The sequence below is a fragment of the Pseudomonas sp. GV105 genome (genome assembly GCF_003058185.1).
Lineage (GTDB): Bacteria > Pseudomonadota > Gammaproteobacteria > Pseudomonadales > Pseudomonadaceae > Aquipseudomonas > Aquipseudomonas veronii.
In genome coordinates this window covers 52684-106855 of sequence record NZ_QBUF01000002.1, presented here as the reverse complement: position 1 = coordinate 106855, position 54172 = coordinate 52684, and the positions used below count along the sequence as shown (strand labels likewise).

General features: G+C 59.6%; 62 protein-coding genes and 2 pseudogenes (2 of these 64 running past the window's edge). 16 read left to right on the top strand and 48 right to left on the bottom strand.

Annotated elements, in window-relative coordinates; genetic code table 11:
• On the bottom strand, window positions 1–388 hold the 5' end (the start) of the coding sequence (locus tag C8K66_RS04175; protein ID WP_108524350.1) for a LysR substrate-binding domain-containing protein. The gene continues 485 nt to the left of window position 1, outside the view; only the first 388 of its 873 coding nucleotides appear in the window; it begins with the start codon at window positions 386–388; the stop codon falls past the left edge of the window.
• Between the two features lie 111 nt (window positions 389–499).
• Here C8K66_RS04175 and C8K66_RS04170 point away from each other — a divergent pair, with 111 nt between their 5' ends.
• The 4 genes from C8K66_RS04170 to C8K66_RS04155 all read left to right on the top strand — a co-directional run bounded on the left by C8K66_RS04170 (window position 500) and on the right by C8K66_RS04155 (window position 5966).
• Window positions 500–2125, top strand: a complete 1626-nt coding sequence (locus C8K66_RS04170; RefSeq protein WP_108524349.1) for a 5-guanidino-2-oxopentanoate decarboxylase — start codon at window positions 500–502, stop codon at window positions 2123–2125.
• Window positions 2122–3564 (top strand): aldehyde dehydrogenase family protein, encoded by a 1443-nt coding sequence (locus C8K66_RS04165; protein WP_108524348.1) that lies wholly within the window; start codon window positions 2122–2124, stop codon window positions 3562–3564. Before C8K66_RS04170 ends, C8K66_RS04165 begins: the two co-directional genes overlap by 4 nt.
• A gap of 141 nt (window positions 3565–3705) precedes the next feature.
• Window positions 3706–4893: a cyanate transporter gene (locus tag C8K66_RS04160; RefSeq protein WP_108524347.1), complete on the top strand. Its 1188-nt coding sequence runs from the start codon at window positions 3706–3708 to the stop codon at window positions 4891–4893.
• A 137-nt stretch (window positions 4894–5030) separates the two neighbouring features.
• On the top strand, window positions 5031–5966 hold the full coding sequence (locus C8K66_RS04155) for a LysR family transcriptional regulator (RefSeq protein WP_032804835.1): 936 nt from the start codon (window positions 5031–5033) through the stop codon (window positions 5964–5966).
• A 35-nt stretch (window positions 5967–6001) separates the two neighbouring features.
• On the opposite strand, the gene C8K66_RS04150 is transcribed toward C8K66_RS04155, so the two are convergent.
• The gene (locus C8K66_RS04150) at window positions 6002–6364 is read right to left on the bottom strand and encodes a 5-carboxymethyl-2-hydroxymuconate Delta-isomerase (RefSeq protein ID WP_017848726.1); all 363 of its coding nucleotides are present in this window, start codon (window positions 6362–6364) and stop codon (window positions 6002–6004) included.
• Window positions 6365–6419: 55 nt separating this feature from the next.
• Window positions 6420–7343 (bottom strand): LysR substrate-binding domain-containing protein, encoded by a 924-nt coding sequence (locus C8K66_RS04145; RefSeq protein WP_046384347.1) that lies wholly within the window; start codon window positions 7341–7343, stop codon window positions 6420–6422.
• Between the two features lie 129 nt (window positions 7344–7472).
• Between C8K66_RS04145 and C8K66_RS04140 the strand changes: the two genes are divergently transcribed.
• A complete protein-coding gene (locus C8K66_RS04140) occupies window positions 7473–7652 on the top strand; it encodes a hypothetical protein (protein WP_017848724.1) in 180 nt (59 codons plus the stop codon).
• Here the strand turns inward: C8K66_RS04140 and C8K66_RS04135 are convergent.
• The 7 genes from C8K66_RS04135 to C8K66_RS30950 form a co-directional block, all read right to left on the bottom strand.
• Window positions 7630–8949 (bottom strand): MFS transporter, encoded by a 1320-nt coding sequence (locus C8K66_RS04135; RefSeq protein WP_057004985.1) that lies wholly within the window; start codon window positions 8947–8949, stop codon window positions 7630–7632. The two genes, C8K66_RS04140 and C8K66_RS04135, sit on opposite strands and share 23 nt — an antisense overlap.
• 56 nt (window positions 8950–9005) lie before the next feature.
• Entirely contained in the window at window positions 9006–10328 is a 1323-nt protein-coding gene (locus C8K66_RS04130; protein ID WP_046384349.1) for an MFS transporter, read from the bottom strand.
• 73 nt (window positions 10329–10401) lie between these two features.
• Window positions 10402–11280 carry an SMP-30/gluconolactonase/LRE family protein gene (locus tag C8K66_RS04125; RefSeq protein WP_108524346.1) on the bottom strand — a complete coding sequence of 293 codons (879 nt, stop codon included), beginning with the start codon at window positions 11278–11280 and terminating at the stop codon, window positions 10402–10404.
• Between the two features lie 65 nt (window positions 11281–11345).
• Entirely contained in the window at window positions 11346–12278 is a 933-nt protein-coding gene (locus tag C8K66_RS04120; protein WP_017848720.1) for a 3-keto-5-aminohexanoate cleavage protein, read from the bottom strand.
• Between the two features lie 80 nt (window positions 12279–12358).
• On the bottom strand, window positions 12359–13147 hold the full coding sequence (locus tag C8K66_RS04115) for an SDR family oxidoreductase (protein WP_026140238.1): 789 nt from the start codon (window positions 13145–13147) through the stop codon (window positions 12359–12361).
• Window positions 13144–13866 carry a GntR family transcriptional regulator gene (locus tag C8K66_RS04110; RefSeq protein WP_046384352.1) on the bottom strand — a complete coding sequence of 241 codons (723 nt, stop codon included), beginning with the start codon at window positions 13864–13866 and terminating at the stop codon, window positions 13144–13146. Before C8K66_RS04110 ends, C8K66_RS04115 begins: the two co-directional genes overlap by 4 nt.
• Before the next feature lie 135 nt (window positions 13867–14001).
• On the bottom strand, window positions 14002–14148 hold the full coding sequence (locus C8K66_RS30950; RefSeq protein WP_165933314.1) for a hypothetical protein: 147 nt from the start codon (window positions 14146–14148) through the stop codon (window positions 14002–14004).
• Window positions 14149–14346: 198 nt separating this feature from the next.
• Between C8K66_RS30950 and C8K66_RS04105 the strand changes: the two genes are divergently transcribed.
• Window positions 14347–15654: an MFS transporter gene (locus tag C8K66_RS04105; RefSeq protein ID WP_057004984.1), complete on the top strand. Its 1308-nt coding sequence runs from the start codon at window positions 14347–14349 to the stop codon at window positions 15652–15654.
• Entirely contained in the window at window positions 15651–16409 is a 759-nt protein-coding gene (locus tag C8K66_RS04100; protein WP_108524345.1) for a substrate-binding domain-containing protein, read from the top strand. The genes C8K66_RS04105 and C8K66_RS04100 overlap by 4 nt, the downstream gene beginning before the upstream one ends.
• Here C8K66_RS04100 and C8K66_RS04095 read toward each other — a convergent pair.
• On the bottom strand, window positions 16401–17303 hold the full coding sequence (locus C8K66_RS04095; protein WP_017848714.1) for a LysR family transcriptional regulator: 903 nt from the start codon (window positions 17301–17303) through the stop codon (window positions 16401–16403). The two genes, C8K66_RS04100 and C8K66_RS04095, sit on opposite strands and share 9 nt — an antisense overlap.
• A 269-nt stretch (window positions 17304–17572) precedes the next feature.
• On the opposite strand from C8K66_RS04095, the gene C8K66_RS04090 reads away from it, so the two are divergent.
• Window positions 17573–17785 (top strand): cold-shock protein, encoded by a 213-nt coding sequence (locus tag C8K66_RS04090; RefSeq protein WP_046384354.1) that lies wholly within the window; start codon window positions 17573–17575, stop codon window positions 17783–17785.
• A gap of 70 nt (window positions 17786–17855) precedes the next feature.
• A complete protein-coding gene (locus C8K66_RS04085) occupies window positions 17856–18065 on the top strand; it encodes a cold-shock protein (RefSeq protein ID WP_046384355.1) in 210 nt (69 codons plus the stop codon).
• A 36-nt stretch (window positions 18066–18101) separates the two neighbouring features.
• Here C8K66_RS04085 and C8K66_RS31530 read toward each other — a convergent pair whose 3' ends face one another.
• From C8K66_RS31530 to C8K66_RS04065, 5 genes and pseudogenes are all read right to left on the bottom strand, one after another.
• A complete protein-coding gene (locus C8K66_RS31530) occupies window positions 18102–18965 on the bottom strand; it encodes a methyl-accepting chemotaxis protein (RefSeq protein WP_370737569.1) in 864 nt (287 codons plus the stop codon).
• A pseudogene (locus C8K66_RS31525) lies at window positions 18960–19727 on the bottom strand (MCP four helix bundle domain-containing protein); the annotation flags it as partial. The gene C8K66_RS31530 and the pseudogene C8K66_RS31525, both read right to left, overlap by 6 nt.
• Window positions 19728–20241: 514 nt before the next feature.
• Window positions 20242–21267 carry a histone deacetylase family protein gene (locus C8K66_RS04075; RefSeq protein ID WP_108524344.1) on the bottom strand — a complete coding sequence of 342 codons (1026 nt, stop codon included), beginning with the start codon at window positions 21265–21267 and terminating at the stop codon, window positions 20242–20244.
• Between the two features lie 87 nt (window positions 21268–21354).
• The gene (locus C8K66_RS04070) at window positions 21355–22584 is read right to left on the bottom strand and encodes a Zn-dependent hydrolase (RefSeq protein WP_057004980.1); all 1230 of its coding nucleotides are present in this window, start codon (window positions 22582–22584) and stop codon (window positions 21355–21357) included.
• A 13-nt stretch (window positions 22585–22597) separates the two neighbouring features.
• Complete coding sequence (locus C8K66_RS04065; RefSeq protein WP_046384359.1) at window positions 22598–23917, bottom strand: MFS transporter; 1320 nt, start codon at window positions 23915–23917, stop codon at window positions 22598–22600.
• A gap of 158 nt (window positions 23918–24075) precedes the next feature.
• On the opposite strand from C8K66_RS04065, the gene C8K66_RS04060 reads away from it, so the two are divergent.
• Complete coding sequence (locus C8K66_RS04060) at window positions 24076–25014, top strand: LysR family transcriptional regulator (protein ID WP_108524343.1); 939 nt, start codon at window positions 24076–24078, stop codon at window positions 25012–25014.
• 370 nt (window positions 25015–25384) lie between these two features.
• On the opposite strand, the gene C8K66_RS31520 is transcribed toward C8K66_RS04060, so the two are convergent.
• Entirely contained in the window at window positions 25385–25726 is a 342-nt protein-coding gene (locus C8K66_RS31520; protein ID WP_057004978.1) for a helix-turn-helix domain-containing protein, read from the bottom strand.
• 298 nt (window positions 25727–26024) lie between these two features.
• Between C8K66_RS31520 and C8K66_RS04050 the strand changes: the two are divergent.
• A pseudogene (locus C8K66_RS04050) lies at window positions 26025–26819 on the top strand (EAL domain-containing protein); the annotation flags it as partial.
• A 15-nt stretch (window positions 26820–26834) separates the two neighbouring features.
• On the opposite strand, the gene C8K66_RS04045 reads toward C8K66_RS04050, so the two are convergent.
• Window positions 26835–27128 (bottom strand): hypothetical protein, encoded by a 294-nt coding sequence (locus tag C8K66_RS04045; protein ID WP_108524342.1) that lies wholly within the window; start codon window positions 27126–27128, stop codon window positions 26835–26837.
• Between the two features lie 136 nt (window positions 27129–27264).
• On the opposite strand from C8K66_RS04045, the gene C8K66_RS04040 reads away from it, so the two are divergent.
• Window positions 27265–28125, top strand: a complete 861-nt coding sequence (locus C8K66_RS04040; RefSeq protein ID WP_108524341.1) for a DUF6216 family protein — start codon at window positions 27265–27267, stop codon at window positions 28123–28125.
• Window positions 28126–28219: 94 nt separating this feature from the next.
• Here the strand turns inward: C8K66_RS04040 and C8K66_RS04035 are convergent, their stop codons facing one another.
• The 3 genes from C8K66_RS04035 to C8K66_RS04025 all read right to left on the bottom strand — a co-directional run bounded on the left by C8K66_RS04035 (window position 28220) and on the right by C8K66_RS04025 (window position 29273).
• Window positions 28220–28456, bottom strand: coding sequence for a hypothetical protein (locus tag C8K66_RS04035; protein ID WP_057004976.1), 237 nt, complete (start codon window positions 28454–28456; stop codon window positions 28220–28222).
• A 139-nt stretch (window positions 28457–28595) separates the two neighbouring features.
• Complete coding sequence (locus C8K66_RS04030) at window positions 28596–28967, bottom strand: type II toxin-antitoxin system HigA family antitoxin (RefSeq protein WP_108524339.1); 372 nt, start codon at window positions 28965–28967, stop codon at window positions 28596–28598.
• 3 nt (window positions 28968–28970) lie between these two features.
• A complete protein-coding gene (locus tag C8K66_RS04025; protein WP_046384363.1) occupies window positions 28971–29273 on the bottom strand; it encodes a type II toxin-antitoxin system HigB family toxin in 303 nt (100 codons plus the stop codon).
• A 454-nt stretch (window positions 29274–29727) separates the two neighbouring features.
• Between C8K66_RS04025 and C8K66_RS04020 the strand changes: the two genes are divergently transcribed.
• The gene (locus C8K66_RS04020) at window positions 29728–30546 is read left to right on the top strand and encodes a DUF6236 family protein (RefSeq protein ID WP_108524338.1); all 819 of its coding nucleotides are present in this window, start codon (window positions 29728–29730) and stop codon (window positions 30544–30546) included.
• Window positions 30547–31678: 1132 nt separating this feature from the next.
• Window positions 31679–32200 (top strand): GNAT family N-acetyltransferase, encoded by a 522-nt coding sequence (locus tag C8K66_RS04015; RefSeq protein ID WP_108524337.1) that lies wholly within the window; start codon window positions 31679–31681, stop codon window positions 32198–32200.
• A gap of 275 nt (window positions 32201–32475) precedes the next feature.
• Here the strand turns inward: C8K66_RS04015 and C8K66_RS04010 are convergent, their stop codons facing one another.
• The 13 genes from C8K66_RS04010 to C8K66_RS03950 are packed head-to-tail and all read right to left on the bottom strand — an operon-like array spanning window position 32476 to window position 44152.
• The gene (locus tag C8K66_RS04010) at window positions 32476–33024 is read right to left on the bottom strand and encodes a DUF2514 family protein (protein WP_108524336.1); all 549 of its coding nucleotides are present in this window, start codon (window positions 33022–33024) and stop codon (window positions 32476–32478) included.
• Window positions 33021–33500 (bottom strand): lysozyme, encoded by a 480-nt coding sequence (locus C8K66_RS04005; protein ID WP_108524335.1) that lies wholly within the window; start codon window positions 33498–33500, stop codon window positions 33021–33023. The genes C8K66_RS04010 and C8K66_RS04005 overlap by 4 nt, the downstream gene beginning before the upstream one ends.
• 1 nt (window position 33501) lies before the next feature.
• Entirely contained in the window at window positions 33502–34083 is a 582-nt protein-coding gene (locus C8K66_RS04000) for a hypothetical protein (protein ID WP_108524334.1), read from the bottom strand.
• A 53-nt stretch (window positions 34084–34136) separates the two neighbouring features.
• Window positions 34137–34463: a hypothetical protein gene (locus C8K66_RS03995; RefSeq protein WP_108524333.1), complete on the bottom strand. Its 327-nt coding sequence runs from the start codon at window positions 34461–34463 to the stop codon at window positions 34137–34139.
• 11 nt (window positions 34464–34474) lie between these two features.
• On the bottom strand, window positions 34475–34855 hold the full coding sequence (locus tag C8K66_RS03990; protein ID WP_108524332.1) for a tail fiber assembly protein: 381 nt from the start codon (window positions 34853–34855) through the stop codon (window positions 34475–34477).
• Window positions 34852–37248, bottom strand: coding sequence for a hypothetical protein (locus C8K66_RS03985; RefSeq protein WP_108524331.1), 2397 nt, complete (start codon window positions 37246–37248; stop codon window positions 34852–34854). Before C8K66_RS03985 ends, C8K66_RS03990 begins: the two co-directional genes overlap by 4 nt.
• A 56-nt stretch (window positions 37249–37304) precedes the next feature.
• Window positions 37305–37961, bottom strand: coding sequence for a hypothetical protein (locus C8K66_RS03980; RefSeq protein WP_108524330.1), 657 nt, complete (start codon window positions 37959–37961; stop codon window positions 37305–37307).
• Window positions 37962–39089 carry a baseplate J/gp47 family protein gene (locus C8K66_RS03975; protein ID WP_108524329.1) on the bottom strand — a complete coding sequence of 376 codons (1128 nt, stop codon included), beginning with the start codon at window positions 39087–39089 and terminating at the stop codon, window positions 37962–37964.
• Window position 39090: 1 nt separating this feature from the next.
• Window positions 39091–39456, bottom strand: coding sequence for a phage tail protein (locus C8K66_RS03970; protein ID WP_108524328.1), 366 nt, complete (start codon window positions 39454–39456; stop codon window positions 39091–39093).
• Window positions 39453–40034 (bottom strand): phage baseplate assembly protein V, encoded by a 582-nt coding sequence (locus C8K66_RS03965; RefSeq protein WP_108524327.1) that lies wholly within the window; start codon window positions 40032–40034, stop codon window positions 39453–39455. Before C8K66_RS03965 ends, C8K66_RS03970 begins: the two co-directional genes overlap by 4 nt.
• Window positions 40031–41137, bottom strand: coding sequence for a rhs element Vgr protein (locus tag C8K66_RS03960; protein ID WP_108524326.1), 1107 nt, complete (start codon window positions 41135–41137; stop codon window positions 40031–40033). Before C8K66_RS03960 ends, C8K66_RS03965 begins: the two co-directional genes overlap by 4 nt.
• Window positions 41138–42124 (bottom strand): hypothetical protein, encoded by a 987-nt coding sequence (locus C8K66_RS03955; RefSeq protein WP_108524325.1) that lies wholly within the window; start codon window positions 42122–42124, stop codon window positions 41138–41140.
• Window positions 42125–42127: 3 nt separating this feature from the next.
• Window positions 42128–44152 carry a hypothetical protein gene (locus tag C8K66_RS03950; RefSeq protein WP_108524324.1) on the bottom strand — a complete coding sequence of 675 codons (2025 nt, stop codon included), beginning with the start codon at window positions 44150–44152 and terminating at the stop codon, window positions 42128–42130.
• Between the two features lie 31 nt (window positions 44153–44183).
• Here C8K66_RS03950 and C8K66_RS03945 point away from each other — a divergent pair, with 31 nt between their 5' ends.
• Both C8K66_RS03945 and C8K66_RS03940 read left to right on the top strand, forming a co-directional pair.
• Window positions 44184–44381, top strand: coding sequence for a hypothetical protein (locus C8K66_RS03945; protein WP_132849938.1), 198 nt, complete (start codon window positions 44184–44186; stop codon window positions 44379–44381).
• 4 nt (window positions 44382–44385) lie between these two features.
• Window positions 44386–44694 carry a hypothetical protein gene (locus C8K66_RS03940; protein ID WP_132849937.1) on the top strand — a complete coding sequence of 103 codons (309 nt, stop codon included), beginning with the start codon at window positions 44386–44388 and terminating at the stop codon, window positions 44692–44694.
• Here the strand turns inward: C8K66_RS03940 and C8K66_RS03935 are convergent.
• The 14 genes from C8K66_RS03935 to C8K66_RS03875 all read right to left on the bottom strand — a co-directional run.
• Window positions 44684–45169 carry a hypothetical protein gene (locus C8K66_RS03935; RefSeq protein ID WP_108524321.1) on the bottom strand — a complete coding sequence of 162 codons (486 nt, stop codon included), beginning with the start codon at window positions 45167–45169 and terminating at the stop codon, window positions 44684–44686. The two genes, C8K66_RS03940 and C8K66_RS03935, sit on opposite strands and share 11 nt — an antisense overlap.
• Before the next feature lie 3 nt (window positions 45170–45172).
• Window positions 45173–45319: a hypothetical protein gene (locus tag C8K66_RS30865; protein ID WP_158276044.1), complete on the bottom strand. Its 147-nt coding sequence runs from the start codon at window positions 45317–45319 to the stop codon at window positions 45173–45175.
• Between the two features lie 35 nt (window positions 45320–45354).
• Window positions 45355–45762, bottom strand: coding sequence for a hypothetical protein (locus C8K66_RS03930; protein ID WP_108524320.1), 408 nt, complete (start codon window positions 45760–45762; stop codon window positions 45355–45357).
• Between the two features lie 89 nt (window positions 45763–45851).
• On the bottom strand, window positions 45852–46280 hold the full coding sequence (locus tag C8K66_RS03925) for a hypothetical protein (protein ID WP_108524319.1): 429 nt from the start codon (window positions 46278–46280) through the stop codon (window positions 45852–45854).
• 57 nt (window positions 46281–46337) lie between these two features.
• Complete coding sequence (locus C8K66_RS03920) at window positions 46338–47897, bottom strand: phage tail protein (protein ID WP_108524318.1); 1560 nt, start codon at window positions 47895–47897, stop codon at window positions 46338–46340.
• Between the two features lie 61 nt (window positions 47898–47958).
• Window positions 47959–48156, bottom strand: a complete 198-nt coding sequence (locus C8K66_RS03915) for a hypothetical protein (protein ID WP_108524317.1) — start codon at window positions 48154–48156, stop codon at window positions 47959–47961.
• An 8-nt stretch (window positions 48157–48164) separates the two neighbouring features.
• On the bottom strand, window positions 48165–48986 hold the full coding sequence (locus C8K66_RS03910) for a hypothetical protein (protein ID WP_108524316.1): 822 nt from the start codon (window positions 48984–48986) through the stop codon (window positions 48165–48167).
• Window position 48987: 1 nt separating this feature from the next.
• Window positions 48988–49626 carry a hypothetical protein gene (locus tag C8K66_RS03905; protein WP_108524315.1) on the bottom strand — a complete coding sequence of 213 codons (639 nt, stop codon included), beginning with the start codon at window positions 49624–49626 and terminating at the stop codon, window positions 48988–48990.
• 1 nt (window position 49627) lies between these two features.
• Window positions 49628–50008, bottom strand: a complete 381-nt coding sequence (locus C8K66_RS03900) for a hypothetical protein (RefSeq protein WP_108524314.1) — start codon at window positions 50006–50008, stop codon at window positions 49628–49630.
• Between the two features lie 3 nt (window positions 50009–50011).
• Window positions 50012–50320, bottom strand: a complete 309-nt coding sequence (locus C8K66_RS03895; RefSeq protein ID WP_108524313.1) for a hypothetical protein — start codon at window positions 50318–50320, stop codon at window positions 50012–50014.
• Between the two features lie 42 nt (window positions 50321–50362).
• Window positions 50363–51670, bottom strand: coding sequence for a DUF4043 domain-containing protein (locus tag C8K66_RS03890; protein ID WP_108524312.1), 1308 nt, complete (start codon window positions 51668–51670; stop codon window positions 50363–50365).
• 72 nt (window positions 51671–51742) lie between these two features.
• A complete protein-coding gene (locus C8K66_RS03885; protein ID WP_108524311.1) occupies window positions 51743–52270 on the bottom strand; it encodes a hypothetical protein in 528 nt (175 codons plus the stop codon).
• A gap of 48 nt (window positions 52271–52318) precedes the next feature.
• On the bottom strand, window positions 52319–53782 hold the full coding sequence (locus tag C8K66_RS03880; protein WP_108524310.1) for a phage portal protein: 1464 nt from the start codon (window positions 53780–53782) through the stop codon (window positions 52319–52321).
• Window position 53783: 1 nt separating this feature from the next.
• Window positions 53784–54172: the end of a terminase large subunit domain-containing protein gene (locus C8K66_RS03875; protein ID WP_108524309.1), read on the bottom strand. 895 nt of this gene lie beyond the right edge of the window; the window shows 389 of its 1284 coding nt (coding positions 896–1284); its start codon lies beyond the right edge, outside the window; its stop codon occupies window positions 53784–53786.

Genomic DNA, 54172 nt, shown 5'->3' with positions numbered 1-54172 from the left:
TGTAGGCCACGGTCGTGGTCAGCTCCACCGGCACATCCGGGCGCTCCCGCTGCCATTGCATCAAGCGCGGCAGCAGCCAGCGCATCACGCAGGTGGAGGCCTTGAGCTGCAAGGTGTCGCGGCGGCGGCCGATCTGCTCCAGCGCGTCACCGATCAGGCCGAAGACCTGCTGCACCCGCAGCGACCACTCGCGACCTTCTTCGGTCAGGCTCAGGCCCCGCGCCTGGCGCTGGAACAAGGCATAGCCCAAATGGCTTTCCAGCCCGGCGATCTGCCGGCTCACCGCGCCTTGGGTGATGTGCAACTGCGCGGCAGCGTGGGTGAAGTTGCAGCACTGGGCGGTGACCCAGAAGGTGTGCAGCGCGGGCAGCGGCGGGAGGCGTTTCATAGGGCAAGCAGCCATGACGTGAGGACATGGCTAGTATGACTTTTTATCGATTGTTGCCGCTACGGGCCAGCCGGTCCAATACCGCCTCACCTCAACCTGAGAGCGACATGTATGGCGACCTGCGGCGAAGTATTGGTCAAGCTCCTGGAAAGCTACGGCGTGGACCAGGTGTTTGGTATTCCTGGCGTCCACACCGTGGAGTTGTATCGCGGCCTGGCGCGCTCGAACATCCTCCACGTCACCCCGCGCCACGAACAGGGCGCGGGTTTTATGGCCGATGGCTATGCGCGCACCAGCGGCAAGCCCGGCGTGTGTTTGATCATCACCGGCCCCGGCATGACCAACATCACCACGGCCATGGGCCAGGCCTATGCCGACTCGATCCCGATGCTGGTGATCTCCAGCGTGCAGGCGCGCAGCCAGTTGGGCGGCGGGCGCGGCAAGTTGCATGAACTGCCGAACCAAAGCGCGCTGGTCGCCGGCGTGGCGGCGTTCTCCCACACCGTGATGTCGGCAGCAGAATTGCCCGGCGTGCTGGCGCGGGCGTTTGCACTGTTCCAGGCAGGGCGCCCGCGCCCGGTACACATCGAAATCCCGCTGGATGTGCTGGTGGAAAACGCCGATACGTTGCTCGGCACCTCCCCCATCAGCGTGGCGCGTGCCGGAGCGGCGCCAGTGGCGGTCGCACAGATGAGCCAACGGCTCGCCGCCGCCCAACGCCCGCTGATCCTGGCCGGCGGCGGCGCCATCGAGGCCGCCGCGGCGTTGACCCGCCTGGCCGAAACCCTCGGCGCCCCCGTGGCGCTGACCATCAACGCCAAAGGCCTGCTGCCCGCGGCCCACCCGCTGCTGATCGGCTCGACCCAGTCCCTGCTCGCCACCCGCGCCCTGGTCGCTGAAGCCGATGTGGTGCTGGCGATCGGCACAGAGCTGGCGGAGACCGACTACGACGTGACCTTCGCCGGCGGTTTCGAGATTCCCGGCGCACTGCTGCGCATCGATATCGACCCCGACCAGACCGTGCGCAATTACCCGCCCGAGCTGGCCTTGGTGGCCGACGCGCAGATCGCCGCCGACGCCTTGCTCGCCGAACTCCAGCGCCAACCGCTGGCACCTCGCCACAGTGCCTGGGGCGCCCAGCGCGTCGCCCGCCTGTGGGCCGAATTGACGCCGACCTGGGACGCCGCCACCCGCGCGCAAACCCGCATGCTCCACACCGTGCTGGAGGAACTGCCCGGCGCGGTGCTGGTGGGCGACTCCACACAGCCGGTGTACAGCGGCAACCTGACCCTGAACCTTGACCACCCGCGCCGCTGGTTCAACGCGTCCACCGGCTACGGCACCCTGGGTTATGCCCTGCCCGCGGCCATCGGTGCCTGGTTGGGGCGTGGCGATGGCCAGCCGGTGGTGTGCCTGATCGGCGACGGCGGGCTGCAATTCACCCTGCCGGAACTGGCCAGCGCCGTGGAGGCGCGCACGCCGATCATCGTGCTGCTGTGGAATAACCAGGGCTACGAGGAGATCAAGAAGTACATGGTCAACCGGGCCATCGAACCGGTCGGCGTCGACATTTACACGCCGGACTTCATCGGCGTGGCCACGGCCCTCGGTTGCGCCGCCGAACGCATCCAGGGCCAGGACGCACTGCGCGTGGCCTTGCGTGCCGCCGCGGATCGCCAGGGGCCGACGCTGATTGAAATCGACCAGGAACGTTGGATGCAGGAGGTAGCGGTATGAGTACGGTCGTAAACGGTGTGTATATCAATGGTGCGTGGCGTGCGGGCCATGACGTGTTGGACGTGATCAACCCGGCCACCGAGGAAATACTCGCCCAGGTCAGCGTCGGCGATGCCCGCGCCGTGTCCCAGGCGGTCGACGCCGCCAGCGCGGCGTGTGTCGGCTGGTCGCAGAGCACCGGCCGCGAGCGCGGCGCCCTGCTGCGCAAAGTGGCTCAAGGCGTGAGCGAGCAGCGCGAGCCGTTGATGCGTGTACAGTCGCGCAACAGCGGCAAACCGTTGTTCGAAGCGGGAATCGATGTGGACGACGTCATCGCCACCTTCGAGTACTACGCCGGTCTCGCCGAGGCGCTGGACGCCGAGCAAGACCGCGCGGTGGCGCTGCCCACTGATGCCTTCAGCGCCCGCCTGCGCCGCGAACCCTGCGGCGTGGTGGGGCTGATCGTGCCGTGGAATTTCCCCATGGTCACCACCGCCTGGAAACTCGCCCCGGCGCTGGCCGCCGGCTGTTGCGTGGTGCTCAAACCGTCGGAAGTGACGCCGCTGGCGGAGTTGCAACTGGCGCAGATCATCGCCGCGGCCGGCTTCCCGGCGGGGGTGTTCAACCTGGTCTGCGGCACCGGCTTGGCCGTGGGCGCCCCGCTGGCGGCGGACCCTCGCGTGGCGAAGATTTCCTTCACCGGCAGCAATGCGGTGGGCGTGCAGGTAATGCAACGCGCCGCCGAAACCGTCAAGGGCGTGAGCCTGGAACTGGGGGGCAAATCCTCGCTGCTGGTGCTGGAAGATGCCGACCTCGACCTGGCGCTTGAGCTGGCCTGTGGAGGTGGCTTTTTCAACGCCGGGCAGATGTGTTCAGCGACCAGTCGTGTGCTGGTGGCTGACAGTCTCGCGGATGAATTCCTACAGCGTTTAACTGCGCGGGCTGAAGGGATTCGCGTCGCCGACCCATTTGCCGACGACGTGGAAATGGGCGCGTTGATCAACCGCGCCCAGTACCAACGGGTGTTGGCGCATATCCAGCGCGGCGTGCAGGACGGTGCCCGCTTGCTGTGCGGCGGTGAGCGCCCGGCGCACTTGGCGAAGGGTTATTTCATTCGCCCCACGCTGTTCACCGACGTGCCGCTGGACAGCGCGTTGTGGCGGCAAGAAATCTTCGGCCCGGTGCTGTGTGTACGACGCTTTACCACGGAGGCCGAGGCCATCGCCCTGGCCAACGACAGCGATTTCGGCCTGGTGGCCAGCGTGGTCAGCCGCAACGACGAAACCGCCGAACGCGTGGCCAATGCCTTGCAGGCCGGCATGGTGTGGATCAACGCGCCGCAGGTGATCTTCCCGCAAACGGCGTGGGGCGGTTACAAGCAGAGCAGCATCGGCCGCGAACTGGGCCCTTGGGGGCTGGCGACGTTTCAGGAGATCAAGCATGTAATCCGGTCTAACTGACGACGCAGCCTCCCGATGGAATGTGGACCAATGTGCGGTATTTCAGTTAACTGCATTTTTTAGATAGCCCCTGCGACTTTCTCATTTGCCCCACTACCCCGCCCGTGGCCTGATTCGCCCTTGTTCACTCAAGGCAGGCCCATGGAAAACGTTCACGCAAAACCCACCACCGCCGTATGGCTGATGATCAGCGTCGTGCTGGTCGCGCTTAACCTGCGCCCGTCGATGGCGGCCGTAGGGCCGTTGTTAGCGTCGATTCGCGGCGAGGTGCCGTTGAGTTTCAGCAGCGCGGCGCTGCTGACCATGTTGCCGGTCATGGCCATGGGCCTGGCGATGTTTTTCGGCATGGGCCTGGCCAAGCGCTTCGGCGAACATCGCAGCATTGCGGTGTCGCTGCTGGTGATCGGCGTGGCGACGCTGTCGCGGTTGTTCCTCGATTCGGCGCTGGAGTTGATCGTCAGCGCCATCGCTGCGGGGGTCGGCATCGCGATGATCCAGGCGGTGATGCCGGCGCTGATCAAGTCGCGCTTCAGCGCTGACGTTTCATTGTTCATGGGCTTGTACGTCACGGCGATCATGGGCGGCGCGGCGCTGGCGGCGTCGTTCTCCCCGTTCGTGCTGGTGCAGACTGGTAGCTGGCGCATCGGCCTGGCGATCTGGGCGGGGCTGGCCGTGCTCGCCCTGGTGTGCTGGTCCGCCCAGCGTGCGGCGCTGCCGGTTCTGCCCCAAGTAGGTTCTGACAAGCAGGAAGGATTTTTCGGCAACGGCCGCGCCTGGTTGCTGGCGATCTTTTTTGGCCTCGGTACAGCCTCCTACACCTGCGTATTGGCGTGGCTGGCGCCGTACTACGTAGAACAAGGCTGGAGCGAACAGCATGCCGGTTTGCTCCTGGGTTTCCTCACCGCGATGGAAGTCATCTCGGGCCTGGTCACCCCCGCCCTCGCCAACCGCCGCCGGGATAAACGCGGAGTGTTGGCCGTGTTGTTGGTGCTGATCATCCTCGGGTTCTGCGGCCTGATCCTCGCGCCCCAACACCTGAGCCTGCTGTGGCCCTGCCTGCTCGGCCTGGGCATCGGCGGCCTGTTCCCGATGAGTTTGATCCTGTCCCTCGACCACCTCGACCACCCGCGCCGCGCCGGTAGCCTGACGGCGTTCGTGCAAGGCATCGGTTACCTGATTGCCGGCCTGTCGCCGCTGATCGCCGGGATGATCCGCGATCAATTGGGCAGTTTCGAATGGGCATGGTGGTCGCTGGCGGCGGTGATCGGGGTGATGCTGCTGATCGTCACGCGCTTCAATCCGAAGCATTACGCAGACCACATCCGCTGACGTCGTGTTGCAAACACTTTTTGTCCCACGCACAACACTGAAATACCCTACAGAGCTTTCTATTGGCACTCCCGTTCCGTTAAGCTTTTGCCCTTGTCGCGCGCTGCCACAGTGCCAAGGCTTACCGGATGGAATGGATGCTAAACAGTAACTTGCTCAGAAAGCTCGATATGCAGGATTTGATGGTGTTTATCGCCGTCTACGACCAGAGCAGCGTTACCGAGGTGTCAGAAACGCTGTTCGTCAGCCAGTCGACCGTGAGCTACAGCTTGAAGAAGCTGCGCACCAGCTTCGAGGATGAGCTGTTCATCAACACGCGGGCGGGTATGCGTCCGACGTACAAGGCCAGCACCATGTACGGCCATGTGCAGAAAATCCTCGAAAGCATCAACCTGTGCCACGCCGGTGGCCAAGCCTTTGACCCCACCCAGAAAGCCGTGACCTTCAACGTGTGCGCCCCGGAGTATTTCGAGCAACTGATCCTGCCGCGCCTGTTGAAACACTTCGACCGCGCGAACCTGCCGGTGATCGTCAATGTGCGCAAGCTGGAAACCGAGATCCCTGCCGACGACCTGCGCGAAGGCCGCCTCGACCTGGTGATTTGCTTTGGCCCGCACTTTCACCGCGCGCATAAAGACTTCAAGACCCAGATGTTGCTGGAAGATGATCTGGTGTGTGTCTTCGACAAGCGTGCGGCGCCCCGCGAGGCGGCGTTCAGCCTGCAGTCGTTCGTCGAGCGGCGCCACGTGTTTCCCACGCCGTGGACCTCCGACACCAACATGGTCGACGGCTGGCTGGCGCGTCAGGCCCACAAGCGCCAGGTGGTCGCACGGGCCAACAGCTATGGCGCGGCGTTGAAGATGATCACCGGCACCGACTTCATCGTGACCCTGCCCCGCCGCGTCCACAAACTGCTGGCCCCGGCGTCGGTGTTCGGCCACTGCGAGGCGCCCCACGGGTTGCCGGGGTTCACCCTGGATATGCAGTGGAACGAAACCAGTGAACAGGACAGCGCCAATACCTGGTTCAGGGAGCAGGTGGTCAAAGTCTGCGCTGAACAGGGATTACTCTGACCTTACGCATCGACGGTTGTGGTGGATGGAAGCGCTTAGCCGATCGCGACCTTACTGTAGGAATCGCGATCGATATCCAGCAATTCGACACTCAGTTGCACCTGCACACCTTCCGGCCATGGCCCAAGTTCCTGCACCACGGCCAGCAGGCTTTCCGACAGCTGCTTCTTGACCTGCGCCGAGCGTCCACTGAGCAACGCCAGGCGCACGGCGACAAAACCCCGCGGGTTCATGCCGGTGCCCACGCGAAAACTCTCGACCTTGAGTGAACGGCTCTTGATATCCAGCTCGGCGCCAAACTGACCGGAGGCCACCAATGCATGGTTCAGACGCAACAGGGCCTTGTCGGTGTCCAGTTGCGTCAGGTTGGCGGTGTATTCCAGGTGCAGGTGTGGCATGGGAGTCTCCGAAGTATCGATAGGAAGATTCCTAGATATACCACGGATAAAAGCATCAGACCTTTTTCGCCAGCCCGCGGTCGCTCATGAACGCCTCCAGCCGCGAACGCACCCAGCGCTCGGCCGGATCGGTGTCCACATGGCTGAGCCAGACCATGGACAGATCCAGGGTCGGCGTCTCGAATGGGTAGGGCTCACAAAACAGATTGCCCGACAGCGTCATGGCTTCGGCGGTGTAGTCCGGCAGGCTGGCGATCAGGTCGGTGCCGGCCAGCAGCGCCGGCAGCGCGCTGTATTGCGGCACCGACAGCACCACATGGCGCTTGCGCCCGATTTCCGCCAGCCACTCATCGGCAAACCCGGATACGTTGGCGGTGTGGGACACCAGCACATGGGGCCGCGCACAATATTCATCGAGGGTCAGCGGCCGGTCGGACGCGTCGGCGCGCAGCAAGCGCGGGTGGATATGGCGCAGCAACTTGCGCTTGGCATTCGCCGGCAGGCCACGGGTCTGGGTGATGCCGACGGTGATATCACCGGATGCCAGCAGATCGGGAATCCGCCAGTAATCCACATGCTGCACCACGAACACCACCATCGGCGCTTCCTGGCGCAAGGCGCGCAACAACGGCGGCAACAGGCCGAACTCGACGTCATCGGACAGGCCGATCCGGAAGGTCATGGTGCTGACGGACGGGTCGAAATCGTGGGTCAGGCTCAGGGCCGATGAAAGAGAGTCCAGGGCCGGCGACAGGTGCCGGATGATTTCCTCGGCCCGCGCGGTAGGCTCCATGCGGTGGCCGACGCGAATGAACAGCGGATCGTTGAACAAGGTGCGTAACCGGTTGAGCGCCGAACTGATGGTCGGCTGGCCGAGAAACAATTTCTCCGCCACCCGCGTCACATTGCGCTCGAGCATCAGTGCCTCGAAGACCACCATCAGGTTGATGTCGGCCTTGCGTAATTCATTGCGATTCATCGGCACCTGCCCTTTCCCCACGACAAGCCGCAGTTTAGAAAGCCCGAGGGGCTGCGTCTATGCGCGCACTGTTCATTGGGCGGCTTTACGACTATATATTCAGCTCTTCACGGTCGCAGGAACACTATCGTGCTGGTTATTCTCGCCGCGGCCTTCCTCCTGGCCGGGTTCTGCATCTGGGTCATCCAGTTTATCGCGCACCCCACCGCCCGCACGTTGCTGCGGGTATTCGTCGGCCTGTGCCTGGCGGCGGTGGTGGCGTACCTGGTCTTGGCGTCGGGTTATCCTATTTCGTTGCTGGTCTCATAACGACCCGAGGGGCCGGCGCCTGTTCCTGGCCCTGGCGCAAACGCAGCGCGGCCAACGCCGCGACCACCAGCACCACGGCAATCACCTTCAGGCCATTCATCGCGTTGCCGGTACTCATCTCAATCATGCCCATCACCGACGGCCCGACAAACCCGCCCAACAGCCCGCAGGCATTGACGAAACCCAGCCCGCCCGCCAAGGCGACGCCCTTGAGACGCGAGGCCGGGTAGAGGAACACAATCGACTGCACCACAAAAAACATCACTGCCGACAGACAAAAGCCCAGCAGGCTGAACACCGGCCCCGACACCGACGCGATGCCCAACCCCAGCGCCATGGTCAGCAACCCGGTGATCAACAGGCGCCGCGCGCGGGTGGGTGTGGTCGCAAAACGCGGCAGCCACACTGCACCCAAGGCGGCGGCGATCCAGGGCAGCGAGGTCAGCAACCCCACGCTCATGGTGCTCAATTCACCGTATTTGCTGATGATGCTCGGCAGGAAAAAGATCACCGTGTAGACCGTGATCTGATGGCAAAAATACACAAAGATCGCCAGCAGGATCTGCGGGGTCAGCCAGTTTTTCAACGCGTGGCCGCCCTCCCCGGCGCCTTCCTCGGTTTCCTGGGCAATGCGCTGTTCGATACCCTGCGCTTCCGCCGCCGTCAGCCACGGCGCCTGGCTCGGGCGGTCCGGCAACTTGCGCCACACCACCCAGGCGAACGCCACCGCCGGCAAGCCTTCGAGCAGGAACATCCACTGCCAGCCATGCCAGCCAAGCAGCCCGTCCAGGCGCATCAACGCCGCGCCCACCGGGCCACCGATGATGTTGGCAAAGCACACACCGAGCAGGAAATAGCCGGTAGCCCGTGCGCGTTGTTCGCGGTTGAACCAGTAGGTCAGATAGAGCATGACCCCGGGAAACAGGCCCGCTTCAGCGATACCCAGCAGCAAGCGCAATACGTAAAACGAGGTCTCGCCCTGCACAAACGCCATGGCCGCCGAGATCAGGCCCCAAGTCACCATGATCCGCGCGATCCAGAAGCGCGCGCCGACTTTGTGCATGATCAGGTTGCTGGGGATTTCCGACAGTGCATACGTGAGGAAGAACAAGCCCGCGCCCAGCCCGTAGGCCGCGGCGGAGATGCCCAGGTCGACGTCCAGGTGGTGCTTGGCCAGGGCGATGTTGGTGCGGTCCAGAAAGCTCAGGATGTAGGCGATGATCAACAAGGGCATCAACTTGGCGAACATCAATTTGTTCAGCACCTGCGGTTCGCGGGCCTGGGTGGCGGTAGTCATCGGGCAGTTCCTCCTGGCGCCCCGCCAGCGCGGCTGGGGGGCGCATCAATGTTGTTCTAGGGTTCGAGTTGCACAACCAACGCCTGCGGGCGATGGGAAAACAGTTGCAGCAGCGCGCCGCCCAGGGCGCAGCCGGCCATCACGAAAAAGCACACGGTGTAGCCATGCAGCGTGGTCCAGCCGCCGCCCATCGCGATCAGGCTGCCCATCAACACCGGCGCCAGGCCGCCGCCGATGAACATCGCGGTGGTGATGATGCCGTTGGCCGTGGAGGTGGCCGACGGCTCGGCCGAGTCGCAGGCCACCGCGTAGTAGATCGGCCAGACCGCATTGGCGACCAGACCGAACAGCAACTGCACGACGATGATCAGGGTCAGGGTGCTGGCGAAGTAGAACGCGCCGACACTGGCGGCCATCCACAGCCCGCAGATGATCAGGGTGGTACGGCGGCCGATGATGTCCGACAACGACGGCCACACCAGTTGCCCGAGAATCCCGGTCAGGGTGAACACCACGCTCATCCCCGCCGACTGCGCCAGCGACAGCCCGACGATGTTGTAGAGGTAGGCCGGCAACACGATATTCACGCCCATGTACACCACCTGCGTGAGCAGGGTGTTCCCCGCCGTCAGCGCGATATTGCGGTTGCGCAGGGTGGCGACAAAGGTGCGCCAGGCGTCGCCCTTGATCTGGCTGGCCGGGGCATTGTCCGGTGGCGTCATGCCTTGGGCGGCGATGTCGACGTACAGCGCGGTGATACGTTCGGCCGTGGAATACCGCGCCCAGAAGATCATCAGCGGCAAGGCCACCACGAAGGCGAAGAAGAACACGTAGCGCCAGTTGTCCTCGCCGAAGGTGCTGATCACAAAGCTGGCGACGATGCCGCTGAGCATCGCGCCGATCGGGTAACCGGTGTGGTGCGCGCCGAGGGCAAAACCGCGGCGTTCCACCGGCCACCATTCGGCGGTGTTGCTCACGCCCACCGGTTCGCCCCAGCCCGCGCCGAGGTTGACCCCGACACGCAGGGCGATAAACGTCGCGAGGTTGCCGCTCAACGCCTTGAACCCGGACAGAAACGAGATCGCCGTGTAGCCCAGCACCAACGGCACCTGGAACCGCGCGCGCTTCCAGCCGCCGCCGTAGCGGTCGCTCCACATCGAACCCGGGATATCCAACAGGGCCAGGGCGAGCATGATCACCGTGGCCACGGTGCCCCACTGATCGGCGGACAAATCGAAATGCTTGGAGATGGTCGGCCCCAGGCGCAACACGATCTCACGGTCGTAGGCGTTGAGAATCCAGATCATCCAGCAAACCAGCAGCGACACCCAGGAATGCCGGTGAATGCTGCGCAGCGACGCTTTTTTTAAAGTTGCCATGGGCCTCTCCAGGCGCGCGAGGGCGCGCACTGACACAAGGTTGCGAAGGAATGTTGCTGATCGAACACACGCGCTAGCTGGCGAACCGTCGCTCGGCTATTCCTTGCACGCCCAACCCGGTAATGGCGAACAGCGCGCCGCGCTGCTGGCCGTCGTGCGGAAAACGCGGCAGCGGCGGCTTGGCCATGGAGGTCACAAACAGGGTGTCGAGGTTCGGCCCGCCGAAGGTCAGGCTGGTGACCTTCTTCACCGGCATTTGGATGACCCGGTCGACGTGGCCATCGGGGGTGTAACGCACCAGCTTCCCGGCATAGACCAGGGCCTGCCACAGGCAACCTTCGGCGTCCACGGTGCAACCGTCCGCGGCGCCGCCACCCGAGGTGTCGACCTTGGCGAAGGTGCGCCGGTTGCTGACATTGCCGCTGGCGAGGTCGTAGTCATAGGCCCAGATCTCGCCCGACCAGGTGTCGCAAAAGTACAAGGTGTCCCCGGATGGGCTCCAGCACGGGCCATTGGAAACGATGATGCCTTCGTCCAGGGTGTGCAGGCGCAGGTCCGGGTCCAGGCGGTAGAGTCTGGCGCTGGCGCGGTCTTCCTGGGTGTCCATGGAACCGAAGACAAAGCGGCCCTGGCGGTCGACCTTGCCGTCGTTGAGACGGTTGTTCGGCAGGTGCGGTTCAGGGTCTTCGATCAGCGCCAGTTCGCCACTGGTCAGGTCCAGAGTGTGTACGCCATTCTGCAGGGCGACGATGGCCGCCGCGCCGTTGTGGCGCAGGGCCATGGAGCCGATTTTCTGGCCCACGTCCCAGGCACGCAGTTCGCGGCCGTCGTCGGTGCAACGCAGGATGCGGCCGTCGGCGCTGTCGATCCAATACAGCCGCTGTTGTTCGACGTCCCACACCGGGCCTTCGCCCAGGGTGGTCTTGACGTCCACAAGCACTTCGATACGCATGGTGTGATCCCCTTATTGTTGTTGTGCGGGATTCGGGCCGCGCCAGCACGCGGCCGTGTCGTCGGTTAGAAATTGACCTGGTCGCGCCCCTTGAGCCCGAGGATGTCCCGCGCTTCATCCGGCGTGGCGACGCGATGGCCGAGGGCTTCGATCACGCTGCGAATGCGCCGTACCTGATCGGCGTTCGAAGCGGCCAATTTGCCCGGCCCGTCCCACAACGAATCTTCCAGGCCGACCCGGGCATGGCTGCCCATGGACAGGCCCATGGTCGCCAGCGGAATTTGCCCACGCCCGGCACCGAGGATCGACCACACATAATCGTCGCCAAACAGGCGATCGGCGGTACGACGCATGTGTGCCAGGTCTTCCGGGTGCCCGCCGATGCCGCCGCGCAGGCCGAACACCGATTGGATGAACAGCGGCGGCTTGAGCAGGCCACGTTCCAGGAAGTGCGCGGCGGTGTAGAGGTGGCCGATGTCGTAGCACTCGATCTCAAAACGGGTGCGGTTCTCGGCGCAGGAATTGAGGATGTGGGCAATGTCGCGGAAGGTGTTGCGAAAGATCCGATCGTCACTCTCTTCCAGGTATGGACGCTCCCAGTCGTGCTTGAACTCGGTAAAGCGGTTGAGCATTTCGTACAGGCCGAAGTTCATCGAGCCCATGTTCAGCGAGGCCAATTCCGGCTTGAACTGCATCACCGGCTGTAGGCGTTCTTCCACGCCCATGGTCGGCGCGCCACCGGTGGTGATGTTGATCACCACGTCGCTGGCGGCCTTGATCTGCGGCAGGAATTCGGCGAACAGCGCGGGGTCCTGGCTGGGGCGGCCGTCGTTGGGGTCACGGGCATGCAGGTGAACAATCGCCGCGCCGGCTTCGGCGGCGCCGATGGCGGCGGCGGCAATTTCCTCGGCGGTGATGGGCAAATGCGGCGACATCGACGGCGTATGGATGGCACCGGTCACGGCACAGGTAATGATCACAGGACGTTTTTTGGACATGACGATTCTCCGACTTTTATTCTTATGAAAAAAATCCTGGGTACAGCTCGAGGTTCTTCCTTGGCGACTGGCGCCGCGTCCTACAGGTACTCGACGTTACCGTCGACACTGATCGCCTGGCCGGTCACGTTGCGGGCGGCGGGCGAACAGAGGAACAGCGCCATGGCCGCGACGTCTTCGGCGGTGACCATGCGTTTGAGGGAAATTTTGTTGAGGTATTCCTGGCGCATCTCGGGTTCGGGTACTCCGACCTGCTCGGCACGGGCGCGAATCACCGCGTCCATGCGCGGGCCTTCGACGATGCCGGGCAGCAAGGCATTGACGCGAATGTCACTCTCGCCCAACTCCGAGGCCAGGGATTTCATCAGGCCGACAATCGCCCACTTCGTCGCCGCATACGGCGTGCGCCACGCGTAGCCCAGACGCCCGGCCACCGAGGCGATATGCAACAGATGGCCGTGGGACGATTGCTTGAGCATCGGCACCGCATGGTGGGCAAAACGGTATTGCGCAGTCAGGTTGATGTTGATAGTGGCTTGCCATTCGGCGTCGCTGATCGCGTCGATACCGCCCGTGGGGCCGGCGATGCCGGCATTGTTGACCAACACGTCGAGGCCGCCGAAATGCTCGCGCTGCACCTCGAACACCGCCGCGATCTGCGCGGCATCACTGACATCGGCGCGGGTGGCGACGCTGCCTGGGTATTTGTCGCGAAACGCCGCCAGGGCCGGTTCGCTGACATCACACACATGCACCTGGGCACCGGCTTCCAGGTACGCCGCGGCCAACACTTCACCGATGCCGGCAGCCCCGCCGGAAATCAATACACGTAACCCAGGATAGGGCTGTAGCCGCTGTAGGACACTCATGCACGTTTACCTCCTGAAGCAGACGACCGCGAACGGTCGTTCTTGACGAGCAGGCGCGCCAGGGAATCGGCGGCCTGCATGATGTCATCGGTCACCGCCGCCCGTGCGCCAGCGCCGTCGCGGGCGGCCAGGGCTTCGACGATGCGCGTATGCGCCTCCATCGAGCGTTGCAGGTGAGCTTTATCGGGGGCGACCAGGGCAAAGCACGGCCCCATGTGCAGCCAGAAATTCTCCACGGCGGCCATGGTCAGCTCGGCCTGGGCCACTGCGTAAATCCGGCGGTGGAAGGCGAAGTTGGTCCACAGGTAGCGCGACACATCGACTTCGTCGGCGGCGTGCTGCATTTGCTGGCACAGGTCGGTGATTTCGTCGAGGTCGGTTTTTTTCAGGAGCAATACCGCCTTCTCGGCCAGCAAGCCTTCCAGAGCAACCCGCGCATCGCGGATTTCGCGCAGGCGCTCGACCGTCATCATGCGGACCCGCAGACGCGAGGTTTCGGTGACTTCAAAGGCGTTTTCGGCGCTGAGGCGTTGCAGGGCTTCGCGCACCGGCATCGGGCTGGAGCCGAGCGCTTCGGCCAGGCCACGGATGGTGAGTTTCTGGCCGGGTTGGAAACGGCCACTCATCAACGCTTCGCGGATCTGGCGGTAGACCTGGTCTTGCAAGGTATCGCGGGACACCTGGCGCAGGGTGGGCAGGAGGAGCGGACCATCTGTCATGAGGCAAACCTGTGTTGTGGTTCTTATGCCTCCAATATGTGATCACAAATCAAATATGTCAAATAGTTTGCCTATTCCCGAGAAACGCCCGTTGCACATGTGGGAGCGGGCATGCCCGCCCCCACCGATCACGCATCAGGGTTTCAGCGGAATTTCCTGATCCCGCTCCGAAAGCTCCGTGCCGTCGTCGGGATGCTTCCAGGTCTGCGGCTTTTCTTCCTCCAATTGCTGCTTGCGTCGCTCCTGCTTCCGTTCGTCCCGCTGTTTCTGTTCGTCAGTCATAGGCACCCCCGACCGTAAGAATTAGTTACGCCTGCAAGCATAGAACAAGGACGCCGCCGTGGGCCTGCACTGACCACTGATAATCAAAACGCATCAATAGATCAAAAATATTCACTTATCATTTCTAAATGTGTCAGCCACTATCCTTGGCCTTAAGCGAAACAAGCACTTTAAAAAGAACGCTGGAGACACAAAAGCATGACTAGCCCTACCCGCCCTGACTCTGCCCGTTCGAAAATTGGTGCGGTTTTCCGCGTTACTTCGGGCAACTTCCTCGAACAGTTCGACTTCTTCCTGTTCGGCTTCTACGCCACCTACATCGCTGCCGCGTTCTTCCCCGCCGCTAATGAGTTTGCGTCATTAATGATGACCTTTGCCGTGTTCGGCGCGGGCTTCCTGATGCGTCCGCTGGGTGCGGTCATCCTGGGTGCCTACATCGACGATGTGGGGCGGCGCAAAGGGTTGATCGTGACGCTGTCGATCATGGCCAGCGGTACGCTGCTTATCGTGCTGGTGCCGGGTTATCACACCATTGGCCTGTGGGCTCCGGCGCTGGTGTTGCTCGGCCGTCTGCTGCAAGGCTTCTCGGCCGGTGCGGAACTGGGCGGGGTGTCGGTGTACCTCGCTGAAATGGCCACCCCCGGCCGCAAAGGTTTCTACACCAGCTGGCAGTCGGGCAGCCAACAGATCTCCATCGTGGTCGCCGCTGCGCTGGGCTATGGCCTGAACGTGTGGATGCAACCGTCGGTCGTGGCCGACTGGGGCTGGCGCATTCCGTTCGCCGTCGGTTGCGTGATCATTCCGTTCATCTTTGTGCTGCGGCGCAACCTTGAGGAAACCGAAGAGTTCGCCAACCGCAAACATCGCCCGAGCATGCGTGAAGTGCTGGCGACCCTGGCGAAAAACTGGTCCGTGGTCATCGGCGGCATGTTGATGGTGGCCATGACCACCACCGCGTTCTACCTGATCACCGTGTACGCGCCGACCTTCGGCAAGACCGTGCTGCAACTGACCACGTCCGATGCGTTGCTGGTGACCCTGTTGGTGGCGATCTCGAACTTTGTCTGGCTGCCCATCGGCGGCAGCCTGAGCGACCGCTTCGGGCGCAAACCGGTGCTGGTCGCGATGACCGCGCTGACGGTGCTCACGGCTTATCCGGCGTTGTCCTACGTGGTAAACGCTGCGAGCTTTGCGCATATGCTGGAAACCCTGCTGTGGTTCTCCTTCCTGTACGGCATGTACAACGGCGCGATGATCCCGGCGCTGACCGAAATCATGCCGGTGGAAGTGCGCGTGGCGGGCTTCTCCCTGGCCTATAGCCTGGCGACTGCGGTCTTCGGCGGTTTCACTCCGGCGATCTCCACCTGGTTCATTCACGTCACCGACGACAAAGCCTCGCCGGCCTACTGGTTGATGTTCGCCGCCCTGTGCGCCCTGTGCTCGACCCTCGCGCTGTATCACCGTGCCAATACCCGCGGGCAGGTCATGCAAGAGGCGGCGCAATGAAAGCGCTGTCGAAAACCCTGACGGCCCTGGCCCTCGGTGCCCTGGCACTGACGGCCCAGGCCGAACAACTCAAGGTGATGACCTCCGGTGGCTTCACCGCTGCCTACAAGCTGCTGGGCCCGCAATACGCCCAGCGCAGCGGCGACACCCTCGACACCGTCCTCGGCCCGTCCATGGGCAAGGCGCCGGAAGCGATTCCCAACCGCCTGGCCCGTGGCGAACACGCGGATGTGGTGATCATGGTCGGCTACGCCCTGGATGAGCTGATCAAACAGGGCAAGGTCGACAAAGCGTCCCGCGTGGAACTGGCGGATTCGCGAATCGGCCTGGTGGTGAAAGCCGACGCGGCCAAACCGGCCATCGGCACCGATGCCGAACTCAAAGCGGTGTTGCTCAAGGCCAAGTCCGTGGCGTATTCGGACAGCGCCAGCGGCGTGTATGTCGAGAAGGAACTGTTCAAGAAACTCGGCATGCCGGCCAAGGGCACCATGATCGAACGCATCCCCGTGGCCGAACAGGTCGCCAAGGGTGACTACGAGGTGGGCTTGCAGCAGGTGGCGGAACTGTTACCGGTGCCGGGGGTGACTTACGTCGGCAAGATCCCTGAAGACGTGCAATCGGTGACGCGCTTCGCCGCGGGTATTCCGGTCAACGCCGAACACCCGGCGCAGGCCAGGGCGCTGCTGCACTACCTGGCCTCGCCCGAGGCGCAAGCGGTGGTGCAATCCACCGGCCTGGACTCGGTGTCACGCTGACCGAAACGGCAGCTCCCGCACCAACCGCTCCAACTCCAGCGCCGCTGGTGGCAACGTCCGCCCGCGGCGCTTGATCAAGCCCACATTGCGCATCACCTGCGGTTCCACCAGCGGCACACTCAGCAGGATCGGGTGTTCAGTGCCCGGCATGGCAATCGACGGCACCATCGCCACACCCAGCCCCGCCTCGACCAAGCCGATCATGGTGGTCACGTGGTGCGTCTCGCAGATACTCGGCTTTTTCACCCGCACGCCGCGCAGGGCCTGGTCCAGCAGAAAACGGTTGCCCGAGGTTTTGTCCACCGTGATGTAGTCATGCTCGTAGGCCTCGGCCCAGCTCACGCTGGCGCGCTCGGCCAGCGGGTGATCGCGGCGGCAGGCCAGCACATAACGCTCCTGAAACAGCAACTCGAACTCCACCTCATCGGCCAGGCTGCCGCTGAAACTCACGCCGAAATCCGCCTCGCCGCTTTCCACCGCATTGCACACCTCGCCGGCACTGGCATCCAGCACCCGCAGGCGAATCTTGGGGTAGAGCTTGTGGAATGCCGAGATCACGTGAGGCATGAAGTAATACGCGGTGGACGGCACACACGCGATGGTCACATCGCCCATCCGCGTGGAGGCGACGTTGCTGATGCCCATCAGCGCGATGTCGAGGTCATCGAGGATACGCTCGACCTGCGGCAGGAAGGCGCGCCCGACCATGGTCAGGCTGACGCGGCGCGTGGTGCGCTCGAACAGCTTCACGTCGAGGGCGGTTTCGAGCTTTTCGATGCGCCGGCTGAGCGCTGGCTGCGAGATCCGGATGGCATCGGCGGCGCCGCGAAAACTACCCTTGTCTACTACGGCGCGAAAGGCTTGGAGGTCGTTGAGGTCGAAGTTGATGATCACGGTAGGAAGCCAGTGGGAATCGGGATGGAGGGCATTATCGTATGGCAGGTGACGGGGCGCCATGTGCGTAAGGACCGGCGCCCGGATACGCCAGGTTGTCAGTATGAAACTGCGCAGTATGGCGCGTTTCGACGGCCTGCGAACCTGTCAGGAATGACAGTACCGCTGGTCTTGCGCAGTGTTGACGACGGGCTGGCGCGGGGCTTTTATTAAGCATGTCGCACTGCGTCGGTGCGCAGTAGGACATCAGGGTTTAGAGGATACGAACAATGAGCGACAGACAGAACGGCACGGTGAAGTGGTTCAACGATGAAAAAGGCTATGGGTTCATCACTCCGGACAGCGGGCCCGACCTGTTCGTACACTTCAGGGCGATTGAGGGCACTGGATTCAAATCATTGAAAGAAGGACAGAAAGTCAGCTTCGAAACGACAAAAGGGGAAAAAGGCATGCAGGCGGACAAAGTCCAATTGATCAGCTGATAAGCCTGCGACTCACCGCGTCACCCCGCCCACCCTGGGCCATGTATTGCACTGAAAATGGAGAACGGCCATGTCCAGAAAGACTCCACAGACTGCAATCTTCATCAGCAGCGAAACTGCCGCCCACGATGCACAGGACGTTTTCTTTCGCAGCAGCACCGCCCAGGGTGGTCAGGTGCTGCGCGAAGGGCAAACCGTCACCTACGAATTGGAACGGGGGCCGGGGGGCGAGTGGCAAGCGGTCAATATCAGGATCGTGGAAGAACCGACGCTGAATTAGCGCCATCCTGCGCGCCGCCACTCGCGGCGCACTTCACTACAGCTGAAAGCGTGCCACCGCCTCGTTCAGTGCGACCGCCAGTTGCGCCAGTTCCCGGCTCGCGCCGTTGATCTGCCCGGCGCCGGAAGACGATTGCGCCGACAAGTCGCGAATGTTGACGATGTTGCGATCGACTTCCTTGGCGACCTGGGCCTGCTCCTCGGCGGCGCTGGCGATGACCAGGTTGCGCTGGTGAATCTGGTCGATGGAATCGGTGATCTGGCTCAAGGCGCCGCCGGCGCCTTCCGCCAACGCCAGGGTGTCGGTGGCGCGTGCGGTGCTCGACTGCATCGAGGTCAGTGCGTGGTCGGAACCCGCGCGCATGGCGCTGACCATCTGGTCGATTTCCAGGGTCGATTGCTGGGTGCGGTGCGCCAGGGCGCGCACTTCGTCGGCCACGACCGCAAAACCGCGTCCGGACTCCCCGGCCCGCGCCGCTTCGATGGCGGCATTGAGGGCCAGCAGGTTGGTCTGCTCGGCGATGGAGCGAATCACGTCGAGTACCTTGCCGATATCCCGCGATTGCTCGGCGAGGTGTTGCACCAGGGTCGAGGTCTCGCCGATGTTGCTGCTCAGGGCTTGAATCGCGCTGACCGTTTCGCCCACGCGATGCTGGCCTTCGCGCGCCGTTTCATTGGACACCCGCGTGGACTCGGAGGTGGACACCGCGTTGCGCGCCACCTCGTCAGCTGCGGAAGTCATCTCATTGACGGCAGTGGCGGCCAGCTCGATTTCCGCGGTCTGCTTTTGCAGGCTGCGGCTGCTTTGATCGGTGATGCCGTTCAGGTCGGTAGCCGACGACGCCAACTGCCCGGCCGACTGGCGAATCAGCTGCAAGGTGCCGCGCAGGCTGGCTTGCATACTCTGCAGCGCCACGAGCAGGCGGGTCACTTCGTCGTCGCCGGTCACCGCCACCGTTTCGGTCAGGTCGCCACGGGCGACGTTTTCCGCAGCCCGCACCGCATGGCTCAGCGGGCCGACGATGCTGCGTGTCAGCAGCCAGGCCAGCGCCACGGTACTCAAGGCGGCCAGGAGCACAAAGCCGAAGACCATCGTGCGCGAACGGCCATACTGCGCCTCGGCCGCCTGCCCCTGTTGGTTGATCTGCGTGTTGTAGTAGTCGGCCAATGCGTTGAGCTGGGCACCGGAGCCATCGACCACGGTTTTCATATCCACCAACAGCAACTTATTGAGCTCAGCCCCCTGTTGCTGGTCGGCCAGCGCAAACGAGCGGGTCAGCCCTTGCTGGTATTGGCGCAACGAGACCTGGAACTGCTCATACAACGCGCGCACTTCGGCGCTGTCGATCACGGCCTCGAGGTCGGCCAGCTTTTTGCTCAGGTCCTGGCTGCGCGTGTCCATCTGGCTGCGGTATTGCGGGATGCTTGCCGGGTTCGGGTCCAGCGCCATGCGCAAAGAGATGGTCCGAATGCGCAACATGATCTCGCGGATATCCGAGACCAGACGCATTTTAGGCACCAGCCCACGCTCGACCTGGACCGCACTTTCACGAATGCTGGCCATGTTCGAGAGCGCAAAAAAACCGAGTACGGCCACCAGCAAAGCAATCAGGGCAAAACCCAGGCCCGCGCGACGGGCGATGGACAGGCTACGTAAGGACATTTTTCGAGGCTCTTTTATTAGTGATCAGATGTCATACAAGAGCATTTCGGCCGCCAGGATCAGGACTTTAGAGACGTCATCCATTTCCCCGCGTGCGCCTGCGATCAGTCATGCAGGATTACAGGGAGATTTGCGTATGCGGAAAAATCCCTGCACGGGAAAGAACCTGATCTCTCCATCTGAAACGAAAAAGCCTGCAGAACGCTCGGTTCAGCAGGCTTTTCGCTGCGGGCATCGGTTAACCGCCCTCAAGCGCACCCGCACGGGGTTGACGCTCGAACCGCGACTTCACACGCCTTGTCGAGCCATCGACTACTGACAAGTCCCACCTTTGTGGTGCGACCCCGTGCCCCCGACCGGATGCGTCCCCTTCGGACACGCCGCGGCAAAAAACGGGCTACACGCCAACACCACCAAAACCCCGACCAATAACAGCTTCTTCATACCATCCTCCGTGATCGTCACGACATATGATGGCACAAAGATATCACACCTCCACAAAACCGATACTCGGTTACTTCGCCCAAGCCTGCGGGCCGCTGAAGAACGCCTGCGCATTGCTGTCCAACGTCTCCAGGTGATACCCGCCCTCCTGCACGATCACACAGGGCAACCCCAGGCCGCGGATGTGCTCACCCAAGCGCGCAAACCCGTCCCGCGTCACCGCGACTTTGCTTTGCGGGTCCAGTTCGTAGATATCGAAGCCCAGGGAGAGCACCAGCACATCCGCAGAAAAGTCCTTCAGCGCCTTGAGGGCCAGTTCGAGCTGTTCAAAGAACACCGCCTCGCTGGCACCGTGGGGCATCGGCAGGTTGAGGTTGAAACCTTCGCCGGCCGCGTTGCCGCGCTCGTCGGCAAAACCGGCGACAGCCGGGTAGAAGTTGGTCGGGTCGCCGTGGATCGACACGTAGAGCACGTCGTCGCGGTCGTAGAAAATCTCCTGAATGCCTTGGCCGTGATGCATATCGGTATCCAGCACCGCGACGCGCTGGAAGCCTTCGAGCAACACCTGCGCCGCCACCGCGGCATTGTTGATGTAGCAGAAGCCGCCCGCCGCATCGAAGCGCGCGTGATGACCGGGGGGGCGACACAGCGCGTAGGCGGCGGGCGCGCCATCGAGGACGGCCTTGGCGGCAGCGACGGCGCTTTGGGCCGACCAATAGGCCGAGCGCCAGGTCCGTTCACCGACCGGGCAACTGCCATCCGCCAGGTAGCGTGCGGCTTGGGCGAGGATGCCGCGCAGGGCGTTGGGTTCACGCACGAAGATGTTGGACATGACTTCGTCGCCCCACTCTTCAGGGATTTCCTTCCAGCGCGGGTAAGCCTCCTGAAGGAAGGTCAGGTAGGGAGCACCGTGTACCGCCAGCAGCGGCTCAAGGCCGTGGTCCTCGGGTGACATAATCTCAAACCCCAGGGTTTGCGCGGCCCGCAGCAGGTTGCGGGCGCGCTCGGGGACTTCCTGCGGCGTTCGCATCTGACCACGGGAGTAGTAGCTGCGCGGATGATGCAGGAGTTGTTCGGGGTGGAAGAACGTTTGCATGGGAATCTCCTGAGTGAACACGCTGCCGGTGGGCGCTGGCTTGCCTGCGGCCCGGCAGGTCGTCTTCAGTCGTCCTGAATGAGGCGGTCAGTTGGCTTGGCCGGCACGTTTCAACACGGCGTTGAGTAAAACATCGGCGCCCTGGCGCACATCCTCGGGCAGTACGTCTTCGGCTTCGTTGTGGCTGAGGCCGCCGACGCAGGGGATGAAGATCATCGCCGTCGGGCAATAGCGTGCGAGGTGGATGGCATCGTGGCCGGCGCCGCTGACGATGGGCTGCTGGCTGTAACCCAAGGCGTCCACCGCCGCTTGCACGCAGGCCACGCATTCGGCATCGAACGGCGTCGCTGGGCTGATCCAGTGAGGGCTGATGGTGACGCTCAGGCCGCGCTTCTGCGCGATGGCCTGCAAGCGCGCCCTGACCTGCTGCTCCATCGCCTCAATGTCGGCGTCGCGGTGATGGCGCAGGTCGACGGTGAAGGTCAGCAAACCGGGAATGGTGTTGCGCGAAGACTTGGCAATGCTCAACTCGCCGACGGTGGTGAGGCCCTGGGGGGCGAAATCCATGGCGAGGCATTCCAGGGCCTGGATCATTTTCGCGGCGCCATACAGCGCGTCCTTGCGCAGCGGCATCGGTGTGGTGCCAGCATGCGCGGCCAGCCCTTCGACCCGCACATCGAGCCAGCGAATCGCCTGGCCGCCGCTGACCACGCCGATGCTCTTGGCGTGGTCCTCAAGGATCGGGCCTTGCTCGATATGGGCTTCGAAATACGCATCCACCGCCCCGCCCAGAGCACGCTTGCCGTGGCAGCCGAGCGTGCGCAAGGCGTCGGCCACGCTGATGCCGTCGGCATCGGTGGTGGCCAGGGCTTGGTCCAGCGCCAAGGTACCGGTGAACACGGCGGAGCCGAGCATGGCGGGGGTGAAACGGGCGCCCTCCTCGTTCGTCCATACCGCGATTTCCAGCGGCTTGCGGGTCTGGATGCCATGGTCGTCGAGGCTGCGCATCACCTCCAGGCCGGCCAGCACGCCGTAGACACCGTCGAAGCGGCCGCCTTCCGGCTGGGTGTCGAGGTGACTGCCGATCATCACCGGCGCGGCGTCCTTATCCGTACCGGCACGCCGGGCGAACAGGTTGCCGATGGCGTCCATGCTCAAGGTCAGCCCGGCGGCCTTGCACCAGTGGCTGAACAGCTCGCGACCGGCGTGGTCTTCGGCGCTCAACGCCAGGCGGCAACTGCCGCCGCGCGCGGTCGCGCCGACTTCGGCCATGGCCATCAGGCTGGCCCATAAACGCTCACCCTTAATCTTCAACATTGCACCCGCTCCATTAAACACCAGGGGCCATTTCCAGACGGTGGGCAGTGGCGTGGCGGCGCGACAAGGCCAATACGCTCACCAGCGAGACCGCCGCGATCAGGCTGTAAAACACTGCCATCGGCCACCATTGGCCTTGGTATTCGTGGGCCAGCCAGGTGCCGATCAACGGCGTCAGGCCACCGGCCAGCGCACCGCACACCTGATAGGCCAGGGAAATCGCGGTGTAGCGCACGCGGGTTTCAAACAGGCCGCTGACAAAGCCCGCGATCACCGCATAAAACGAGGCCATACACACCACCGCCAGGGCGATGCCGAGGATGATCAACGGCGCCTCACCGCTGCTGACCAGCACGAACATCGGGTAAGGCGACGCCATCGCCAGCACCGTCATCGCGCAGAGGAAACGCGTGGCGCCGACCTTCTCCGCGACCCAGGCCGCCAGGGGCTGTACGCAGAACTGGATGATGGCGACGACGAACAGGCACTCCAAAATCAACGAGCGCGGTAGGCCCAGTTGCTGAGTGCTGTAGGCGATCATGAAAGTGTTGGTGAAATACACGCCGGCGATGCCCAAGGTGTTGGCACCGATGCACAGCAGCAGCGGGCGCCAGGCGGTTTTCAGCACCTCGATCACCGGGGCCTGGTCCGGCTTGAGCGCCCGTGCCTTTTCGGCCAAGGCTTTGTCTTCGAGGAACTCAGGCGACTCGTTCACCCCCAGGCGAATCGCCAGGCCAACGATCAACAGCAAGGCGCTGGCCAGGAACGGCAGACGCCAGCCCCAACTGAGCAGGTCTTCTTCGGGCAAACGGGTCACCGCGCTGAACGCCAGCAGCGACAGAATCAGCCCCGCCGGGCTGCCCAACTGAGCAAAGGAGGCAAAGAAATTGCGGCGGCCCTTTGGCGCATGCTCGCCGGCCATCAACACCGCCCCGCCCCACTCGCCACCGACGGCGATGCCCTGCACGATGCGCAACAGCACCAGCAGGACCGGCGCCGCGACGCCGATCTGTGCGTAGCTCGGCAACAACCCGATGCACACCGTGACCACGCCCATCATGACCAGAGTGATCACCAGCGACTTCTTGCGGCCGATGCGATCGCCGATATGCCCGAACACAATGCCGCCCAACGGCCGCGCGAAAAAGCCTACGGCAAAGGTGCCGAACGCGGCCATGGTGCTGAACAATTTATCTTCGGAAGGGAAAAACAGCTGACCGAACACCAACGCGGCGGCGGTGGCGTAGATGTAAAAGTCGTACCACTCGATCATGGTGCCGATGAAAGCGGCGGCCGCAGCACGGCGAGGCTGGGGCGAAGCGGAAGGCTTCATGGGGTGGGCTCCTTTGGTTATTTTTTTGGCAGGAGAAAGGTCGAACGCATGCGCTCTGATGGCGCTTGTTGAGGGTGATTTATCGTCGCGGGGCTATGATTAGTCAATTTTCTATTTATTATTCCAATTATAAATCCTGCTTATTATTGAGCCGCGCCATGCCCGAAACCCGTCGCGATATTCACCCGTTGCTCAACGACCGCCTGGACTGGAACCTGCTGCGCACCTTCCGCGTCATTGGCCAGGAACTGAGCATCAGCCGCGCCGCCGCACGCCTGCACCTGACTCAGCCGGCCATCAGCCAGGCCCTCAAACGCCTGGAAGAACAACTCGACTGCCAACTCATCGCCCGCCGTGGCCCGCGCTTCGTACTGACCGAGGCCGGCGAACAGATCTTCGCCATCGCTGGCGAGATGTACGGCCAGGTCTCGCAGATGAGCAACGCCCTGCAAAAACCCGGCGATGAAGTGATCGGCAAAGTGCGCCTGCTGATGATCAGCCGCATCAACTCCAACACCTTCGATGAGTTCCTGGCCGACTTTCACCGCGAACACCCGCGGGTCGACCTGGAGGTCGAGGTAATGCGCAGCTCCGACATCGTCGCCGCGCTGCTCGAAAAAACCGCCACCCTGGGCCTGAGCCTCAACCGCCGGCCACAGCCGCGCCTGGAACAACATCTGTTCCTGCACCAGCGCTATGGTTTTTTCTGCGGCAAACACCACCCACTGTTCGGCCGCAGCGGCTTGGCCGAAGGGGACTTGCAGTCGGAAAACTTCGTCAGTTTTACCAGCGACCAGATCGGCGGGATGCTCTCGCCGTTGACCATATTCCGCGATCAGCAGGGGTTCAGCGGGCGGATCGTGGCGTCGTCATCCAGCCTGGAAGAAGTGCGCCGCCTGGTCATCGCCGGGTTTGGCCTGGGCTGCCTGCCGATTCATGTGGTGGCGGAGGATGTGCAGAACGGACTGCTCTGGCGATTACCGCCGGATGAGGGGATTGCGGATGTGGATATCCATGTGTTGTGGCATCGGGAGCAGAAGATGAGTCGCGCAGAAACGGTGTTTATCGACAGTCTGTTGACTCGTCTGGCGCAGTAGTCGAATGTATTCAGCGATTTATCAGACGGTTCTCTCAGGTGAACTCAATAGGGCCTTGGCTTGTTCATCCTGGACTTCGGCGAACTTTGTAGACTCTTTCCTCGTCAACTAAAGTTCAGCTCGTTGAAAACATTGTTTTTGCTTCGCCAATTAATGACACCTGTCACACCGGCCAGGCCAAACTTTAAAAAAGTTCATCAATACCAACGAACACATCTCTGATGCACTCATCTAGCAGCGGGAACAGAAATAACATTATACGTTCCTATACTTAATTAAGCTTAAACAACCACCTTCAAAAAATAATGAACCGTGCCTGACTCTACTCAGTATTCTGCGCCACCTATCAGATGAATTGAACCGAGCACTGCTATGGCTCTCGATTCTTCAGGATCCTTTTTGCGGCGCCAATAATTTCTTTCAGCGACGTTTCATCTGCTTGATAGGCAATGTCGCATAGGCAGTGGCGAAGGTTCGCGGCGGTTGGTTCAGCGTGATCCCGGCTCGTGAAAAAAGCATCCAGTCCCACGCCCAGGACGTCAGCGATTCGCTCCAACATCTCGATGCTAGGGGCGTATTCGCCCCTCTCGTAACGACTCACTGTCATCGACTCACACCCCAGTGCTTCGGCAAGGGCGGCCTGTGTCCATTTATTGTCTAGTCGTAAGTGCTTGATTCGCTTGCCTATACGTATAGTGGCACTTTGCTTCATCTGAAATATCACTTAAAATCAAATGCTTACACCTATTCACCTCCCCAGGAAGATCATAAAAAGGCTAGATTGCTATTATTTTCTAGCCAATTTCAGTATAGTCATTTTTTGACTATCTGAACGATGTTGAATTGCTAAGGAATTTTCCCATGGACGCCGAAAATTATGCCTGCCGGAAAATGCGATTGATTTTTGGTGCCTGCAGGTACCCGCGTTTGAGAAGCACCCAGCATTTATTTGTCGTTACAGGTCAAAAAACACCGCTCCTATTGCCTATGGTTGGGTAACTGGGGGGTAAACGTTCATGCTCACACCTTCCCACCTTCAACAACTGACACGACAAGGCATGATCGAACAGGCGTTACGCCAGGTCGATATCGAGCACGAATTCAGCCTGGTTTTTCAGCCGGTGATTGATTTGCGCAGCTGGCGCACCGTAGCGTTCGAAGCATTGGCACGCTGGAACAGCCCAGAGCTAGGTGACGTGCCTCCCGGCCAGTTCATTCCGATTGCCGAGCGGATCGGCCTGATAAATCGCCTGACCACTCACCTGCTCGGCAAGGCATTGCTGATTGCCTCTGATTGGCCCCGCCACATTTGCCTTTCTTTTAACTTGTCCGCGCACGACTGTGCGTCAGACGAAATCGCCGGACAAATAATCGAAATCATCAAGGCCAGTCATTTCGACGCCAGACGACTGGACCTGGAAATAACCGAAACAGCGATCATGCAGGATGTTGTTAAAGTGCAACATACTATTGACAGGTTCTGTCGGCTAGGTTGCGGAGTGGCCCTTGACGATTTCGGCACTGGATACTCCAGCCTTAGCCAACTACTTTCGCTGGCGCTCACTAAAATAAAAATAGATCGAACCTTTATTACTGGCATTGACGAAAACCCAACCAGCTACAAAATTGTAAAGTCTCTAGTTGCTTTGAGCAGTGACATGCAACTGGAATGTATAGCCGAGGGCGTGGAAACTCGCGAGGAATTGGAATCCTTGATTAGCCTGGGTTGTTTTTTTGTCCAAGGTTATTACTTTTCGCAGCCCATGCATCATTCGCACATAGATAATTGGCTCAAAGACAATTGAATGGTTCGTGGCATGTCAAAAATTCAATGTCGAGCGCTGACTGAAGTGCAGACCTTCGCAAGGTTTCTCTAATATCCAACCCGGTGCAAAGTGGCTAAACCTGGAAGCGTCCTTGCATTTTCTGGCCAACTGCAGCCCAGAGATCCAGGCAACGGATTCCTCAGGCACGGTGGCCTTGGTTTGCTCGGATAAACCGCCAGCCTTGCGCGCTTCGCTCATGGTCTCCTCGGCCTGTTTGCTGAAGGCGCCGGAGGCACACTCCAGCTCGGAGGAAACCTGTTTGAACTGGTCGCGGGTGGTGTCGGACATGGGTTATCCTCCCTGTAGGGTATAAACCTCTATCGCCGCAGACACAAAAAACTTAAGGACGAGTTAAAAATGCCTATTGCTTAATGGCTAAAAAGCCAATTAAACCTTCCATCAGAACTAAATCAAGGATGACTCTGTGTCACAGCAAAACTTCAACGACAACATCGTAAACTGGACATTTGAAAACTATGCAACACTGGTAAGCTTAGGTAGCGGTATCGCCATTTGCCTGTTAGCTTTGTACATTTATTCACGTTCAGGCTCACTAATACTCCTACGCGACTTAATGTGGCGCTTTTTCGGCGGCTCCACAAAATTTGAAACCGAAGACTACGAACAAGTACGAAAAAACCTCAGGGAAGTTGAATACTACCGATTCGAGTTCAACATACCCGCACAGAACTTGGCTGACACCAAACTCGCCGAAGAATGGATCAAGAAAAATGGCTTCTGCCATAGAGATGTTGCACGAGCAAGAAAATATATAGACTGGAAAAACTTTAACAGCCTAAAATTTAAAGAGACCCTGTTTTCGAAAAAAGCTCAATGTGCGTTTTTTGCGCTACTCTTCTTTTTCTTCGTAATTATCAGCATTTCAGTACCACTTACGAACGCAAAATACCTGATGGTTTCATTGAAAGACGCTCCGGAAGCTCCGTCATTTTACCTATCCGAGGGCGATGCTAAATTCAGCTTTTTCAAATCCAACCCAACGCTAACAGAGAAAGAGTGCCAGTCACCGGAATCACTTAAAAAATTTATCAATCACGAGTTCTCAGAAAAAAACATCAACATCATCTGCTCGCTCTTTGGCGAGGACAAATACCGTGAGCATGTAAACAATGGGCTCAAGGGGCAACGAGGGCTTCTTCTGGCAATCGTCGCAATTTCGATTTTCTCCGTGTTCTGTATATTGGTGCGAACATCCAGATCAGATGTTGCAAAAAAACTCCACGAAAAAATTCATCCACCCAAAAAACAAATTTTCAAAAAATAACCCATCCAGCTGAATAGCTTTGCGACTCTTACATTACACCGTTAGAGTCGCCTCGCTGGATTGATCACACCCCGAAACCTATCTAATGCCTTTTCTAGACTACGAGCAGGCTCATAGAACGTTTGGCGAAGACCTTCGCTGCGGCCTCTTCCGCTGACAGCGAAGCTCCGAAGATGCTGTCCAGCCGCATGGCGGAATCGACCGACACGGCGTTGCCACTGCTGGAGGTGCTGAACCACTCTTGCCAGAAGGCCCTTTCAGCCAAGCCGATGGGCACGCCGAGCCACTGCTGCAAGGCGGCGCGCAGCCGTCCGGGTTTCCAGCGTTTCACGGTCAGACGCCCGCCATGATCGGGTTGTTGAAAAAGCCCTTGCGGCCACCGATGTCGGTCAGCCATGAACGGCAGGCAAAAAAAATCCGGCACTCTTATCAGAAGCCCGGATTTTTCAGCAAATCAAACTAGCTCAGTACTACAGAGTTTTTACCGGCTTAATCAAACTCTCCGCCGGAATCCCAAACATCTCATGCAGTTTCCAAATCATCGGCAGCGTAAGAGCTCGCTTCCCGTTCAGAACCTCATAAACCCGATTCTTGCGCCCGATGGCAGGCACAAGGTCTGTCGCTGACAAACCGGACTGCTCCATCCTGAAACGTATGGCATCCACCGGGTTGGGCAGGTCAACCGGGAAGTGTTTCGCTTCATAAGCTTCGATCAGCGTAATCATTACCTCTAGGTAATCCCCTTCAGGAGTCCCTGGCTCTGGTTCATTATCGAACAGCGGCGAGACAGCCTTCAGCGCTTCTTGGTAATCCTGTTCGGTATGAATGGGGCGAATGTTCATGGGTTACTCCATTTCAACAGTATCTGCGTCAACGGCGTCGTACTGCTTATGTGTGCCGACAAATTTGATATAGAGAGCGCTGTAGCGGTAGGCCACAGCGACCACTAGCCGGTAGTCATTGCCCTTGATGTTGAACACGACCCGGCGGCTCTTGAGAACGCTCGCATGGCGAAATTGGCCTTTGATGTCTGCGGGCGTCTGCCAGTTCGCTTTCTTGACCTCGTCAATCCAGGCAAGGAGGGATTGCTCTGAATCCGGATATTTCTGCCAAAAAGTCTTGAGCTGGCTGATCGCGATGATTCTCATAGAATGATCCTAGTCCCACGGTGGGACTCACACAAGTGCGTTTCATCTGTTTGCCGTGTCCTGATACTCCCCCACACTCAGAAACGCCAAACTGAAATCATAAAAAAATTTTGCAGTCAGACACCCGCCATGATCGGGTCGTTGGAGAAGCCGTCGCGGCCACAGAAGAGATGTACGTCGCCGTGGTGGGGATCAAAGGGTCCACGATCACTGCGGCGCCGGTGCGACCGCGACGAGAGCATTCAGCACAAAGTGGATGATCCCGGAGCCAGCCGAGTCGAGTATTTTGCCAGTGGTAGCTATAGAGCTTGGGTTTACTCTCGCTCATCGCCGGGGAAATTTGATGCGTGCGAAACGTTATCAATTAGAACTTTTAAAAGCCTTCACTAGACTCAATCAGCAACCCCTGATAACTTAACTTAAAATCAGACCCAACTTATAAAGTACACACAACATGACTATTGAAAACAACATGAGAGGGATAGTTATAGCACCCTCACTAGATCTCGACACACATAAAAACATTAGCTACTTAGGAACCATTCACCCCGACACCTTTAAAAAATACTTACTTTACTTTGACAAAATTGACATCCCAAAAACTACCAGAATAGGTTTTAAATCAACACCTGACGATAAATTTCTCGAGAGCGCTGGGATCTTAGAGCACACACTGCACGACGAGGGCTCTACATTTCAGCCAAAGCACACAAAACTAAACCTAATCGAAAATGCCCTGAAGATACGCCATAGTGTCCAACCTGGGCAGTGGAGCCTGGCGAATCACAAGCTCTCTCCGAGCGAGAATCAGCTTACGAAGAACCCAGGGATCGAAATAAAAATTTATGAATGCCTACCGATTCCAAGCCCAGAATCATCTTTCGATGACATATTAAACTACAAAGACAAGAGAGAAGATGAACTTTTAGAATTTCGAAATCATCTAGACGACATCTACCAACTGATTCTTTCTCAGCCAGACACCGAGAGAGCTTTAGTGACAGCAATAGCAAACCTCAAAAAATCCATAACCAACGTCAATGCCTCAGCTACGAAAGGCCTACTACGAAGAGTTGCTTCCAGCTTCAACATCAGCCTTAACATCGAAAGCACTTTTTCGTTGGCCAGTGCTTTACTAACAGGAGACAAAAATCAGGTCGTCAAAGAAGCATTGGGTTTCATTAGCTTTGAACCTGCAAAACTATTTACAGCGACTGAAATCCCGAAGGATCTAAAGGCGCTCTCTTATTTGGTCAACCTCAACAAAATATGACATCACTCGTCCAACCTTTATAACTCGATAGCGATGGGGATCCGTCCTATACGGAGATGCAAGCAACCAACCTGAGATCTTTTTACTCTCTAACAGAAAATCTACAAAGTAGGCGTTTCAAGTGTTTTTCCGCAACGACACAGTGATAAAACTTTGACGCACTATCGGCGCAAACTATCCTGACAGATGGTCAAGTACCGCGTCTCTCAGAGCGTCTCGATAACTCAGCAATCATTCGATCATGCAGTCGCTGGGCCCAGTTGCGATAAGTCCTATCCGCCGATGGCTCCAGTCCCAGCTGCCGCATCTGCTCAGCAACGGATAGCTCCCGCTCGCCAATTTGGCTAACCGCTGGCCCTACTCACCTTGATGTTGCAACCAGGCCAATGCGGCTTCCACCTCGCGTGCCATGTGATCGGGACCGGCTCCCACGAGTAGATCCCTCGAGCCCGGCGTACCACGCCCCCCCCCAGTTTTGGCAAGACATTCGAAAGAGAATCGGTGCGAGTTTGGCAGCATCAACACGGACTCGAACAAAGTAAGCATCTTTCAGCTCGAAGTGATATTCGCTTTCGGGGGAGTTCATGGTTTTTTCACCCCGATCCAAAAGCTGCAGGTACGTGCGCGCTTCGGCGTACTGAATAACGCCTGCTGCGCCTTCTACGGAGACCACCACATTGCTTGAGTAGGCAGCGGCGGGAGAGCCGCGCAACAAGGCGCGGTAGCGGGTATCGCATCACCAAATCCTTATGAGTGATGGAAGGCTGCTGGGCGAGCCTTGAGAATTGCCCTAAACCAAACCCCAACAACGAAAAAGCCCCTGAAATGTTCAACCATTTCAGGGGCTTAGTCGTATTTAATAATGGCGGAGAGATAGGGATTCGAACCCTAGGTACCGGTGAAGGTACAACGGATTTCGAATCCGTTTTCGCTCCGAATGATCATTGGCGCTAATCCCTCAGACCCCCTTCAGGGCCTCGCTTTCAACGCACCAAGACACAACACCTCTCCACATCTTTTGGGGGAGTGATTCCCCCAGATTTCCCCCGGCGTCCTGCCGACCTAACACATCTCCCTAAAACCTGACCTATTGGTATACAGTACCAAGCCCCCAAGCATACGGAAGTGATCAATGATCCTGACATCAAAAACCGTGAAGATGCGCCTGGTTGAAGAATCGGACGCCGAGTTCATCGTCGGCCTACGCGTTGACGAAAAATACAACAAGCACCTGTCTGCCGTTACCGGGGATGTAGAGGCCCAGGTCAACTGGATTCGCCGCTACAAAGCAGACGAAGCCGACAAACTGCAGTTCTACTTCATAATTGAGCGCCTGGACGGCACGCGGTGCGGCACCGTCCGGATCTACGACATTGTCGGCGATTCATTCTGCTGGGGAAGCTGGATTCTCAATGAAGAAAAAACAAAGTACGCGGCGCTCGAAAGCGCATTCCTTGTTTACGAATTTGGATTCGAAGAGCTAAAACTTTCAAAATCCCACTTCGATGTAAGAAAAGAGAATGAGAAAGTTATTTCATTCCACAAAAAAATGGGCGCAGTAAAAACTGGCGAAACCGATCTAGACGAACTTTTTGAGATATCCAAAAATTCAGTCTTGGAGACCAAGCAGCGGCTATCTTCAAAGCTGCTATAGGAATCTTCGAAAGATGAACCGCGACCTGAAAGATTATTTCCGAATTGCAAATTGCCCAGATACCGACCCTGGCGAATTGTTGCTCCTGGCACGCCACGAATCAGAGCTTGTTAGGGGGTCTGTCGCCTTGAACCCCTCTTCTCCTGACGATGCAATATCGATACTTTGCAGCGATGAAAGTGAACACGTTCTGGAGTGTATCCGTTCAAGGGGATCATACATAAAAATAACACCGCAAAGCCCCGAATCAATTTCAAAGCGCTGGCACTAAATCTTTATTTTGATGAGTTCGGAAATAAGTGCAGCTCAATGTTTGTTATTGAATCATACGCCTGCTCGCAAGTCAGGCCCCGGGCTCTGGCTTGGTCAGCAACTGCTGCCAGATCGCCCGCTCGCTGGTCAGCGCGCTTGAGCACGTCGGCGAGCAGAGCGGCGTCACGGGTAGCTGCCGCCCTTGAAGTGGCAGTGCAGGAATTGCTGCTGGCTTGACTGTTTGCGAGTCGAGCGGCAAGAGAGTCTGCCGCCCCGCGCAAGCCGTCAGCAGAAGCGCGAGCAGCGGAAGCATCAGCCGTAGCCTGATCGATCGTGCGTTGACCATCTTGTACCGCCTTATTGATTGATTGCTGATAGGCCTGTTCACGCACCCGGGCGGCGGCCTCATTTTCGGCTTTAGCCTGGGCGTCCCGTGTGTCGCGTGCATTCCATTGCGACTGCCAGGTCTCGTTTGTGACACTTACGCCGTGGTGATAGGCGCCGAACAGAGCGCAAGCCACTAGCAGCAGCGCGACTATATAAGGGAGGATCTTCAGCCAGATCGTACTCATGCTGCTGCGACTCCTATAGCCACGGCCTGGGTGCCAGTCTTCCCGGAGAACAGCGCTGCTTCGGCGGCCCGGCGCCGAGTTAGGCCGCGCATGGGCTTGCCCGCGGCGCGGTTCCAGCGGGCAAACTGTGCTGCAGCGCCGGACATGTCGCCAGCGTTGACCAGCTTCAGCAGCGTCGATCCTTCGAAGTTACCCGCGCCGAGGTTGTAGACGAAGTCAACCAGCGCATCAAACTGGCCCTGGTCTAACCCGCCGGTGACTGCGCATGAGACCGTCAACTCGCGAGCTGACAAGTCTGCAAGCAACTGGGCATCAGCCTTGGCCTGCGTCCATACAAGTCCTGGAACGACTTCAGGCCCGGTGTGCCCCCAGCCGATTGTCCATGGCGCTCCGCCTGTGGCTGGGTCTGGATAGGCGCTGAGCGAACAGCTCTCGAAGTGCTTCAAGACGGCGATACCGTTCTGTGATGTACGCATGTCAGATTGCCTTGTAGAAATTGATTTTTGTCGTCATCCCGAGCGGCTCGCCATCGGTACCGGCGTCATCCGGTTGCACCTTGAAGCCCATACGGATCACAAACGCTCGCGTATCGCTCCACTGGTGGACCAGATAGAACCCGTACCAGTGCTTTCCGCCATTCTCAGTGGTCACGAACTGCCATCCAGCCTCGCCAGGGTGGTCGCGCACGGTGTAGTCGCCCGCATAGGTGATCGTGCTGCCCTTGACCGGCGCTTGCCACAGCTTGACGAACCGCATGTTGTTGACCGGGTTGCGCACCGCCGCCCACCACCACATCGCCATGAACGAGTCGACCGGCCAGCCGAAAGGTGTGTTTTCAGCCCACCAACCTCGCCTGTCGCCCAGCATCCCGTCGTAGTCATTGCCGAACAGCCATGCCCAGCGCGGCAGGTTGGCGATCGGCCGGCCATCGCTCTTGCTGACATCTGCAACCCGGAACGGGATGGCTATTGCCACCACAAACAACCCGATAAGGTCGGTGACGATATTGCAGGCGAGCAAAAACACCCACTGGAAAATCGCCTTGGTGATATTGAGCATTTGGCTTTCTCCAGACGCAAAAAAGCCGCCCTAAGGCGGCTCCTGCATCGCGGTTATGTGGATGGCGGGGAAGCTGCGGCTTCGAGTGCGGCCAGGCGCGCAGCGATGTCCCCTGGCAGCGTTTCAATGGCAATCTCGACCATCGTATCGGCGTTCTTCAACTTACCCTCGTGATAAACGACGTTGAACGGCGGATCAGGGTATTTTACCCATTCCCATATCCCCGTTGCTCGGCCATACCAATCGCCAAATCTGTCGAGTCGAGTATCTGGCCGAACATCATTCATCTGAACCCAGCCTGACGGCAAGGGCCATGGCTGATCTTCTGACAGCACAACAACATCTGTACCGTCAATCTTGCAATACCAAATCATGACCATTTTAAATTTCCCTACGTGGTAGGCGTGGTTGGTTCTTCCGGCCATTCAATTGAATCCGGATAACCTGGCTGCTCTGTAATCCGATTTACAGCCACTCGGTATTGCTTCCATGCTTTGAGCAGTACTATGTCTATAGCGCTTGCTGTATCAAGGTCGACAGCATCCTGGAGAGGGGAGATTCGCAAGGATGCTTTACCGAGAAGAACATCTCGATTAGCCAGAGCCGTCGCTGAAACCTCAGCAGCACAAGGAATTGGCGCAGGCGGAAGGGTTTCAGAATATGTTTCGGTTTTAGGATCTGGATAGATCTTTAGCGGATCATCAGGGTCAGCAAACTCGCAATCAACCGCACGCCATCCCTGACCATCAATTCGAACTGCATATCCAGTCATAGGTTGTCCTCCCATCCAAGAGCGTTAAGGGTGTTGCCGGCGAGGGACGAGGCCCAATAGATATTGGGAGTATCAAGAATAAATCTTGCGAACCCAGAGCTGTATGGCCCGTTAGTGCCGGCCGAATAGGTAAATGGGATGCTTGTGGCGCTTGTGTAGGCTCCATAAGCTGAATCTGCGGCGACCATGACAAATCCATTTGGCGCTGCAACACCGACAATTGTCTCAACAACTGCAGCTGTTGGCGGGAAGAACGAGGCAACAGCAACCGACGAATAAGACGGAGTTGCAATACTCCCGCTAACCCCGCTTGCCATTTGCGGGAAAGCAGTCATATTTGACCCCGCCGCGAGAACATATTTAAAAGACCTGCCCGCTTGAATGAAACCAAGCGGGTATGCGTTTGCTGTTGAGTCAGTTCTGATCCATCCGATCCTTGCCTTATAAGTGTAGCCTCCCGGCATCGTCGGGGATGTAGTGCTCAGCGAGAACAACACAAACTGAGTAGATCCATTGTAAATAAGCCAAACGCTGTACCAAGTCGATGAGGCCACGGTGCCTGTATCCATGCCGGTGCCATTGTTACCGGTAATAGACACCCCTCTAAGTGTTACATATTGGTTTGAAGTGTTCTCAAGAACAATCTCATCAGCAGACACAACCACAGATCGCCCAGTGCCTGTAGCAAGAAGGCGCAAGTTCTTAAATGCCCCCTGAACAGTAGGCGATCCCGCAACTAACGACTGAACCTGTGCAAGCGGGGTAGCTTGGGTGGCTGAAACAGCAGTCGACACGTTAAAAGCATTTGAAGAGTTGCCGGCGGAAGCTGCATATGCGGCGTTCGCCTGAGTCAGATTTACAGCCTGCGAGCCTGTAGAGGCAGCGGCCACACTGAATGCCTGAGAAGAACTGCCGGCAATTGCAGCAAAAGTTGATTGCGCCTGCGACAATGGAACAGCCTGATTCGCACCAGATGCTGTATTTACAGAAAATGCAACGGACGAGTTGCCAGAGAGCGCAGCGAAAGTACTGGTTGCTTGGCTCAGGTTGATCGCTTGCTGACTTTGTGTTGCTGGGGGAATTTGCAGTGCGCCACCAGTACTTTCAATAAGCACCCACGCCCCGGTTCCGCCGAACGTCGCGTTGTATTGAACCCAGACCTCACTCGTCGAAACGATCTCGCCACCCTGAAGAGCTACGTGCCCAGTACCAACCAGAGGTTTAGTACCAAGACCATTGGGGTTGAATGTGCTCGGGCCGGTATTTGCATTCGTCGCTTTGAAGCGCAGCGCAAGGCCATCCACCACTGCAGTTACTGGCGGAGAATACGTGACAGCATAGGCGTTCGCCGCGCCAGTATCCAAGCCGTAACCGATAGTGGCGGCGCCGACCTGAGCCACAGTGGCAGCATGGTTGGCTTGAGTGCCGGGGACGATCTGTTCAGGAGCGCCCGTGCAAAAAAGCAGGATGTACGAGCCTGAGCCAATAGAGCTATTCCACTGGACCCATGCGTCGCCAGTGGCAAAAAGCTCACCGCCTTGCAGTGGCGTGTGAGCCCCGCCGACGACCGGAACCGTACCAAGGCCGTCATTAAACGTGCTGGCGCCAGTGTTCGTGGTTTTTACCTTGAAGCGCAGGATCTGACCTTCGAAACGGGTGGCTATTGCAGGGGAGAACGCGCAGACGTAGGCGTTTGCCGTGCCTGTATCCAGGGAAAACGAAACGTTACCGCTTTGCACTGATTGCAGCAGGCCGGAAGGCAGAAGTGGCGCCGAGGCATACTGAGCAATACTTGCCGACGTGATTGTGGTCTGGCCAAAGGCAACAGTTACCACGTACAGCCCAACGTAACCGGCGTCTGGCGCCGGAGTTACCTGGCTACCAGTTGCAGCAGATGCGCCAGCCTTGACCTGAACGATCGCTGCGCCCTTGCGAGCAGTATTCTGGGTCATGCCGTTGTTACCCATGCCGCTGTAGGGCAGCGCCGGATTTGCACTGTTGTAATACGGCAGGAGGACCGGCGTGGAGTCCTGATCCTGGTAAGTGGCTTGCACCAGGTAGTTGATCGACTGGCCGGTGGTTGTGGGCGCCGAGCAGCTCAGGGTGACACCGTCCAGCATGATGCCCTGCTTCAGGATCGAGTGCGTGGTGTCGGCTGGAAGCGAGGAGAAGGCCAGCGAGTCGATGTTGGCGAGGCTGTAGATCTCGCCAGGCGCCACAACGATCTGCAGCGAAGCTGGGCCCGTCGGGGTCACGGCAAAGCCATTGGCGATGGTGCTGGTGCCAAGCACGGCCGCAGCCAGCTTGGCGCTACCGATCATCGCGTCCTTTGCCATCTGCAAAAGGGAGGTTTCAGGCAGGATCTGGCCTGGATATACGATCTGTCTGTCCATGGGTGCCCCATAAAAAAGGCCCGCACATGGCGGGCCTAGATTCGAATGAATGGTTGTCAGTTGGTGATGCGATACCAGACCGTGGTGCCGTATGGCTTGGTCGCCTCGATAGCGGCAACGATGTCAGCGTCTGATACTTCGGGGAAAAGCTGGGTGGCGGGCAATAGGCCGCTGGTCATGGATAGGCCGAACCAATTGGTGGCGACCCCAGGCCAATTCTCTGCGCCATTCCCGGTCGGCCGATACGCGGTCACAAATGCCTGATAGGGACAACTGGTGGAGCCAAGCGGGCCGGCGACACCAAGCCCAAGCGTAATCCCAAGGCATCCACAATCGTCCGGCTTGGCCGGTTCAATAATCAACGGCCGACGGCCGGTGAGATCAAACAAAACCTGATCCATGCCGTGCCGGGTTGCTCGCTCCCTGAAAATATTGATCAGGATTCGGTTGCGGTAGCTGGTGTCCGACTGACCTGCGTACCTGATCAGGCTGTTCCCGAAGAAGTCGAGCCCGATGATGTCGAGCCAGCCATCGGTGGCCGTCTTGATACGGGTCTGCGCCTTCGCATATAGATAGAGGGTGAACCCCCATGACAGCGCCTGCGCGTAACCCCACAGCAACGCATCACGGACGGGGTTGTTGTCGCCGAACCACCCAAATGGCAGCAGGCTTTTCAAGCGCTCAAACATGTCGCTTTGGTCGCCAACACTCATTTAAGCCACCGTCACTGTGCCTGGTCGGATGACCTGTTTATTGGTTGCGCCAAGGTCTGCCGTGCCGCCGTTCAAAAGCACCGCTGAAACATTTGTGATGGCCGGCGTGACGCCATATGCAATAGCGGCGAGCTGCGTATAGGGGAGGATCTGACCGAGCGCCAGGCTGGATATGTACACCTGAATCGCGGCGACTACCTGGGCGACGACAACGCTATGCACAACCGTGGAGTCGGTGGTGATTGTCATGCCGACGTTTGCCGTCACCAGTACCGGAGGAAAAACCCCGTAGCGCGTGGTGAATGCCCTGGCGGATTCAATGGCGGCGCCCGCGGTTACCAAAAACGACCCAGGGGGCGCCCCGCTACCATCATCAACCACTGCGTAGAAGTAGCCGTAAAGGAGATTGCCGCTGTAGTCCTGGTTCTCTGTCAGCGTGTAGCTGACTCCCTGCTGCATGGAGGACAACGCGTACTGGATGGCGGCTTTCGTGCCTTTCGACAGCGACTGCACCCAAAGAACGAAGCGCGACCGGAATGGCGTGTCCTCTTCCTGGTCAACGCCGCCCGCGAACACGGCTGTATTGGTCACGGTATCGATTCCGCTGATGCTGCCCACGATTACAGTCACGGTGCCGATCAGAGCGTTTCCGGCAGCGCCTGCCGTACTCGCAACAACCTGAACAGTAGCAGACGCCGTGCCGGACGGGATCAGATACCCACCAAGCCCGGCGTTATACATGGGGTTGGTCGTGTCGATCGTGACTGTGTACTGCTGTGAGCCGTCAGTGGAGCCAACAATGGAGCCGATTGGGATAAGCGCGGAGAGGGTCGGCGTGAAGCGTGAGTAGGTAACGCTGCCAGTTGCAAAACTCGCAGACAGCCGATAGAAGCCAAAGTCCGCCATCCAGCTATCGAGGTCGGCCCCGGAAGACGTGGATGCGCGGGTAGTGGCCAGCAGCGTGACGATCAACTGTTGGAGCCACTGCAAGATACTGGCATTACTTTCGGCGATGGCGCGGAGCAAAGAGCCGATCGTGAAGTCCACGAGACCGGCGGCGCGGCCCTGAATCGCCGTCACCTGATCCCGTACCAGCGTGGTGAAGTCCTTGATATTGAGCGATGCCATATCAGCGATTTACCTCAAACGAGAGCGTCACCGGCTCGCCAAGCGGCGCATCGGTGTAGCTGATAGTCACGGAAAGGGTCTCGTTGTCAGTGGAGACCGAAATAACAGGGGCTGGCTTTTTGGCAACACAATCCTCGAGCAGGATCTGGCCGCGAATCAGGGCGATGATCTCGGGGACGTTGGTGAGCGCACCAACGTATCGGCCCAGGCCTGCGCCGTACTCTGTGTGGAACAGGTAGTCGCCGGGGTTGGTGATTAGCCGCCGCAGGATTCGCTGCTTTCCACGCTCGATGCCCTCTACAGTCGAAAGGCTGCCCGTCGGCGACAACGAAAGGTCGCCGCCGGCGTAGTGGTTCAGGTCTTTCATGGCACAGGTACTCCAGATGTCCCGGTGCCCGGCATGACCTGGCTGGTTTTGTGAAGTTTCAGAGCGATCGTGTCGGCCTTGACGTCGCCACCGGTTACGACGATGCCTGTTGAGTCGGTCACGGTGAGGGTGTGATCCATCGTTACCGGGCCGCCGGTGAACTGGTGCGCCGGAGCGTCGTAGCTGATTGCCACCGCGGAATGCAGCGTGACGGTGCCGTCGGTGTTGAACTTGAGTAGGGAGCCAGACTTGTGAACCATCCAGATCTCGCCGGACGGCACTGGCATCGGAAGGTTCAGCGAGTTGGTGTGGCGCGCCGTGACCTTTCCGAGGTTCGGGTCGGACGAATCGAACGAAACCGTCACCTCGTCGCCGATCTGCGGGCCGATCTGCACGCCCCAGCCGTTGCCGACACCTGGGCAGTCCAGCTTGATCCAGTTTGTCTCGCGACCTTCTGGCTGGATGGCAACCTTCACCACACCATTGGTAGCGTCGTAGCTAGTGATGGTCCCGGTGCGCGGGCCTGTGCCGTCATCGCCGAGGCGCTGCCTAGCCGCATTCATGAGGCTGTCGATCATGGCTGCACCAGTGAGTTGGGGTTATGGTTCTTGGCGGTCAGGCTCATCGTGTAGCCGGCGTCAAAGCTCATCGAGCGGCGCACCGCATCGACGTAATAGAGCTGGTCAAAACCGGAGCCCGTGCCTTCCTGGCGCACGATGGTGTTCGGCATGAGCAGGTTGTCGCCCGGCATCGAGCAGGACATACGCATTTCGTGATCGGTGATCTGCTTGTGGATCTTCTGGGCCAGCAGAATCGCCTGAGCCTTGTCCAGACCATTGCGCTTTATCTCGTAAACCTGGCGCTTCGACGTGGATTGGCCGGGCGAAATACCCTTGGCTGAGTTGTTCGGGTACGTCGCGGTAACCGTCTTCCCATCCTTGTAGGAAATGACCTGAACTGTCACGCCAAGGGCCAGCGTCAGATCGCGCTCGAAGGTGATGTCGTCGGCCGTATTCGACTGCGGGTAGTAGTAGGCGCCTGGCTGAACCCAGCGGACCACGTACTGGTCGGTGGTCTGCGGGTCGAGCGCGGGCTCGTAGTGCAGCTCACTTCCGGAAACATAGACTTGGAACCCGTCCAGCCCTGCGAAGTAGGCCAGCGCATCCCATTCGGTGCGCTCATCAGTTACGTGCGCGTGGTCCCACTTGGTGATGCCGCCAACCTGCGTGGTCGTGGCCGTAACGACCGGCGTGAGGCCGCGCCGAGTAGCCAGCAACGTGGCCACCTGGCTGGTGGTCATGTTGGCGAATTTCTCATTGGTCTTGTGATCGATGAAGCGGCTGGTGTAGTCCCGGCCGCTGATAGAGACCTCGAGCTTCGCGGGGTGGATGGACAGGTGGTCCACGGCGCCGACGATCAGCTCTTTCCAGTCCTGAGCTCCCTGATTGATCAAGCCGGCCCAGATCGAGACGTCAATCGAGGTCTGCGAGCCCCACCAATTCATGGTGTTGTAGGGCGCTGGCAAATCACTCATCACCAGCACTGCCGAGAAGGTATCGGCCGAGTAGAAGGCGTTGCTGTCGACATCGAACGAGTAGAACGGCACATGAACGCCGTTCAGTAGAAGGCGCCCGACCACCTGCCGGACGAGTTGCTCCGTCTCCTTGGTATTCAGGTCCACTTATTCACCTACTGGGATTTTGATGGTCTGGATGCCGTCGAGGCGCGGGTCGGTGATGCTGTTTGCCGCGGCGATCTCGGTCCATCTGGACTGGTCGCCGTAGGCGTCGGCTGCGACTTTCTGCAAGCTGCTGTTGCTGGTGGTGACGCTCGACGTGCCGTTGGCCAGCGGCCCGGACAGGACGTTCTTCTGCATCCGATCCAGCACGCTCTGCATCTGATAGAGCGGCGCGAGCTGGGTCAGCGCGGCACCCTGGCGCAGCACGTTGTTGGCTGCTTGCGCAACCGGGTTACCGGGAACGAGGCCGCCGAGGGTCGTGATGTCGTTCACCGACGCCCCAACCTGCGCAATCACAGACTGGACAACCGCCTGAGCGGCTACCAGCGGCCGGATCACCGTTTGCACAGTGTCGATTGTCGCGTTGGCGAACCCCTGTACCTGCGAAACCGCGCTCTTCACGGTATCTATGGCGCTTGAGACCGAACTTGAGTTGATGATGCTGGCTAGGCCGAGCGATTCACCGACGTCGCTGTTGATCAGGCTGTCGAGCGTTCCGGCCAAGGCGTTCTCGGTGACTGGCGTGTCGAGGCTCGACACAACAACCAACTCAATGGTGTATGGGCGGCGATAAACATGCTCAAACCTTGGCGTAAACGATTGGATGACCACGCTGTAGTAGTAGCCGTCCATGCTAAATGTCAGGGGGGCCCCGACATCACGCATGGTTTCAAGCTCGCTAACGCGATCGCCAGCCGTCGCCCCAATAATCCACCCAGACCATGAGAGGTTGTCGTAATCGACGCCCAAGACGTCGACTTTGCGCTTCCCCCCCACCATCTTGTGGATCACCAGTTGCTGCTTGCCGGCTCCGGGAGAAACCGACTCTGGAACCTCAAGTCCGGTGAACTCAAAATCCCCCAATATCAACCTTGTGGCGAACGGGTCCCCACCTGGTGCGAAGTTGTCCAGGAAGGTTGTGAGACTCATCGGTTATCCCCTTGGTAGTGCTGTGCTTGGGGTTCCAGGCATCAACATGCTGCGAGTCGGGTCGAAGCCCTGGGTGCCGGTGCGCGGGCGCATGGCCTCCTTGGCCGCCCGCTGAATGACGACGTCGGTCAACTTCTTTCCGTCCAGGTACAGGTTGATGTTTTGCTCGCCTCCGCCGGACTGCTTTCCGGGGACCGGGGCGACCATCGGCGACCACGGCTCTTTCGGCTTGCCGCTGTTGCGGTAGTCGTCGGCGAACGTGGTCTTCGATATCTGCATGGACGCCGGCAGGATCGTGTTGGCCCCGGCGATCAGCGTGTTGAAGATCGTCTGCCAGCCGGTCAGGAACACCAGCGCGAAGGACTTGAAAGCCCCACCGATGTCGCCATTGAACAGCTTGACGAAGCCGGTCTTCATGTCGCTCCACATCAGCTTCAGCGCGCCGCTGATCTCCGACCAGTTATTCCAGAGCAGGAAGGCAGCGGCGGCGATTGCCGTGACGACCAAACCGATCGGGTTCAGCAGCAGCGCGCGGCCCAGGAACAGGATGGCCTTGCCCACATTCATGGCGAACATGACCAAATAAGTGCCCATTCTGGCGATCCATGGGATCAGCGGAGCCAAAGCTCGCCCGCCCAGGAACATCATAGCCTGGCCGAGCAGAACAAAACCGCGCCCGGCGGCGATGACCATGTTGATCAGGCCGCCGGTAACCAGGAAGGCCGCCAAGCCCATGAAAGCGTAAGTCAGCGCCCTGACCTTGCCGGGGTTGGCGTCGATCCAGATCGTCAGGTTCTTGATGGCGTTATTGAGACCATCCACGGCCCTGATAGCCAGCGGGAGAATCACGTCGCCGAGCTTGAGCTGCAGGTCGATCCACTTCTTGTCCAGCTCAATCAGCTTGCCGGTAAGCGTCTTTTTGGCGTTCGCATCAAGTTCATCAATGCCCGCAGCGCCGCTGTTCAGCTTGAAGTTCTTCGCGATGTTCGCCTGTTGCAGGTACATCGTCGAATAGAGCTGCGAGGCGGTGCGGTTCGTGAAGATGGCGCCGATTTCGTTGAGGATCGCCTGCTTGTCAGTGATCCCCTTGCTTGCAAACGCAGGCAGCATGACCGTCTGCATCCACTTCATGGGGTCAGAGATCATGATGTCGCTACCCGACACGGCGCCGGGCTTGATCTGCTTGATGTTGCCGACCTTGTCGTAGTCGACCATCTTCGGATTGAGCATGCCGATACGCATCAGCTCGTTGGCTGCGCGCTGAGTGGTGCGGCCCTGTACCAAGTTCTGATAGGCCGACATCAGGCCTGTACCTACGCGGTTGCCGCCCATCTCCTGGATCAGCGGCTCCATGGCGTAGTAGAAGTTTTCGTCCTTCATCCCTTTGGCAGCAACGCCACCGGTTTTGATGAAGTTCAGGTACTCATTGGCCCCTACCCTGCCGCCGGTTGCGGTCTGTACGCGCTGGACCATGTTGGCTTGGTTGGTGAATGCTTCCTGGCTGGACAGGCCGCCGCGCATCTCGATGACCTTTAGCATGTCCATGAAGGCTCGGTCTTTCATGGCGCCGCCTTCATCGCCGTACAGCGCGGCGTTTGCGAATTTCATCTTCGCCAGGAGCGGGGTCACCATCTGCGCTTCGTGGAAGTCGCCGAATACCGTCTGTGCGTCACGCAGCAGGCCGAGGTTTTCGCGGATGCTGGTGCCGTAGGTGTTCATGCCGCTGGCGAACTTCACCGCGTCGGCGGTGACCTTGTCGCCCAGGCCGAGGGAGCGGAAGCGCTCCGTCTCGTTTTGGAATTTCTTCGCTTCGTCGAGCGGACCTTTGAGCATCGAGGCCAGGCCCAGGCCGCCAGCGAACATCGCGGCGCCAATTGCGCCCTGCTTACCGATCGAGGCCAGCTTTGTATTCAGCTTGTCGACGTCACCACCGGTAGAGGCCAGGCTCTTGCTGATCATGGCCATGCCAGCACTGACGTGGTTGATCAGCGACAGCTTGACGGCGACGGAATACGCCTCAAATGCCATAATGAGCTTTCCTTTTGTGGTGTTGGATCACATGGCAAATAATCAGCGCACGTATCAGTGGGTGAATGGCCGGATTCAGGACGTGGACGCGGCTGAGGCGCCCATGAGTCAGGGAATGGGCATCCAGACGGGCCTGCTCGTGTTCACACTCAGCAGCCTGGTGATGATCTTTGCCGGCGGCGCGCTGGCAGTCGTCGCCGTCGTCCTCTACTCAGTCCTTTTCGGGTGACAAAATGAGAAAGGCAGCAGCTTTTATTGCGCTGGCCGCACTCTCTGGCGCCGTGATGGCGGCCGAGTTGCAGCTAAATGGTGAATATGGGTGTGAAGACCAGGTGACGCAGCGGTCGCGCCTGGTGCTGATGCAGAACATCATGTCCGACAACCCGCACTACGTGGCCCAGCGGGCAGAGATGCGAGAATCGCTGATCAACCTCTCGACCTACATGTGCAAGCCGCTCAGCGGCAGCTTCAAGGTGATCAAGCGGGAGAGCCCGTACATCCAGGTCAAGACCGACAACGGGCCGATGTGGGTCACAGAGTAGAGTCGTAGCCAAGCGATGCATGGATAGCCTGCCCGCCGATCAACCCTGCCACTGTCGCAGCGCCCAGCGTGCGGCGGATGAACTCTTTGTTTGTCAGCAGTGCCGGCCCCATCACTGGGCGCGCCGGCATTTTTGGCGTCCCAAATTCGTGATAGACCATCTTCGGGTCGGTTGAGCCGATGACGGCTTCCAAGATGCCTGTGGCGTGCGTAACGCTTCCCTGCATTTCGCCGCTGGCGAGCAGCGGGGAGTCGGCCGGGTAGCCCATCTTCGCCTTGTGCTCTTCGGTAGACTCGGCCAGCTCAGCCCAGGCCGGAAAAGGACCAATGCCTGCCTGATAATGGCCGATCTCGGCTTTTGCGGTCATCTCAACGCGCACGGCGCACTTCTCAAGCCCGGCGCGCAGGCTGGCAAGCAACGCCACCTCTTGCCCAGCCATATGCAGCGCCAGGCTGCCGAGGTCTTTGAACTCCATGGCTCAATCCTTCTTGTCGAACTGCATGCTGTGCCAGTTCCAGACGCCCGAGCCCTCGAATTCCGAGAACATGATGGAGAAGGCAAACCGCTCGTAGTCTTCCAGCGGCCCACAATCAAACAAACTACCGAACGGAACCCCGTTTTTCACCAGCCAACAATCCCGGCGAAACTCGGGGTTCGTTGCTAGTTTTTTGCTGCGGCCTGCTCGGCGTTAAGCCCTTCCTTGAGTGCTTTGGCCTCGGCTTCAGCCTGGGCGGCCTCGTACTTCTCGGTGAAGTGAGCGTTGATGGCGTGCATGCCCTCTTCGCCCAGCTCCTGCAGTACGGCCTCAATCTGCTTGTTGGTCTGCGGCAGACCAAAACCGACATCGTCGATGTAGACGACCATAGCGGCCGGCAGCGCGAAGCCTGACATGTAGGTCTGGTTGCCGGCAATTTCGCCGCCGACGGCCATCACGATCCGACCCTGTTCCAGCGGGCCCAGCTTTCGGAGCTGAATGGTGCGGCCAAGGCTGTCGTGGATGGTGGTGAATTTGGGTTTCTGGTCAACGTGGACCGGTGCAGCGGATTCGGTAACTTTTACGGTAGCCATGGGTAACACCTCTGGTCAGTGAGTCGTCAAGGAGCATGGCGTGCGGGGTGACGAGTCCCGCGCCCTGCCGGGCTGCCATGCAAATAGGGTTAAGAAACTTTTTGGCGGCGGCGGGCGGTGAAGGACATCGACTGACGGATCGTCTTGTCGCCCTCCTTCTTGCCAGCATCCTCAAGTTTCAGGATCACGTTGGTATAGCGCCACACGGTCTGTCCGCCGCCGACCTCCTGAATGGTTTCAGTGATCGTTGCCGGGTTCTGGTTTACACCGTTGTAGTAGTCGCTTTCGAACTTGGCCCACCAGTCATCGAGGGTCGAATCGACGCGCTCAGCTTCGAAGGTGCCGGTCCAGCCTTTAGGGATCATCAGCTCATCGGTCTGGCCATTGAGCGGCGTGATTTCCTGGTTGGTGACCTTCGGTTTCGAATCGAAGGACATGATCTTGCTCAGCCTGATCGGGCCGTTGGGGGTGTTGATGTCGATCGCGACGTCTTTCCCCGTGTTGTATCCACCTTGCATGGCGTTCTCCAAACGAAAACCCCGGCGCTAGGCCGGGCTTGATAGTGGTTTCGTCGCTTACGCGGCGCGGGGGGTGGCGGACGCAACGATCGAGACGGACTGGCCGGCTTCGAGGTTTACGAGGAAGTAGCGGATCACGGACAGGTACTTGACCTGCACGTCGGCCTGCATGTAGCCCAGGGCAACGCGTGAATCCGGGTTGTTTGCGGCGTCGATCTGCACCGAGAAGGCCGCGCCGCCGTTGACGTCGCCGATCATCCCCTGATCAACCAGGTTCTGGAGAAAGCTCTCCATGGTGGACTTGGTAGTGCGGCGCACATCCGGCGTCTGCAACTGGCCGATCACGCCGCCGAACGAGGCCGCAATGGTCAGCGAGATGAAGTTGGTCATCCGGGTGTAGTTGTCGCCGTTCACCGCCGAGTTGCTGGAGCAGTTCAGGCCGGAACGATGGCCGAAGTAGCTGCCGCCCGGGCATGGATTGGTGATGACGTCCAGGCGCGCGGTGTTGATCGCGCCGATTTCGGCAATGCTGTACGGCTGTTGCGCCAGGTTGCGCTGAGTCGACACCGCATTGGTGATCGACTTGTTCAGGGCGCTCTGGTGTGGCGAAAGGGATGCAATCTTGGCTGCGGAGAAGGTGGCCGGCGCGATCATGCGCTGCTGGCCGTTCACCTGGTCCTGCCAGTACACCCAGTCACCCGACAGCACCTTCAGCGCGTAGCTGTCACAGCCGGCGGTGGTCAGCGCGGTGGCGACGGTGGTGTAGGAGGCGCCAGCAACGCCCTGGGTGACCATGTAGCATCCCTCGGACAAGCCGAAGGTCAGCATGGTCGGCCACTGGGTGCTGTCGGTGACATCGACCAAGTTGGCAACCTGGGCGCCGGTGCCGCGCAGCGCGTACATGCCTTTGCGGGCCGAGCCGATCACGCCGTCTACACCGACCAGCACAGCGTCGGTCAGGGTGGTATTGCCCGACGTGCCGGACGTGAACGCAACGGTCTGGGTCAGCGCGACCGGGGCAAGCGTGGTAGCGCCGACTGTGGCAACGACCAACTGAGACGCGCCGCGAATGCCGGATTGGCCGTTGTTGACCGCGCTGACGATGTTCTGCCACAGCGCCAGGCCGGTACCGGTGATGTTGTCGAACACTTCAGGCGACACGCCTGGCAGCGAAATGGTCAGCTTCCAGCTCGATGCAGCCGAACCGGTGGCCAGGGTCGCGCTCAGCGAGTTGCCCAAGGTGCCGGTGTAGTAGGCGGTCAGGGTCGCGCCAGTTGCGGCGGCGGTGTCCTTGAGCGTGCTGGTCGCCGCAGTGTCGGTGCCGTCGGTTACCCGCACAGCGCGGATGTTCGAGGCGCCGAGCTGGACCGACACAGCGATAGCGGTACACAGGTCGTACTTGCGCACGGTCTGGGTGCCGAACTTCTGCGACGCATCACCGGGCGATCCGATCAGCGTGGCGCTGTTCACCGGGCCCCAGTCAGCAATGCCGACGATACCCAGGATGTCAGTAGCCACGCCGTTGATGTAGCGGGTCTTGGGCGCCACGATCTGGATGTAAAGGTCCGGGGCCTGAAGTGCCGCCGTGTTCAAGCTGCCTGCCGGGTAAATGGGCATGGCGTCCTCCTAATGAAAAAGCCGCCTCAGTGGGCGGCTTCTTGTGTGTGGGTTTCGCTTGTTAGGCGTTGGCGACTTTCAGGACCTTGCCGTCGCAGTCACCGGCCAGTACGGCGGCGACCTCATCAGCGTCCGTAATAGCCTGGCCGACTTGGTAGTCAGCAAAGGCGAACTTGACGGTAAGCTTGAATGGCGATTGAGCAGCTTTAGCCTTTGTGGCAGGCGCTGCGGCTGGAGTATCTGGAGTATCGGAGTCCATGGCGGACCTCAAAGGTTAAGCGTTTTAATGGTCTGCCCTGACTGGGCGTTCACGATGTTCAGCACTGGCGCGATCACTTCGGCCGCATTCAGCACTTGCGTTGTGGCGTAATCGATCATGTAGAACAGGTCAACCCGGTACAGGTCAGCCTTCTGGAGCTGGTCGGTCATCAGCGAGCCGTTTGACCGGATGACGCCGAACGATCCATCAGTGAACGAGATGTTGTTGTTGTCGGACAGGGCCGAGTCGAGCGGACTGACCACCGCGTCACGCGCTGCCGGGCTGTTGGCCCAGACGATGACCTGCACCGACTGCTCCTGACGCTTCGTTTCCTTGTAGGCCATGCCGAAGCCGCCGACCCTGGCCAGGACTGCATGAGCCCCTGTGAGCGTGATAACCGGTCCCGAGCTAGTCGAGCCAGGGATCAGGTACGCAAGCGCAGTGGCTGCGCTCGTGAGCGTGTCCGACTGCTGCACGGCATAGACATAGCTGGTGCCGTTCAGGTTGATCATGATGTTCTGTGCGCTGATCGTGCCGGAGAGGGTCACGACAGACCCGGCGACGGTCATAACCAATGTGTGGACCGGTGCCGTCAGCGGAATCCATGAGCGACCCAGGTAGCGGGTCGTGCTGCGGTCCTTGCCGTGCGGATACACGCTGATGTGCGCAATCCCTGCGGCCAGGTCGGCCTCAAGCTGTTCAGGGACAGGCCAGCCTGGGTAAACCCGAATCGGGAACCCGGCAACGCTTGGCTGCCCGGTGCCGTTCGGGTAGGCGATGGCCGCGACCTGCGCCGCGACCTGCTTCAGTACGTCGGTCAGACTGGCCATATCACACCTGCGCCTGCATTGCGGTGATGCGCCAACCCATATCGGTCAATTCAGCGCTCGAAATCACGTATTTCCGGCCAAGCTCGCAGCGGATCACATCGCTGGTGCGCAGGATGATGCCCGGGTAAGCCGGCATGAGGATCAGCCACCACGGCGTTTTCACGTCCAGCGGCAGCTTGGCGTCGTTCGTTTCGCCCTTCGTGCCCTGCAGGATGCTGGCGGGCCAGCCCTGCATGAGTGCGACCTCAGTCGCCCGAGTGCCGCCCGAGTAGGAGCCGAGACCAACGCTTTGATCCTGGGCATCACGCAGCACGCTCACAACGCGATTCGTCTGCACGCAGTAGATCGGCAGCGTGTCCTGCATGGCGGCGACGAAGAATGTCCCATGCCGGCCGACGAGAAAGTCGCCAACATCAAACGGGCGAGCGTCGAACAGTCCAAGCCAAGTGGCCTGGCCGTATTTGTTCGGCGCGGAGTAGCTGAAATTCGTGGTGAACGACGCAGGCAGCGTCTGCAAAGCGGTTGACGACAGCGGGTTACTGGCGCTCGCGGCGCGAAATTGCTGGTAGTCGAAACCGATACGCTTGGCTGCCTTGCCGTAACCGATGTAAATCTTGGCCTGGAGCTTTGTGCCGTCCATGTCACACCACCAGGGTCAAGCCGCCATCACCCAGGGCTGGGCCCGGGGGAATGCCGAGAAATCCGCAAAGACGGCGACTCCATGAGTCAAACAGGCGATCACGATCACGCTGCTCGTTCTTGTTGTGAACCCACACGGCCGCCTGATCTGTATCAAGGTTTTCTCGGGCGCTGATCACGTCAGTCTCAAGAAGGTAGAGGTTGGCCAGGTATGTGACCCTGATCACCGCCTCTTCAGATGGCTGCATGTTGTTCAGGCGGAACTCAAGCGTGCCGTACTGCTGGTAGAACCGGTGGCCGAATGCCTGTGTCGGCACTCCACCAAACAGAGGGAACCCGCAGAATCGCCGAATATCTGTCTTTTCTGCGTCCGTAAAGGCCATGGTTCAGTCCTCGTATTCGATGCCATCCAGCGGGGCTTTGCGGCCGATCAGCAGTTCAATGTCTTCTGCATCGGTGACGGTTACGCCCGGGCTCCACGCACGGGTAGCGCCGGTGTCGTCAATGAACGCATACGGTGCAGAGAGCACAACCGACTCAGGCAGCGCAATACGGTCATCCTGCTCTGGTGCGGGATCAGGCTCTCCGCTCACCGCCTCTGGCTCCGATCCAGTACCGGGCTGAGTGACAGCTTTTTCATTAGGCGCACCAGCCTCAACTACGGCCTGTTCTACGTCATCTTTTTTTGCAGCCATAAATCCTCCGTTGGGCTGGGGCCGAAGCCCCGCCCATGCTGGTTACGCCGATTCGATCACAACGGCGCGCTTGAAGTAGCTGTTGCTCGCGGTCGGAATGATGGCTGGGTTGGCGGTCGCATCGGTCGGCACTGCAAAGCCACCGATCCAGTACCAGGACTGGGCGATGATTTGTTGCAGGCGGTCGAGCGGCTCACGGGTCACCATGCAGATGTCGTCAACCATGACTTTCAGGCTGTCGCCATCGCCCACATCGCTGTAGCCGACGCTTGCGAAGTCACCCTCAACCAGAGCGCCCTGGCCGCACACAATGGCGCGACGGATAGGCACACCGCCCAGCGTCTGCTGGTAAGCCTCGGTGGTGGTAATGAAGCGCACGCCGAGCAGCTCGATGATCTGGCCCTGCTTGTAGGTCTCGGAGCCGTAGGCGCCGCGATACAGCAGTTTGAAGTCACCGTCCTGGAACAGCTCCAGCAGGTGGTTGTCATCCAGGTAGGCGTTGTACAGACCGTTGATGGTCGGCACGTTGTTGGTGCGCAGGCGGGCCACGGCAGACAGCACAGTCTGCATGGTCAGCAGGTCGGTAGCGATCAGGCTGGAGGTGCTCGCGCGATTGGAGGCGCGCAGCACGCTTGGGCCAACACTGGAAATCACGCCATTGCCCGCGGTGCCGTCGGACACGCTGACGTTTGCACTGAAGGTCAGGACGCCCGACACGCCGATTGGCGCGGTCGAAACGTTGGAGCCGTCAGCCACAACGCCAGTCAGGGTGTAAACGCCTGCGCCGACGGTGACAGTCATCGGGGTGCCGACGGATACAGGCACCATCACGCCGTTGGCCAGCACGTACTGGAAGCCGCGGATGTCATCGACAGCCAGGGTCAAAGCCGGTGCGCCAAGAGTGGTACGAACGCGGGTGTTGCCGCCCAGGTACGAACTGAACAGCGCGTTACGCGCCAGGCGGTCCAGGGACTGAGCCGACTGCACACCATTGACGTTGGCGTTTTCCATGAACTGCTTCGCGATACCCACGCCCTGAGTAACCATGTTCAGGTCGATCGTGTCGCCGTACATGTTCATCGACAGGGTGTACTGCTCAACGGTCCAGCCGGACGGGGTCAGGCCGTTGTCCAGGTTGGTGTTGGTGGTCGGGTTCAGCGGGGTGGTGACCGGCGCTTTCAGACCGCGACGGGTCTTGGTGACGGTCTCACCGACCTTGTTCGGGATTTCTTCGCGATCAGCGATGGCGCGGAAGCCGAGGCGGGATTGGATGCCGGCCTGGAATTCACGCTCCAGAAAGCCTTGCTGAATGATTGGCTGGAGGGCAGCCGGGAAATTGTTAATTGCCATGGGGCAAAACTCCTAAGGGTTCGATAGTGTCTTACCCCTTGGGCGTCTGGCCCCGGTGGGTGAATCAAGCGGTTATGCCTTCAGTGCTGCAGCCTTGGCCGCGGCATATTCCTTGTCGTCCATCTCTGTGACCTTCTTGGCTACAGGCGGAACAGGAGAAGGCGGTGTTTGCGGGTTACTGCTGCTGGTCGGCGGCTTGCCGAACAGGTACGGCTTCGACTCTTTCAGGCCAGTGAAAAGCGCTTCAGCACCTTCCAGCTTGCCGTCCTTGAGGGTTACAGAGGACAAATCGGCCAGCTTCAGGCCGTCTACGTCAACCATGCCCGCCTTGACCGCTTCGCTTTTCAGCTCCGCCAGCAAGACGCGCTTGTCAGCTTCGGCCTGGACTTCAGTCGTGGCTTCGGCTTTGGCCGCCACCACGGCAGCCTCAACAGCCACCTTGATGGCGTCGGCTTTGGTGGCTTCGAACGAATCCACTTTTCCGGTCAGCTCCTGGTTTTTCAGGCGAAGACCTTTGTTTTCTGCGCGCAGCTCGCTGACGTATTCGCGCGAGAAAGTCTGCGGGTCTTTGTCTGCGGGCGGTGTTGGCTGGTCGGACATCTGTCGTCTCCGGGTATAAAAAAGCCCCGATTCATCGAGGCTGTGGGGTTAATCGTTTGAATCAGGCGTCGGCGTCGGCTCTTTCGGAACCGGCTGGTTTGGTGGCGGGCCACCGGCCTTAATGAGCCGGATTTCATCCGCCGGGTCTGCGATGTCGTATGAGGGGGCCATTGACTTCACGGCCGTCTCTTGCGACAGCAGGCCTGCAAGCCTCAACACATCAAGTGTCGTGGCCTGGGTTTGCTTGTCTGCGTAGGTAGGGGCATACCACTGCGGCCAGCGCAGCGAGATGTCCTCTTTTTCGGAGAGATTCCCAAGCGGCCTGCCCTTCTTGTCGACCAGCGTGAAGACCAGCGAGGCCTTGACGATCATGTTCAGCAATTCGAGCAGTGCGCCTTCGCCGTAGCTGATGCGCAGCTTGTCGGCCAGCCAGATCAGGGACTGATTCATCAATTCCATGGCCCGGCCAGACTGGGCGGCGCTCAGCTTGTCAGCGTTGGAGCGGTTACCTCCCGCGCCCTCAAGGGCAATCTCTCGCAACCCTTTGACCCACTCCATCACCGCGCCCGCAGCGTCACCGCTGATCTCCAGCAGTTTTGCATCGCCATCCTTGTCGGTGACGATGGCATTAGCGGCGCCTTTGATGACCGCGCCATTACCGCCATGCGCAGGCTCTTTGATGTGCAGGGTCGGGTCAGACTGATACTTGAGCGCCCGGCCACCCTGGGAAAGCAGGTAATCGGACTCAATTTGTACGTCGATCGCCTCAACCGGAAAGGTAGGCTTGCCGTCGATATCATCACCGCCGGGCAGGTTTCGCACCCAGACAAGCGGGACGAAGCCCAGCTTGTGACAGACGGTTTTGGTTTCATCCCTGGAGGGCTTATCGCCTTCCTTGGCCTTGCTGACAGCCAGCGGCGCGTACCAGACCTCTTCGGTCGAGGTCCAGTCGCGCTGAAACCAGTACATTTCCTTCTCTTCGACGGCGTAGCCCATGCCTTTCAGCACGTCACCCTTCACCTTGAAGCGCTCGGTTACCATTTCCAGCGTGTCAGGCGCGTCAGCCTTCCAGAACGGTGTCAGGTAGGCAGACGACATCACCGAAAAGAACACGCGATCACTGAGGACGCGCATCAGGACAGCTACCGAGCCTACCGAGCCGCTCATTGCTGCCTCGATCATGACCTGGTTGAGCATCGACTCCTTGATGATCCGTGTCAGCGTATCGCGCGTTTCCTCGTCCGTGCAGTCGACAGCCGGGAAATGGCCCTCGGAGAACAGAAGCGACACCGAATCGCCAACTACGGTTGGGCAGAGCCTGGTGCGCGCCGAAGGACGCCGCTGAGACAGCGAGATGTATTCCCCGGCGTTGTTCTTCTCCATCGAGAACGCGTATTCAAGCTCGTCATACATCGTGCCATCCATCACGCGGTTAAGCGCCAGGATGTCAGCGGTGCGCAGCGGGTAGTCAGGATCAGCCGGGTATGTGGCCTTGAGTGTCTTGAAGTCCATGCTATCGGCTCATGTGGGGCACGTGAGCGCCGTGGGTTGCGACTGGCTTGCAGACCGGGAACAGGAACGCAATCGGGTAGCCGGCTGCGTCACATGCGTGATCATGGCCGGTTGTCTTGTCTGGCTCGCCGTGATCGTTGTAGGGCTGCTGCTCCAGGCACTCAGTGAGCGCTGGGCACTTGTTGGTGTTGACCTTGAGGCGGCGAACGCCGGTCCCGCTTAGGATCTGGGCGTTGACGGCGTTGACCCGGTCCTTGACCCGTGGGTTGACGCTGTTGGCGCGGATCGTGAAGCCGGCCTGCTGCAGGATGGACAGGTCAGAGACTGACGCGCCCTTGCTGCTGGTGTTCTGGCCGCTGGCGTCCGGGTAGACCGTGACGTGGTGACCTT

Coding starts and splice junctions, on each gene's coding strand:
- C8K66_RS04125 (WP_108524346.1), bottom strand. CDS start 11,280: ATGCGTATCGAAGTGCTTGTGGACGTCAAGACCACCCTGGGCGAAGGC.
- C8K66_RS04065 (WP_046384359.1), bottom strand. CDS start 23,917: ATGAAGCCTTCCGCTTCGCCCCAGCCTCGCCGTGCTGCGGCCGCCGCT.
- C8K66_RS03880 (WP_108524310.1), bottom strand. CDS start 53,782: ATGGACTTCAAGACACTCAAGGCCACATACCCGGCTGATCCTGACTAC.
- C8K66_RS03890 (WP_108524312.1), bottom strand. CDS start 51,670: ATGGCAATTAACAATTTCCCGGCTGCCCTCCAGCCAATCATTCAGCAA.
- C8K66_RS04115 (WP_026140238.1), bottom strand. CDS start 13,147: ATGAGTGTCCTACAGCGGCTACAGCCCTATCCTGGGTTACGTGTATTG.
- C8K66_RS03940 (WP_132849937.1), top strand. CDS start 44,386: ATGAGAAAGGCAGCAGCTTTTATTGCGCTGGCCGCACTCTCTGGCGCC.
- C8K66_RS03990 (WP_108524332.1), bottom strand. CDS start 34,855: ATGACTGGATATGCAGTTCGAATTGATGGTCAGGGATGGCGTGCGGTT.
- C8K66_RS03925 (WP_108524319.1), bottom strand. CDS start 46,280: ATGCAAGGTGGATACAACACGGGGAAAGACGTCGCGATCGACATCAAC.
- C8K66_RS03915 (WP_108524317.1), bottom strand. CDS start 48,156: ATGGACTCCGATACTCCAGATACTCCAGCCGCAGCGCCTGCCACAAAG.
- C8K66_RS04030 (WP_108524339.1), bottom strand. CDS start 28,967: ATGAACATTCGCCCCATTCATACCGAACAGGATTACCAAGAAGCGCTG.
- C8K66_RS04025 (WP_046384363.1), bottom strand. CDS start 29,273: ATGAGAATCATCGCGATCAGCCAGCTCAAGACTTTTTGGCAGAAATAT.
- C8K66_RS03920 (WP_108524318.1), bottom strand. CDS start 47,897: ATGCCCATTTACCCGGCAGGCAGCTTGAACACGGCGGCACTTCAGGCC.
- C8K66_RS04110 (WP_046384352.1), bottom strand. CDS start 13,866: ATGACAGATGGTCCGCTCCTCCTGCCCACCCTGCGCCAGGTGTCCCGC.
- C8K66_RS03930 (WP_108524320.1), bottom strand. CDS start 45,762: ATGGCTACCGTAAAAGTTACCGAATCCGCTGCACCGGTCCACGTTGAC.
- C8K66_RS04000 (WP_108524334.1), bottom strand. CDS start 34,083: ATGCTCAATATCACCAAGGCGATTTTCCAGTGGGTGTTTTTGCTCGCC.
- C8K66_RS03895 (WP_108524313.1), bottom strand. CDS start 50,320: ATGGCTGCAAAAAAAGATGACGTAGAACAGGCCGTAGTTGAGGCTGGT.
- C8K66_RS04105 (WP_057004984.1), top strand. CDS start 14,347: ATGACTAGCCCTACCCGCCCTGACTCTGCCCGTTCGAAAATTGGTGCG.
- C8K66_RS04165 (WP_108524348.1), top strand. CDS start 2,122: ATGAGTACGGTCGTAAACGGTGTGTATATCAATGGTGCGTGGCGTGCG.
- C8K66_RS03885 (WP_108524311.1), bottom strand. CDS start 52,270: ATGTCCGACCAGCCAACACCGCCCGCAGACAAAGACCCGCAGACTTTC.
- C8K66_RS03975 (WP_108524329.1), bottom strand. CDS start 39,089: ATGGCATCGCTCAATATCAAGGACTTCACCACGCTGGTACGGGATCAG.
- C8K66_RS04120 (WP_017848720.1), bottom strand. CDS start 12,278: ATGTCCAAAAAACGTCCTGTGATCATTACCTGTGCCGTGACCGGTGCC.
- C8K66_RS03965 (WP_108524327.1), bottom strand. CDS start 40,034: ATGATCGACAGCCTCATGAATGCGGCTAGGCAGCGCCTCGGCGATGAC.
- C8K66_RS04150 (WP_017848726.1), bottom strand. CDS start 6,364: ATGCCACACCTGCACCTGGAATACACCGCCAACCTGACGCAACTGGAC.
- C8K66_RS04070 (WP_057004980.1), bottom strand. CDS start 22,584: ATGTTGAAGATTAAGGGTGAGCGTTTATGGGCCAGCCTGATGGCCATG.
- C8K66_RS04100 (WP_108524345.1), top strand. CDS start 15,651: ATGAAAGCGCTGTCGAAAACCCTGACGGCCCTGGCCCTCGGTGCCCTG.
- C8K66_RS30950 (WP_165933314.1), bottom strand. CDS start 14,148: ATGACTGACGAACAGAAACAGCGGGACGAACGGAAGCAGGAGCGACGC.
- C8K66_RS04020 (WP_108524338.1), top strand. CDS start 29,728: ATGACTATTGAAAACAACATGAGAGGGATAGTTATAGCACCCTCACTA.
- C8K66_RS03970 (WP_108524328.1), bottom strand. CDS start 39,456: ATGAAAGACCTGAACCACTACGCCGGCGGCGACCTTTCGTTGTCGCCG.
- C8K66_RS04135 (WP_057004985.1), bottom strand. CDS start 8,949: ATGACTACCGCCACCCAGGCCCGCGAACCGCAGGTGCTGAACAAATTG.
- C8K66_RS03980 (WP_108524330.1), bottom strand. CDS start 37,961: ATGAGTGTTGGCGACCAAAGCGACATGTTTGAGCGCTTGAAAAGCCTG.
- C8K66_RS03935 (WP_108524321.1), bottom strand. CDS start 45,169: ATGGAGTTCAAAGACCTCGGCAGCCTGGCGCTGCATATGGCTGGGCAA.
- C8K66_RS04160 (WP_108524347.1), top strand. CDS start 3,706: ATGGAAAACGTTCACGCAAAACCCACCACCGCCGTATGGCTGATGATC.
- C8K66_RS04045 (WP_108524342.1), bottom strand. CDS start 27,128: ATGTCCGACACCACCCGCGACCAGTTCAAACAGGTTTCCTCCGAGCTG.
- C8K66_RS31520 (WP_057004978.1), bottom strand. CDS start 25,726: ATGAAGCAAAGTGCCACTATACGTATAGGCAAGCGAATCAAGCACTTA.
- C8K66_RS04005 (WP_108524335.1), bottom strand. CDS start 33,500: ATGCGTACATCACAGAACGGTATCGCCGTCTTGAAGCACTTCGAGAGC.
- C8K66_RS03910 (WP_108524316.1), bottom strand. CDS start 48,986: ATGGCCAGTCTGACCGACGTACTGAAGCAGGTCGCGGCGCAGGTCGCG.
- C8K66_RS03985 (WP_108524331.1), bottom strand. CDS start 37,248: ATGGACAGACAGATCGTATATCCAGGCCAGATCCTGCCTGAAACCTCC.
- C8K66_RS04170 (WP_108524349.1), top strand. CDS start 500: ATGGCGACCTGCGGCGAAGTATTGGTCAAGCTCCTGGAAAGCTACGGC.
- C8K66_RS03945 (WP_132849938.1), top strand. CDS start 44,184: ATGGCAAATAATCAGCGCACGTATCAGTGGGTGAATGGCCGGATTCAG.
- C8K66_RS31530 (WP_370737569.1), bottom strand. CDS start 18,965: ATGCAAGCCAGCCTGCGCGGCACCTTGCAGCTGATTCGCCAGTCGGCC.
- C8K66_RS04075 (WP_108524344.1), bottom strand. CDS start 21,267: ATGCAAACGTTCTTCCACCCCGAACAACTCCTGCATCATCCGCGCAGC.
- C8K66_RS04090 (WP_046384354.1), top strand. CDS start 17,573: ATGAGCGACAGACAGAACGGCACGGTGAAGTGGTTCAACGATGAAAAA.
- C8K66_RS04145 (WP_046384347.1), bottom strand. CDS start 7,343: ATGAATCGCAATGAATTACGCAAGGCCGACATCAACCTGATGGTGGTC.
- C8K66_RS04085 (WP_046384355.1), top strand. CDS start 17,856: ATGTCCAGAAAGACTCCACAGACTGCAATCTTCATCAGCAGCGAAACT.
- C8K66_RS04015 (WP_108524337.1), top strand. CDS start 31,679: ATGATCCTGACATCAAAAACCGTGAAGATGCGCCTGGTTGAAGAATCG.
- C8K66_RS04155 (WP_032804835.1), top strand. CDS start 5,031: ATGCTAAACAGTAACTTGCTCAGAAAGCTCGATATGCAGGATTTGATG.
- C8K66_RS03905 (WP_108524315.1), bottom strand. CDS start 49,626: ATGGACGGCACAAAGCTCCAGGCCAAGATTTACATCGGTTACGGCAAG.
- C8K66_RS03950 (WP_108524324.1), bottom strand. CDS start 44,152: ATGGCATTTGAGGCGTATTCCGTCGCCGTCAAGCTGTCGCTGATCAAC.
- C8K66_RS03955 (WP_108524325.1), bottom strand. CDS start 42,124: ATGAGTCTCACAACCTTCCTGGACAACTTCGCACCAGGTGGGGACCCG.
- C8K66_RS04130 (WP_046384349.1), bottom strand. CDS start 10,328: ATGGCAACTTTAAAAAAAGCGTCGCTGCGCAGCATTCACCGGCATTCC.
- C8K66_RS04010 (WP_108524336.1), bottom strand. CDS start 33,024: ATGAGTACGATCTGGCTGAAGATCCTCCCTTATATAGTCGCGCTGCTG.
- C8K66_RS03995 (WP_108524333.1), bottom strand. CDS start 34,463: ATGGTCATGATTTGGTATTGCAAGATTGACGGTACAGATGTTGTTGTG.
- C8K66_RS03900 (WP_108524314.1), bottom strand. CDS start 50,008: ATGGCCTTTACGGACGCAGAAAAGACAGATATTCGGCGATTCTGCGGG.
- C8K66_RS04060 (WP_108524343.1), top strand. CDS start 24,076: ATGCCCGAAACCCGTCGCGATATTCACCCGTTGCTCAACGACCGCCTG.